Raw genomic sequence first — 47,593 nt, 5'->3', positions numbered from 1 at the left:
AGTGCAGACCCGTGCACACAGCTGAGCTCAGAGCAGTTCTCAGATTCGCTTCACCACCGGGATGAAGCCCGGTGCACTGCGAATAAACCCGGTAGTGGAGGTAGCGGAGGCAGCAGGCCGGTGCGCCCGTGACCGGTCCGGACCCGGCCGGTCCGTACGGCGATGTACGAGGTGCGGGACTGCTGCGAGGATGACGGCCATGGTTGACGTCACCACATCCACGCCCCCGCGAACCGGACCGAACACCCGTACCTGGGCGGCGGCGCTCGCCGCCTGCGTCGGTCAGTTCCTCGTCGTGCTGGACGTGTCCGTCGTCAACGTCGCCCTGCCGTCCATGCGCACCGACCTCGGAATGAGCCCCGCGGGACTGCAGTGGGTGCTCAACGCCTACTCCATCGCGTTCGCCGGGTTCATGCTGCTCGGCGGACGCGCCGCCGACATCTACGGCCGCAAGCGGATGTTCCTCACCGGCCTCGGACTGTTCACCGCCGCCTCCCTGGCCGGTGGTCTCGCCCAGGAGGGCTGGCAGCTACTGGCCGCGCGCGCCGCGCAGGGGCTCGGCGCTGCCGTGCTCGCCCCCGCCACCCTGACCCTGCTCACCGCCGTGTTCCCCGAGGGCCCCGCCAGGACCAAGGCCATAGGCACCTGGATGGCCGTCGGCGCGGGCGGCGGCGCGGCCGGCGGACTGATCGGCGGGGTGCTGACCGACCTGCTCTCCTGGCGGTGGGTCCTGTTGGTCAACGTGCCCATCGGGGCGCTCGTCCTGGCCGGCTCCGCACTCGTGCTCGTCGAGGGCCGCTCGGGCGAACGGCGGCGGATCGACTACCTGGGCGCGGTCCTGGTCACGGTGGGCCTCGCGGCCGTCGCCTACGGCATCGTGCAGACCGAGGAAGCGGGCTGGACGGCGGCGCGGACCCTGGTGCCGCTGCTCGGCGGGGTGGCCGTGCTCGTCGTGTTCGTCGTGGTGGAGGCATGGTCGGCCGAGCCGCTGATGCCGCTCAGGGTGCTCGGGGCGCGAGCGGTGGCCTCGGCGAACGCGGCGACGTTCGTCATCGGTTCCAGCACGTTCGCGATGTGGTACTTCATGACGGTGTACGCCCAGACGGTGCTGGGCTACACCCCGCTGAAGGCCGGACTCGCCCTGCTCCCCACGTCCTTGGCCGTGGTCCTCGGCTCGAAGTGCGCACCACCGATCATGGCCCGGGTCGGTGCGAAGAACCTGGCGCTCATCGGTACGGCCGCCGCCGCCGCGGGCTTCGGCTGGCAGTCCACGATGAGTGCCGAGGGCTCGTATCTCACCGCGGTCTGTCTGCCGGGCATCCTGATGATGGCCGGCGCGGGCCTGGCACTCACCCCGCTCGCCTCACTCGCCATCTCGGGCGTGGCACCCGGCGAGTCCGGTCTCGTCTCCGGCCTCGTCGGCACCTCCCGCACGATGGGCGGCGCGCTCGGTCTCGCCGTGCTCTCCACCGTCGCTGCCGCCCGCACCGCGGGCGGCACCGGGCCCGAGGAACTCACCGCCGGGTACGCGCTCGCGTTCCGCACGGCCGCCGCCGTCCTGCTGGGCGGGCTGCTGCTGATGGCCCTCTGGCTGCCGCGCCACCGGCCCGCCCGGCCCTGAGCCGGACCCTGCGTCCCTCTGAGTCGGACCCTCCAACCACCTCTGCTGCCGCGCCGCCCGGAACACGCATCATGCCCTGGTCCTCGGCGAGTGCGTCCTCGGCTCCGGTCGGTGCGGCCCGCTCCAGCCCTTCATGACCACCCCGTGAGGCGTCCAGGGTCATCAAGGTGTCCAGGCCGTTGCGGAGCCGGACGATGTCCGAGGAGCCGACGGCAATGGCTCCTCGCCAGGCCTCTCCCACACCCGCGCGCCCACTGACGTGCCGTCCGTAAGGAGTTCGACACCGTCTCTCTCCGACACCTCCACACCTCCGTATCAGGTAAACCGCTGCTCGGAGAGCTGCTGTATCTTCTGAGTCTTTGTTGATCTTGCGTGTGGCGCGGGGGTGCCGGTCTGTTCGCTCCCCCGCGCCAGAAGGAGGGGCGCGTTGAAGACCGTGAGAAGAGCAGTCGCCGCCGCGGTGGCGGCCGGACTGCTGGCGGCCTGCGGCAGTGGCGGTGCTGATGACAAGGCCGGGAACGGGGCCTCGGGCGGCTCCTCGCCGAGTGCGGGGGCGTCCCCGAAGCCGTCGGTGAAGGCACCGGAGGGCTTCGACACCACCAAGGGCTGGTACGCGTCCCTCGACTGGCTTCCGGAGGAGCGGGTGTCCTCCCGCCCGCCGGTGGAGGCTGTGCCCGAGGCGGGTGTCGTCGCCTTCCTCCAGCGAAAGGGCGGGAGCTACGTCGTCGAGGCACGCGACGCGGTCACCGGCAAGCTCCGCTGGAGCAGCGCGCAGTGGCAGCCGCCGGCCCCGGAGGACGGCGAGGACGAGGACGTGGTGCCTCAGCTGCTCGTCGTGAACGAGGACGGCCGCGAGTACGTCGCCCTCTGGGCCTATGGCAAGGGAAAGGGCGAGGCCGCGTCCGGTGCGGAGACCTCCGGTGACGAGGAGTCGAAGGTGGTCTCCTTCGTCTTCTACCCGGCCGACTCCTCGGGGAAGGACGTCGCTCCCGTCCGCACGGTCGCCATTCCGGCGGACGCCGACAAGAGCGGTGTGACGGTCGATGCCGGCGGGAACGGGGTCGCGGTCCGCTGGCTCCGCCCGATGCATGCCGCCCCGGATTCCGCGACGATCGACATTTCGGAGAATCGCGTCCAGACGTATGCGGAGGGAAAGGTGGAACTGCCTCCGGTCTGCGCGGGCGAGGGGCGCGACAGCTGCAGCAGCGGCGAAGTGGCCGGGCTGTCCCCGGACGGCCCGGTGGTAGCGCTCGACACAGGCGGCTTCGGTGTCGGCGGGGTCTGGCTGTCGCGTGACGCCGTTCCGCCGGGCACCAACTCGGCCGCCCCTGGGGACCGCGTGTGGCAGATCCTCGGTGGCCACGTCATCGCCTCCTGGAACCCGCCCAAGGGCGTGGCGGGCTGGGGCGCGACGGCGGTGATGGCCGTGCACGACCTGAAGTCCGGGAAGCTGAAGACGTCACTGAGGTGCGACACGGAAGCGGGGCCGGCGTACGGCCTCTTCAAACCCGTCCTGTCGCCGAACGGCCGCTACGCCGTCGCCGGTACGCTCGCCGTGGACTTCGAGCGGGACCAGGCGCATTGTCTTGACGACCAGGCAGCGGCGCCGGTCCAACTGGTGTCCGTGGGCGACGACGGCATCGCCTACGGCTACCAGAAGGCCGACTCGCCGTCCGGGTACGTGCCCGTCGCCGTCCCGCTCGACACCGGGAAGGCCCAGGCGCTGCCCAAGGACGCCGAGATCCCGTTCCTGTCGCTGCAGGAGGCCGGAGGATTCGAACTGCCCGGTGACGGCCCCGGCAAGCAGTTCGTCTTCCACCCGCGCCGCTGAACGCCCCGGGGAGACGCACGGTGGGCCCGACAGGTCCTTCCCGTCGGGCCCGGCCCGAAGCCCTCCCCGCGATCGGGCGATGTGGTGGAACCGGCGACCGAGGGCCTGGCCCGCCGGCGCCAGGAACCGAGGCCGGCCGGGCCAGGCGCACGCCTCCGGGGAGGCGACCGAGACCAGATCTGACGTGTCGTCAGAAATAGTCTTCACATCGACTGGGGGCTGCGTTATACATGGGAGTCATCGGCTGGAACACGTTCTAGAACGAGTGTGACGGCCGGTCCCGCACGGCCTCGGTGCGGTCGACGGTGCGGACGGCCGCGCCGAGGTCTCCCACCGTCAAGGAGCAGCTTTCCCATGCCGATTGATGCCGAAAAGGCTGTTGCCGCCGAACCCCGTTCCACCCGGATCAGCTGGGACCACAAGGACATCCAGCTCTACCACCTGGGCATCGGCGCGGGCACCGGTCCCGCCGGGGCCGACGCCGTCACCGACCCCGGCGAACTGCGCTACACCCTGGAGTCCCGGCTCCAGGTGCTGCCCTCCTTCGCCACGGTGGCGGGTGCGGGCATGGGCGTCGTCGGCGGGCTCTCCTCGCCCGGCATCGACATCGACCTCGCCGCCGTCCTGCACGGCGGGCAGAGCGTCCGGGTGCACCGGCCGATCCCCGTGAAGGGCGGTGCCGTGCAGACCTCGAAGGTCGCCGCGGTGTACGACAAGGGCAAGGCGGCCGTCCTGGTACTGCGTACCGAGGCCGCCGACGACGAGGGTCCGCTGTGGACGAACGACGCGCAGATCTTCGTGCGGGGCGAGGGCGGTTTCGGCGGTGAGCGCGGCCCGTCCGGACGGTCGGACCCGCCCACCGGCGACCCCGACCATGTCGTGGAGCGGCCGATCCGCCCGGACCAGGCCCTGCTCTACCGTCTCTCCGGTGACTGGAACCCGCTGCACGCCGACCCCGAGTTCGCCCGGCGGGCCGGCTTCGACCGGCCGATCCTGCACGGACTGTGCACCTACGGCATGACGCTCAAGGCCGTCACCGACACGGTGCTCGGCGGCGACGTGACCCGTATCCGCTCCTACCGCACCCGGTTCGCCGGGATCGTCTTCCCCGGCGAGACCCTCCGCATCCGGATGTGGACCGGCGAGGACCACGTCCGGGTCGAGGTGAGCGCCGTCGAACGGGACGACGCCCCGGTGCTCGGCGACACCTTCGTCGAATGCGTCGAGCACTCCGGGGGCTCCTGAGACCTCCGCGGACCTTCCCTGAGGCCCGCCGCTCCTGACCGTTCCCGTCACCTGACACCCGTGCCACCCCTGCCGTTCCCGTCGTTCTCGCGCCTCCGGCACCTCCAGCGCTTCCGGCGCTTCCGGCACGTCTGGCATGTCTGGCACCTCCGCCGTTCCCGTCCGTCACTCCTGATCCGATTCCGAGAGGTCCGCGGGCCCGAGGCACGGGCCCGCGGGACGTGTACCCGACCCGGGCCCATGAGGGGAGCCGCACCATGCGCGCAGCCGTACTGCACGAGATAGGCCAGGACAAACTGGAGGTCCTCGACGACGTCGAGGCGGTGGGCTTCGGCCCGGGGAAGGTCCGGATCCGGGTCCGCGCCACCGGGCTGTGCCACTCCGACCTCTCCGCGATGAACGGCGTGCTGCCCCAGCCGGCCCCCTTCATCCCCGGCCACGAGGGCGCGGGCGAGGTCGTCGACGTCGGCGACGGCGTCACCGGACTGAAGGCGGGGGACCGGGTGCTGGTCTGCTGGCTGCCCGCGTGCGGGGCGTGCCCGTCCTGCAGGCGGGGTCAGACCCATCTCTGCCTGGCAGGCTTCATGAACGCGGGCACCCCCAACTTCAAGCGCCCCGGCGGGGACGTGTTCGGATTCGCGGGGACCGGCACCTTCACCGAGGAGGTCGTCGTCGGCGCGGGCTGCGCGGTGCCCATCCCCGACGACGTCCCGTTCGAGATCGCCGCGCTGATCGGCTGCGGGGTGACCACGGGGCTGGGCGCGGCGATCAACACCGCACGGGTGGAGGCCGGTTCGTCGGTCGCCGTGATCGGCTGCGGCGGCGTCGGGATCTCGGCGGTCCAGGGGGCCAGGGTGCAGGGCGCCGCCCAGATCGTCGCGGTGGACCCTGTCGCGTCCCGGCGCGAGGCGGCGCTGCGGTTCGGCGCGACCGAGGCCGTGTCCCCCGACGAGTTCGCCGACGCCAGGCAGCGGATCACCGCGGGCGAGGGCTTCGACTACGTCTTCGAGGTCGTCGGCAAGTCGGCCACCGCGCGCACCGCGTACGAGAACACCCGGCGCGGCGGCACCCTCTGCATCGTCGGCGCGGGCGCGCTGGACGACCACTTCCAGGTCAACATGTTCGAGCTGTTCTTCGACGAGAAGCGCATCCTGCCCTCCATGTACGGCGGGGGCGACGTGCTCCGCTCCTACGGACGCGCCATCGAACTGTGGCGGGCAGGCCGGATCGACCTCGAATCGATGATCACCCACCGGGTGCGGCTGGACGGCATCAACGACGCCCTCGACCAGATGCGGACCGGGACGTCGCTGCGCACCTGCGTCGAGCTCTGAAGCCCTCGCCGCCGTTCCGCCGTCCGCCCCGGTCCCGGGTCGTCCCGGCCCGGGACCGGGGTCGGGATCCGGCCCGGGCCGAGGTCCGGGACCGGGCCCAGGCCCCGGAACCGGAACCCGGATCAGTTCCGGACCTCGGCCCAGGACCAGGCCACGGCCCCGTCCGGCCGTGGCTTCGTTCCCGTACCCCCGCTCCCTTCTGAGAGGTTCCGAGAACCCGATGTCACATCCCCTGTCACTTCCTCTGGACGGCCTGAGCGCGATCGTCACGGGCGCGGGCCGCGGTCTTGGACGCGCCGAGGCGCTGGAACTCGCCCGGCTCGGGGCGTCCGTCGTCGTCAACGACTACGGGCAGGCCGGGCGCGACGGCTCCGGCGAGGCGTCGGCGGCCCCGGCGCAGGAGGTCGTCGAGGAGATCCGCGCGGCGGGCGGCCGAGCGGTCGCGCACCTCGGCGACGTCTCCGACCACGAGCAGGCCCGCTCCCTGGTGGAACTGGCCGTCGGCACCTACGGAAAGCTCGACATCCTGGTCAACAACGCGGGCATCCTGCGCGATCGGATGATCTTCTCGATGACCGAGGACGAATGGGACTCCGTCATCAGGGTCCACCTCAAGGGCCACTTCAACACCACGCACTTCGCGGCGGTGCACTGGCGTGCCCGTTCCAAGGAGTCCGGCGGCCCGGTGTACGGACGGATCGTCAACACGTCCTCGGAGGCTTTCCTGGCCGGTTCGGCGGGGCAGCCGAACTACGCGGCGGCCAAGGGCGGCATCGTCGGCCTGACCACCTCCACGGCCCTCGCCCTGGCCAAGTACGGCGTCACCGCCAACGCCATCTGCCCGCGAGCCCGCACCCGGATGACCGAGGACGTCTTCGCCGGCTTCCAGGAACCGGAGGACGGCAGGCTCGATCCGCTCGGCCCCGAGCACGTCTCGCCGCTGGTCGGCTACCTGGCCTCCCCGGCCGCGGCCGGGGTCAACGGGCAACTGCTCGTCGTGCACGGCGGAATGGTCGCGATCGCCGAACGCCCCAAGGTGGCCGCGAAGTTCGACTCGTCGAAGGAGGCGTTCACTTTCGACGAGCTGGACGAACTGCTCTCGCCGTACTACGCCGACCGCCCGCCGAACGAGACCTTCGCGGCGGCGGAGGTGCTCGGCCTGAAACGGGGCTGAGCAGGGCGCGCACGCACCGGCACGGGAAAGGCCGGCCGCGTGCCGGTGCGGAGCCACGTACCGCGCACGGGGAACGACCGCTCCGGCGTACCGGAAGCCCGAAGCGGATGGCCCCCGGAAGTCGGAGACGAGCGGCCTCCGGAAGTCGGAGACGGGTGGGCCCCGGAAGTTGGAGACGGGTGGGCCCCGGAAGCCGAGAACGGCTTCCGGGGCCCACCCGTCCCTCGTCGCTGTCGATGTGGCGCGCGGTCAGGCCGCCCGGTTGTCCCCCTCGGAGGAGCGGCGGTGGCGGCCGTGCGGCTGTATTGCCGTGTCGTCCGTCGACACACCCCCTCGGTGCTTTCCGGAGCCGCCGGCTTCGGCCCGTTCCGCGTCCGCCCCCTGCGGGCGCGTCTGGGTCGTGTCGGTTCGGGCTTCAGACATGTGGGAAGTCACCCCGTCGTGATCGCTTACGTGCTTACGTGCTTGCGTGTGAGTGTCACCAGGGCCGAACTCGCCACCGCGGTACGGCAAGGCCGCCTCCGGCGACCGCCGACACGGCTGCGTGGCCCAGGCCCGAAATCTTAGACCGACCGGCACATGGGAGGCGGCGTCGCGGGGCTGGGTGCGCACATCTGCGGCGTTGTCGTCGGTCAACAACTCCCCCATAGCCCTGAAGGCATGGGGGGACCCCCTTCGCGTTGCGTCCCTCCTCCGCCTTGCAGCTGCACGCACCCAGCCCCGCTCCTTTTCCCACCCCCCCATGTGCCGGTCGGTCTCAACCAGGTACCACGCGTCCCACGAGTGGTGCCTGCCCCAGTGGAACCGGCCTGCACACAGGAAGAGGCACGGCGGCGGCGGACGGTTGCGTACCGCTTTCCGTACCCGCCGCGGCACCCGTTCCCGCCCAGGGGTCGATACCCGCCCGCGCGTCCGCCGCCGCATCCGCGGGAAGCTCCACCGACGCGTCCAGCGACACCACCCCGCACGCCACGTTCGCGTCGGTGTACGGCAGCCTCAGCACGCCGTCCCGGGTCCACACCCCGCGCCCGGCGTGCCAGCCCTCGGGAGCGGCCACCTGGAACAGCCGGCGGTCCGCCGGGCGCCACAGCCCGAGCCAGCTGCCCGCCGCCCCGTCCACGCGCAGCGCCACCGCGCAGTCCTCCGGCGTCAGCGTCTGCCCCGGCTGCACGGCGAACGGCGTCACCGCCACGTCCGCCGGACACAGGCACTCCGGGAAGCGCACCGGCAGACGACTCCCCAACACCCCCCAGCCGAGCCGGTCGTGGCCCGGCGCGTTCGAGCGGATCAGCAGCAGCCCGCTGTCCGGGTCGGCGAGCAGCAGCCGGTCGTCGCTGTCCGGTCCGATCTGGAGCAGCGGCGTCACCGCGCCGCCCCGCCCCAGGTCCACGGCCACCGCCTTGACCGGTCCGCCGCCCGGCAACTCCCGGTCCAGGGCGAGCATCCGCCCGGCTCGGTCCAGCCAGACCCCTCCGGTGCAGAGTCCCGGCACCTGTGCGACCGGCTCGGGGCCGAGGACGCCGCCCGTGACCCGCCAGACAGTGGTGGACCGCTCACCGGGCGAAAGGGCGTACGCGCTGGTGCCGTCCGGGCACGGCGGCAACAGCGTCAGCTCCTCGCATCCGATGGTGCCGAGCGACAGTTCACCGGTGCCGGGTCCGGTCGGGTAGAGCAGCGAGAACGCGTGGCGGTCCGCGACCCGGCGCCGGATCAGCACCCGCCCGTCGGTCAACGGGAGTACGTCCGAGTCGGGTTCCTCCGACTGGTCGAGGGGGAGCGGCACCGCGTACGGCTCGTGTCCGTCGAGCGTCCAGCGCTCCACGAACCACGCCCGCGCGGCGGCGCCGGGCGGCCCCCCGGTCCCGTGGCACGGATCTCCGGGAACCTCGCGCGCGGCGAGCCGGGCCGCGTACGAGCCGTCCGCCGCGATCGTGAACGCGGGCCACGCCGCCGGTGCGTGCGGTGGGTCGTCGTCCTGCGGTACCGCGTCCCCGGGGTCTTCGGTCGTCCCAGTGGCCCCAGCGGGCCCGCCCTCGATGGCACAGACAGTCACGGTCTGATCACCTCCAGCGACAGACGGTAGTTATCGCACTGCCAGCCGAACAATGCGAGCCTCGGCACTTCACGCATAAGGGTGGTGATGTCCGTAATTCCCTGACGGATGGGGGGTGGGTGTGGTTGATCCTGGGGGGCTGGCTAAGGTTAGGCATCCCTAAGCGATACCTGCTTGATCTACGGCTTGATCGACAACTGGAGCAAGACATGTCTCTTCGTCGCCGCGGCACCGCCGCAGTCGGCCTTGCGGTGGCCGCCGCCCTCTCCCTCTCCGCCTGCGGGAGCGGCGAAGGGGGCTCCGAAGACTCCGCCAAGTCGGACAACGGCGGCGACAAGAAGGCGGCCGTCGCGACGGGCGGCAAGGACTTCGCCGACGCCGCGAAGAAGACGGCAGGATACGGGACGGACGCCGAGGCGGGCGAGTTCCCCCGGACGGTCACCCACGCCATGGGCAAGACCGAGATCAAGGCGGCTCCCAAGCGCGTCGTCGTGCTGGACGTCGGCGAACTCGACAACGTCGTCTCGCTGGGCGTCAAGCCGGTCGGCTACGCCCCCTCCGAGGGCAGCGCGGCCATGCCCTCGTACCTGAAGAAGGACGCGGGCGACCCGAAGGACATCGGCACCATCAACAACCTCAACCTCGAGGCGATCGCCAACCTGAAGCCCGACCTGATCCTCGGCAGCCAGCTGCGCGCCGCCGACAAGTACGACGCGCTCTCCAAGATCGCGCCGACCGTGTTCTCCATCCGCCCGGGCTTCACCTGGAAGGAGAACTACCTCCTCAACGCCGCGGCACTGGACAAGACGGCCAAGGCGAAGACCGAACTCGACGCCTACGAGGCGAAGGCGAAGAAGCTCGGTGACGACATCGGCCCGGACAAGCCGACCGTCTCCATGGTCCGCTACATGCCGGACCGGATCCGCCTCTACGCCAAGGCGTCCTTCATCGGCACCATCCTCGAGGACGTCGGCCTGCCCCGGCCCAAGAACCAGCAGATCGACGACCTCGCCGCGGAGATCAGCCCGGAGAAGATCGACGAGGCCGACGCCGACTGGATCTTCACCGGCGTCTACGGGGACGTGAAGGCCACCGAGCGCGACACCACCCAGTCCAACCCGCTGTGGAAGAACCTCGAGGCGGTCAAGGAAGGCCGGGCCAAGGACGTTCCCGACGAGACCTGGTACCTCGGCCTCGGCGTCACGGCCGCCGACCTGGTCCTCGACGACCTCCGCGCCGACCTCGTGAAGTAGCCGCCACGGCCGGGGCGCGGGGCGGCCTCACGGCGCGGCTGCCCCGCCCGCGGGGCGACCGGCTTCGCGGTGCCGCGGGCCCGTTCCGCTGCGCCGTCGGCCGGCTGTGGCGGTCCGGCGGCCGCGACCGGCCGCCGGGCCGACGGCGACGACCGGCGGCCCTGGTCGACGGCGCGCGGCGGGCAGGTAGCCTTTTCCTTGTGCCCCGTCTGTCTGAAGTCCTCGCCGAGATCGACGTGCTCTGGCCGCCCGAGCGGGCCGAGAGCTGGGACGCGGTCGGCACCGTCTGCGGCGACCCCGAGTCGCACGTGGACCGGGTCCTCTTCGCCGTCGATCCCGTCCAGGAGATCGTCGACGAGGCGCTCCGGCTCGGTGCCCAGCTGATCGTCACCCACCACCCGCTCTATCTGCGGGGTACGACGACGGTCGCCGCCTCCACCTTCAAGGGCCGGGTCGTGCACACCCTGATCAAGCACGACATCGCGCTGCACGTCGCCCACACCAACGCCGACACCGCCGACCCGGGCGTCTCGGACGCCCTCGCCGGTGCCCTCGACCTGCGCGTCGAACGGCCCCTCGTACCGGATCCCACCGACCCCGCGGGCCGTCGCGGCCTCGGCCGGATCTGTGTGCTCGACCACCCCGAGAGCCTGGCCGACTTCGCGGCCCGCGCCGCCGCCCGGCTGCCCGCCACCGCCCAGGGCATCCGGCTCGCCGGGGACCCGGCGGCCACGGTGCGCACCGTGGCGGTCAGCGGGGGGTCCGGCGACAGCCTCTTCGACGCGGTGCGCGCCGCGGGCGTCGACGCGTTCCTCACCGCCGACCTGCGCCACCACCCGGCGTCCGAGGCCATCCAGCACTCCCCGCTCGGCCTGCTCGACGCCGCGCACTGGGCCACCGAGTGGCCCTGGTGCGAACAGGCCGCCGCGCAGCTCGACGCGATTTCCGACCGCCACGGATGGGACCTGCGGGTCCACGTCTCGAAGCGGGTCACCGACCCCTGGACCACCACCACCCACCACTCTCCTGGAGCCCCCAACTGAACGCCGCGCCCGCCGACCAGAACCGACTCCTCGACGTCCAGGCCCTCGACGTCCGCCTGTCGCAGCTCGCCCACCGGCGCAAGTCGCTGCCCGAGCACGCCGAGATCGAGTCGCTCACCAGCGACCTCGCGCAGCTGCGCGACCTGTTGATCGCCTCGCAGACCGAGGAGAGCGACACCGCCCGCGAGCAGACCAAGGCGGAGCAGGACGTCGACCAGGTGCGCCAGCGGGCCGCCCGCGACCAGCAGCGCCTCGACTCGGGCGCGGTCGCCTCGCCCAAGGACCTGGAAAACCTCCAGCGCGAGATCACCTCCCTGGCCAAGCGCCAGGGCGACCTGGAGGACGTCGTCCTGGAAGTGATGGAGCGTCGCGAGGCCGCCCAGGAGCGCGTCACCGAGCTGTCCGACCGGGTCTCCGCCGTCCAGGCCAAGGCGGACGACGCCACCGCCCGCCGTGACGCCGCGACCGAGGAGCTCGACGAGGAGACCGCGTCGGTCACCAAGGAGCGCGAGGTCGTCGCCGCCTCCGTCCCCGCCGACCTGCTGAAGCTGTACGACAAGCTCCGCGAGCAGCAGGGCGGGATCGGCGCCGCGCGCCTTTACCAGCGCCGCTGCGAGGGCTGCCGCCTCGAACTGAACATCACGGAGATCAACGAGGTGAAGGCCGCCTCCCCGGACACCGTGCTGCGCTGCGAGAACTGCCGTCGCATCCTGGTCCGCACGGCGGAGTCGGGCCTGTAATGACCCCACCGCGCCAGCTCGTCGTCGAGGCCGACGGAGGATCCCGGGGCAACCCCGGGCCCGCCGGTTACGGGGCCGTCGTCATCGACCCGGCGACGGGGGAGACCCTCGCCGAGGCGGCGGAGTACATCGGCGTCGCGACGAACAACGTCGCCGAGTACAAGGGCCTGATCGCGGGCCTGAAGGCGGCGAAGGCGCTGGCACCGGACGCGTCGGCGGGGGACGCGCTCCGGGTGCGGGTCCGGATGGACTCCAAGCTGGTCGTGGAACAGATGTCGGGCCGCTGGAGGATCAAGCACCCGGACATGAAGCCGCTCGCGGCCGAGGCGGCGCGCGTCCTGCCGTCCTCCGCCGTCACGTACGAGTGGATCCCCCGCGAGCAGAACAAGCACGCCGACCGGCTCGCCAACGAGGCGATGGACGCGGGCCGACGTGGTGAGCAGTGGGACCCGGCGGTGTCGACGGCCGCCCTCGACACCGCCCGGCCGTCGGTCGCCGACGCCCTGCCCCCGGTCTCCGGCCCGCCCGGTGACGCGACGGCGGGCGCGGCGAGGGCACGCGCGGCCCTCGCCTCCCGGCCGTCGGCGGGTACGGCGACGGCGGCCCCGGTGACGGACACGGATACGGCCGCGGTCACCGGTGGGGCTCCTGCGGCGGGTACGGCCCCGGCGCCGGAGCGGGCGGCCGTCCTGCCGACGGCGGCCACGCCCCAGGTGGGCTGGGGCGCGGCCCCCGACCTCGGCGCGCCCGCCACCTTCGTCCTGCTCCGGCACGGCGAGACGGCCCTCACTCCCGAGAAGCGGTTCTCGGGCAGCGGCGGCACCGATCCCGAACTCTCCGCGGCGGGCCGCCGTCAGGCCGAGGCCGTCGCCCGGTCGCTGGCCGCCCGGGGCACCATCCAGGAGATCGTCAGCTCACCGCTGCGGCGCTGCCGCGAGACGGCCGGTGCGGTGGCGGCCCGGCTCGGCCTGGAGGTCCGCATCGATGAGGGGCTGCGCGAGACCGATTTCGGCGCCTGGGAGGGGCTGACGTTCGCCGAGGTGCGTGAACGCCACGGCTCCGACCTGGACGCCTGGCTCGCGTCCGAGGAGGCCGCTCCCACCGGGGGAGGCGAGAGCTTCGCCGAGGTCACCCGTCGGGTGGCGGCCGCCCGGGACCGTCTCGTCGCCCGCCACGCGGGCCGCACGGTCCTCCTCGTCACCCACGTGACGCCGATCAAGATCCTGGTCCGGCTGGCCCTCGGTGCCCCGCCGGAAGCCCTGTTCCGCATGGAACTCTCGGCGGCGTCGGTGTCCGCGGTGGCGTACTACGCGGACGGGAACGCCTCGCTCCGGCTGCTGAACGACACCTCGCACCTGAGGTAGGCCGCGCTCGCGGCACATCCGCCCGGGACACCGGTCCTGCCCCGTACCGCGACGGACGGCGGCACCCGCCCCGGTCCGGGGCCCGTGGTCCTGTCCCCGGGCCCGGGCTGCCCGTGGCCGCCCCGGTCCCGGGCCAAGGCGTCTCCCGTCCTCGTCCCCGGGCCCGGATCGGTCCCGGTCAGCCGCGCAGCGCCGCCGCCTCGCGCGCGAGCCGTTCCACCCGCGCCCAGTCCTTCGCCGCCACGGCATCCGCCGGGACCATCCAACTGCCGCCCACGCAACCGACGTTGGGGAGCGCCAGATAGGACGGGGCGCCCGCCGCCGAGATGCCGCCCGTCGGGCAGAACCGGGCCTGCGGCAGCGGCGAGGACAACGCCTTGAGATAGGCGGTGCCGCCCGCAGCCTCGGCCGGGAAGAACTTCATCTCCATGACCCCGCGCTCCAGCAGCGCGACCACCTCGGACGTCGTCGAGACCCCCGGCAGGAACGGCGTCCCCGACGCCCGCATGGCGTCCAGCAGCGGGTCCGTCCAGCCCGGGCCGACCAGGAACCGGGCCCCCGCGGCGACCGCGTCGGCGACGTTCCGGGGCGAGATCACCGTGCCCGCGCCGACCACCGCGTCCGGCACCCCGTCGGCGATCGCCCCGATCCCGTCCAGGGCCGCGGGCGTCCGTAACGTGACCTCGATGGCCGGGAGCCCCCGGCGACCAGGGCCCGGGCGAGCGGCACCGCGTCGGCGGCGTCCGTCAGGACGACTACGGGGAGGACGGGGCAACGCCCGTTGCGCATGCCGCAACGCGTCATCCGCATCCTCGGCGGCGGCTCGGCCGGTCCCGGGTCAGTGGATCTCCGTCACCACCACGTCCAGCGACCACGCCCGCCCGGTACGTGCCGGGGCCTCGGCCTCCACCACGTACCCGAGGTCCCGCAACGTCCCGACCAGCTCCGCGGGCCCCTTCGGCCGTGCGCCCGACACCAGCAGGTCCCGCACCAGCCGGCCCTTCGTCGCCTTGTTGAAGTGGCTGACCACGGACCGCTTCTCGACCCCGTCCACCATCTGGGAGTGCAGCACCCGCACGCTCGCCGTGCGCTCCGCCACCTCCCCCTTCGGCTTCCAGGCGGCGGTGTAGGCGGAGGACCGCAGGTCCAGTACGAGCCCGTCCCCGGCCACCTCCGGCACGACCTCGGCCAGCGGGCCGCGCCAGTACGCCCCGAGGGCGCCCAGGCCGGGCAGCTTCACCCCCATCGAGCAGCGGTACGACGGAATCCGGTCGCTCACCCGCACGGCGCCCCACAGCCCGGAGAAGACCAGCAACGACTTCCCGGCCCGCCGCTTGGCCGCCGCGTCCAGCGAGGCCAGGTCCAGGGCGTCGTACAGCACCCCGGTGTAGACCTCCCCGGCCGGCCGCGTTCCCGCCGTCCGCAGTTCCGCGTTCTTCGCGACCTCGCCGCGCAGCCCCTCGCTCAGTCCCAGGACCTCACGGGCCTTCTCCTCGTCCGCCACGCACAGCTCGACCAGTTCGTCGAGGACCGCCGCCCGCGCCGCGGCCAGCCCCGGGAGCGACAGCGACTCCGGTTTCAGCGGCGCGCCCCGCCCCGACGCGGCCTTGCCCTCCGACGGCGGCAACAGCACCAGCACGGCGTTTCCCTTCGTACGTACGCACAGGTGAACGGCCCGCGAAGGGCCTCGCACCAGCCTACGGGGACTTCCGCGGCCCCCGCACGAGAGCGGTCACGACGGCTCCCGGATCGTCCGCGTGGAACCGCACCGTCCGCGCCGAGCCGCGCTTCCCCAGCGGTCGCACGAACGCCACCGGACCGGTCAGCTCCACCGTCACCGTCGTCTGGCCGCCCACGGCGAGATCGAGCACCCCGTCGGCGCCCGCCCGTGCCGATCCGCCCTCGGGGCAGCGCCGTTCGACCCGCGCGGACGCCACCGCCCCCGCCGGAACCCGCACGTCGAACAGGGCGCCGTACCGGATCCGCAACGCCCCGTCGGCCCCCACCACATGCGGCCGGGTCACGCACGACGCGTGGAACGCGAGGACGAAGACCACCCCGTACGCGTCCAGCACCAGCACCACCGCGTGCACGACCGGCCACGGGATCAGCAGCGCCAGCACCAGCGTCTCGACCAGCGCGACGAACAACAGGCCGTACACCATCGCCGTCTGCGGACCGGTGTACGGCACGGCGAGGGCGTCTCCCGGCACACCGTGGCGCCGCCGCAGCACCCACAGCCCGAGGCTGCGCAGTGCCCGTGCCTCGTGCGCGACCAGCCGGCGCACCGGCCCCGGCACGGCGGTGCGCACCACCGCGCCCACCGCCGCCCGCCGACCGGCACCCGCGCGCCGCGCCACGAGCCACAGCCGCCCCAGCGCGACGCACTCCACCGCCATGGCGCACGCCACCAGCACCGCCGCCCCCGCCAGGACCGACCCCGGTGTCCGGACCCCGGCCGCCCGGCAGCCCACCAGCACCGCCTCCACGGCCAGGGCGGCTCCCGCGACACCCCGCACCACCCGCCTGCTCACCCCGCTCACCCCGTTCCCCGCCCCGCCGCACGTTCCGCCACGCGCGCGGCCAGCGCGGCCATCACCCGGCGCACCACCTCGGCCTGCGCGGGCGCGCACTCGTCCAGCAGCGCCTCACCGAAGCCGGACGCCGTGACCGGGTCGCCGGAGGAGGCCACCGCCAGCACCCCGGCCAGCACCTCCTCCGGTACGGCGGCGGCCAGATCGGCGGCCAGCGGGGCGATGCGCGGATCGTCCACCGGGGCCTCCGCCAGTGCGTCCAGCCGCTCGTACATGGCCGGCAGGTCGGGGTCCTCGGCCATGCTCCGCAGCGTTTCGGAGAAATCGCCGCCGCTCATCGCCTCCAGCAGCATGAGGTGCTCGCGGTCCCTGACGGCCATGGGGGAGGCGATGCCGGGCGCCGTGCCCAACAGTTCCACCAGCGCGGGCGGCATGGACTCCCCGGAGCCGCCCGACGTGTCCAGCAGCCGGGCCAGCCGCAGCCGCCGTTCCCGGATCGCACGCTCCTGCCGTGCCAGATCCGCGTCCAACTCGGCGAGTATGTCGAGGAGTTCACGGCCGTCGTCGTCGGCCAGAGCGTCACGGACCTCGTCCAGCGTGAGCCCCAGCTCGGTCAGCCGACGTATCCGGGCCAGTTTCACCGCGTCACGCACGCCGTAGACCCGGTATCCATTGGCGCGGCGTCCGGGCTCGGGCAGCAGACCGATGTGGTGGTAATGCCGGACCGCCCGCGAGGTGACCCCGGCGAGCGCGGCGATCTCTCCTATCCGCATGAGGCCAGTAGAAACGTTGACGCAACGGCAAGGTCAAGCGCCGAACGCCTCACGACCGCCCGAGGTCCTGCCCCGGCCGCCCGGCCGGGCGGGTAGCATGGTCGGCACGGCAGACGAGCCGGGCGGACGGCCGCGTGGTGATCTTCGGATCTCCCCGAGGAACGTCCGGGCTCCACAGGGCAGGGTGATGGCTAACGGCCACCCGGGGCGACCCGCGGGACAGTGCCACAGAGAACAGACCGCCGGGGACCTCGGTCCTCGGTAAGGGTGAAACGGTGGTGTAAGAGACCACCAGCGCCTGGGGTGACCCAGGCGGCTAGGTAAACCCCACCCGGAGCAAGGTCAAGAGGGGCCGTCGTGAGGCGGCCCTGCGCGAATGATCGAGGGCGGCCCGCCCGAGTTCGCGGGTAGACCGCACGAGGCCGGCAGCAATGCCGGTCCTAGATGGATGGCCGTCTCCCCGGCCGCCGCGAGGCGACCGGGTGACAGAACCCGGCGTACAGCCCGACTCGTCTGCCGCCCTGTGTTTCCGCAAGTCAGGATCGATGCGCGTCATGGGCGCAAGGCCCATGGGGGTTCCGGTCGGATGTCATCCGGCCGTTGAGGCAGGCGAACGGTGGTGCGTTGCGGAAGCCGACGCGAGCCGTCGAGCGGCAGGGCTTTACACTCGGTCACCGTCGCCCAGCGGGGGCGGAGCCGTACATCCGGAAGGCCTGATCGAGTTTGTTTCAAGATGTCCCCATCTATCACCAACTCGTCGCCGAGCGCGGTGACATACCCGCGCGTGTGCGCGATGCGGCCACGTTCATTTTCAGGCAGTTGGACGAGGTGAAGCGAACAGGTCGGCCGCCAGCCACCTTCGAGCTGGGCCCGTCGTCCTCGGATCCGGTCGCCGCCCCCAAGTCCGTTCTACCGCCGGGCCGACAGTCGTCCGGCTGATCGTCGGCGCCCCGTATGCGCCGGCCCGGCCGGATACCACCGGAGGGGCCGGGATCCGTGAGGGCGCCGACATGGGCCCGTCCGGTGGACGTTCGGACCGAGCGCGGACGCGCCGACACCGCCGGGCCCGGACTGGTGGCCCCGCCGGGCCGGACGTGCGCGTCTACGCCGGGGGGATCGACCGTGACGTCCTGGCCCGGTACGCGGTTCCGGCCGGCCGCGTGGAGGAGGCCGACCTCGCGATCCTGCGGCTGGCCGCCCCCTTCGACGTCCACCCCGAGGGCACGCTCGAAGCGGCGTTCCACTCCGGCGGTCTCGAATTCCCGGAGGAGACCGTCCGGCCGGTCGAACGCGTCGCGGCGGCCGTTCCCACGGTCGTCGACGTCTTCCTCGAACGCGCGGCCGTGCTCACCCCGATCGACGCCCTCCCCGCCGTGACCCTGATCGGCACCTCCGGCGTCGACGACGTCATCCTCCTCGACGCCGTGAGCGGCCGGGCGACCGTGAGCGGCCGCCTCCCCTTCGACCTGCCCCGCTCGGGGAAAGCGGTCGCCGCTGCAGGTGAGGGCGTCCCCTTCGACACGGCCGACGCCCTCTTCGGATTCGGTCACGGTCTGCACTGGTCCGCCCGGACGCACCCGGCCGGATGACCGTACGCGGTCGGGCCGGACGGCCCCACGTCGTCGGGCCGGTCCCTGAAGGGACACCGGCCTCGGCTCCCCGGAGCCTGGTCCGCCCGGGCGCCCCGGGGCGCCTCCGGGGGACGGCTCCGGGCGGGCCGGTCCGCGGGAACTGCTGGGCGGAGAGCCGGTCGTGAGGCACGATCGTGTCGAGCTGACTCCTCGGGAAAGGTTCGCACGTGTCCGATCACGCCTCCGGAAGCCGCGGTTCCCTGTTCGCGGTGAGCGACCTGCACATCGGGATCGCGGACAACCGCCCCCTCACCGAGTCCCTGCGTCCGGAATCGGACGAGGACTGGCTGATCGTCGCCGGTGATGTCGCGGAACGGGCCGAGGACGTGGAGTGGGCGCTGCGGCTGCTCGCGGGACGGTTCTCCCGGGTGCTGTGGACCCCCGGCAACCATGAGCTGTGGACGGTCAACCGCGACCCGCTCCAGTTGCGGGGGCGGGAGCGGTACGAGCACCTGGTCGAGGTGTGCCGGAGCATCGGGGTGTCGACGCCGCAGGACCCCTACCCGCTGTGGCCGGGCCCCGGGGGACCGGTGGCCGTGGCGCCCGTGTTCCTGCTGTACGACTACAGCTTCCGGGCGCCGGGGACCGCGACCAAGGAGGAGTCGTTGGCGTACGCGCACGAGACCGGCGCGGTGTGCACCGACGAGTACCTGCTCCACCCCGACCCGTACCCGGGCCGGGACGACTGGTGCCGGGCCCGGGTGGCGGAGACGGAACGGCGGCTCGCCGCGCACGATCCGGCGATCCCGCTGGTCATCGCCGGTCACTGGCCACTGGTGCGGGATCCCATGAACGTACTGAGGTACCCCGAGTTCGCGCAGTGGTGCGGCACCGAGCTCACCGCCGACTGGCACCGGCGGTTCAACGTGGCGGCCGTGGTCTACGGCCATCTGCACATCCCGCGCACGACCTGGTACGACGGGGTCCGCTTCGAGGAGGTGTCCATCGGATACCCGAGGGAATGGCGCGAGCGCGGTCACCCCAAGGGACTGCTGCGGCGGATCCTTCCGTACGACGGCGCCCCGGTGGCGCGGCCCCCGCTCAGCGGTGGCTCAGCACGTTGACCACACGGCCGTTGGGGTCGCGGACGAAGAAGCGGCGTACGCCCCAGTCCTCGTCGCGCAACGGGTACACGATCTCCGCGCCGTTCTCCTTCATGGCCGTGTACGCCGCGTCCACGTCGTCCACCTCCAGGCTCAGATCAGGTGTGACCGGCGCGGTCGCGTCGGCCGCCACGATGCTGATCTGGGCCGACGGGTGGGCGGGGGAGGCGAGCGTCATGATCCAGCCGTGGTTCATGACCTCCTGGAGGCCCAGCCGGCCGTAGAACTCGGCGTTCCGCTCCATCGCGGGCCCCGGGGCGACGGCGGTCGTCCGGATGTTGGGGACGATCCGGCGGATGGACATCGGCGACTCCTGTCCCGGGCCCGTCTGGGGCCCGTCTAGGGATCCGCACCCTCCCGAAGAGCCGTCGGATCGACGGAGCGTCGGACCGGTAAACCGCCGGATCGGCGGATCGTTGGACCTACGGATCGTTGGATCGACGGTCGGCGGACGGGTGCGGACGGGCGGCGTGGACCGGTCCGGATACCGGACCGGTCGGTCGGTCAGCCCCTCCAGTCTTGCCCTCCGGCGCCCCGTGTGCCACCGAACAGGCCGACATCGCCCCCGTGGTGTACGGAATTTCACGCCATGGGCCGGGTGGGCCGTCCCTCAGCCGGTCGCGCCGGCCTGGCCGGGCACCGCTTCGAGGGCCTCGGAAAGCCGCTCGCCGCGATCCTCGGCCATGTCGAGCGTGGTCAGCACCGCCGGTGTCGAAATGCTCGGCAGTACGAAGTGCAGAAGCACCGAAATTCGATGCCCCAAATCCTCCCGCCTGCAAAGGGCTTGGGACATCACTTGAATACCGGAGAACGAACCGGCGAACATTTCCGCGGTCTCGCGCGGGTCGACGTGCGGCAGCAGTTCGCCCTGGTCCTTCGCCGCGTTCAGCAGGTGTTCCAGCCTGTCTATCCAGGCACGGAACGGGGTGCCCCGGTCGAGCCCCTCCACCGCCTGGTCCATGGCCAGCCCGACGCTGGCACGCACCAGCGGCTCGTTGCGGAGCCGGTGGGCGAGCAACATGCCCTGGTCGACGAGCTCCTGAAGCTTCGTCAGCTGAGGCAGCGGATTGCTGTCCAGCTGCACGTCCATCACCCCGAGTGCCAGGTCTTCCTTCGAGGAGAAGTGGAAGTAAAGTGCGCCTTTGGTGACTCCGGCCCGGGCGAGGATCTCGCTGATGGTGGCGCTGCTGTAGCCGCGTTCATCAAATACGGCGGCGGCCGCCACCAGGATCGACCGTCGAGTCTGGATCGCGCGCGCCTGCTGTGCCATCAGCTACAAGTCTCTCTCCGCCGTGGCGTGGTCAGCACCAAGTATGGCTGGATAGGAAAACCGGACTGTCAGTATCTTACTGCGGAGGCCGTCGGCCCTCCCGGTACGGATCCTCTGGGAGGAAGATTCATGGTTCAGCTCACCTCGCACAGCGCCTCGGTCCGCACCGAGGGCGTCGGGGCCCGCGAAGCCACTGGAGTCCCGGACGCCGACGGGGCGGCACCCGGGCGCGGGCAGGTGGGCGCGGACCTGCTGGGGCGCCTCGTCCACCGGTACGACCCGCAGGACATCTTCCCCACCGGCTGGACCCCGCAGACCGCAACCCAGTTCTCGGTATCGGCCCGATGGCCGCGCGCGCACCGGTTCTTCGCGCCCGTGGGGGGCCGTCACCAGGACCCGCTGCTGATCGCGGAGACCATGCGCCAGACGACGATGCTCCTGGCGCACGCGGAGTTCGGGGTCCCGGACGGGGACCAGTTCGTGATGTGGGAGCTGTCGTACGTCTCCGAGCCCGGCAGGCTGCTGTTGGGGAACGAGCCCTGGGACATCACCGTGGACGTCACCTGCTCCCGCGTCAGGCGTCTGCGCCAGAGCATCGGATCCATGCACGTCGAACTGCTCCTGCATCGCCTGGGCACCGTCCTCGCCCGGGGCGGCGGGCGCATCAGCTGCACCTCCGCCAAGGCGTACGGCAAGCTGCGGGGCGACCGCAGACATGTCGTGGGCGCCCCGATACCCCTGCTGCCCGCCGTCTCCCCGGCCGAGGTGGGCAGGGCGGACGAGCGCGATGTCGTCCTGGCGCCCGCGGCGCGGAGAAACGTTTGGCGGCTGCGGCTCGATACCGGGCACCCCACCCTGTTCGCCCGGCCCAACGACCATGTGCCGGGCATTCTGCTGTTGGAGGCGGCCCGTCAGGCGGCCGCCGCCGCCACTCCCGGCCACGACTTCCTCCCACTGTCGGTGCGGACCGAATTCCTCCGGTACGTGGAGCTCGACCGCCCCTGCTGGATCGAGGCGCGGCGCCTCCCGGTCGACGACCCGGCGGTGGCCCGGGTGCACGTCACGGCGACCCAGGACGACCGCCGGGCCTTCGCCTGCACCCTCGAATCACCCGTCCAGGGCTCGCGGTACCGCACCACCGTGCCCCGGGGCGGGCAGCCGTGACATCTCGCGGATCCGGGGCCGCTCGCGTGCTCGTCACCGGTGCCACCGGGTTCATCGGAGGCCATGTGGTGGCCGCCGCCCGCGCGATTCCCGGCCTCCGGCTGCGGCTGATGACCCACCGGACCGCTCTGGCCCCGTCCATCGGCGCGGACGCCGGGCCCGGGGCCGGGGTGGAGACGGTGCACGGGGATCTCGGCGCTCCGAAGACGCTGCACGGCAGCTGCGAGGGGGTCGACGCGGTGATCCACTGCGCCTCCGTGATCGGTGGTGACGAACCGACCGCCCGGTCCGTTAATGATCAAGGAACTCGGGCTCTGGTCGACGAGGCCGTCCGTTGCGGGGTCCCCCGCATCGTCCAGCTGAGCACGGCGTCCGTCTACGGGCGGGGCCCGTTCACCCGACTCCGGCCCGGTGGCGCCGAGCCCGCCCCCGCGTCCGCGACCAGTCTGACCCGTGCTGCCGCCGAGCGGCACGTCCTCGCGGCCGGCGGTGTCGTCGTGCGCCCGCACATCGTCTACGGGACCGGGGACCGGTGGGCCGTGCCCGGACTGGTCGCGCTGCTCGGGCAACTCTCCGCCGTTCCGGCCGGATGCGGGGCGCGGCACTCGTTGATCGAGGCGGGGGCCTTGGGGCGGGCGCTGCTGGGAGCGGCCCTGTCCCCGAACGGCCCGGCCGGGATCTACCACGTCAACCACCCCGAACCGGTGAGCTGTTCACGGCTGCTGTCCACGGTCGTGGACGAACTGCGGCTGCCCTGGGGGGCCGAGGGGATCGACGTGGCGGAGGCCCGGGAGCGGCTCGTCGGTGTCCCGTACGCGCTGCACCATCTCGGCATGCTCGTCGTGGACCACTGGTTCACCGACGAGCGGGTCGGCCGGGACTTCGGCTGGGAGCCCGGCGAGGACTTCACGGCCGCGTTCGCCCGGCATGCCCCCTGGTACCGGCGGCACCTGGAATCCGTGCGACGGTCGGCCCCCGGGCGGTGAGGGGGGCCGGTGACCGGCGGGGCCCGGAGAGCGGGGGCCGGACTCCGGGGGCGCGGTGCCCGGGGCCCGAGGGCCGATGCCCGGGGCCGGACGGTGGTGGCGTCGTGGCTCGTGGAGCGTCGTCAGTCCGTGATGCGGGTGCCGGTTCCGCCGACCCTGACCCGGGCGTCACCCGCGCGGAGTTCCACGGCGGCAGGGCCGGGTCGAGGTCGGCGGCCGGCCAGCGCAGGATGTCGAGCGCCTCCGTCAGGTCGTCCGGCGTGATGTCCGTGATGCGAGGCTCGACGCTGGTGAGCGTGGCGCGGAGTTCGGTGTCCTCCCGGGCGACGGTGACCGGGACCGCCCCCGCGACGGTGTGGAACACCAGATCTCCGGGGCCGTCGCGCTCGGCCAGTGCGAGGGCCGTCGCGACGGTGGCATGGCCGCAGAACGGGACCTCGGCCTTCGGGCTGAAGCAGCGGATCGTGTACTCCCGGGCGGCCGACGGTCCCGCGTCGGGTGATCCCGGGCCCGTGAGGAAGGCGGATTCGCTGTAGCCCAGCTCGGCCGCGAGGGCGAGCATCGCCGCGTCGTCGAGACCGGACGCGTCCAGGACCACCCGCGCCTGATTGCCGCCCGCCGGATCGGCGGAGAAAGTGATAGTGGCTGCCCGCGCGTTCCGGGGCGCATCCCTCGTGGTGGGCCCGCCAGCGCACCGGTTCCGGCCGGGCCATCAGTACTCCTTCGCCCAGTGCTGGGTGGTCTTCGACGGCTCGCAGGACGCCAGGACCGGCCAGGTGGCGCTCTCGCCGAGACACTGGCTGCTGTACAGGTTCACGAGGGTGCTGTTGGTACCCGTTCGCCAGTTCTGGCCGGTTTTGGAGCCGCATTCGGCCAGGTACAGCACGTTGACGTTGACAGTCAGGCACTGGCCGGCGGACTCGTTGTACAGCATGTAGGAACCGCCCGAACCGGCCTTCGCGGTCCAGTTGGCCACCGGGCTGTCCGCGCAGGTGGCGAACACGACGTTGAGGTAGCTCGCGGTCAGGCACTGGCCGTAGCCGACGTCCCTGAGCCGGAAGTGGTCGCTGGGCGCGGGGGGTTTCGGAGAGGGCGCGCCGGACGTCCCACCGGAACCGCCGGAGCCGCCCGCGTCACCCGACCCGCCCGTGGCGTTCCCGCCGGTCGCGTTGCCGCCCGTGGCGTTGCCGCCGGCGGCGTTCCCGCCGGTCGCGTTGCCGCCCGTGGCGTTGCCGCCTGTGGCGTTGCCGCCGGTCGCGTTGCCGCCTGTGGCGTTGCCGCCGGTCGCGTTGCCGCCGGTCGCGTTGCCACCGGTGGCGTTGCCGCCGGATGCGTCTCCGCTCGATGAGTTGCCGTCGTGCGCGGGTCCGCCCCCGGCTGCGGGGAGCGTTGCGGAGGTTCCGGCCGAAGGGGTGTCGCTGTCGGAGGTGCCCTTGGTGTCGTCGGGGTCGCCGTGCAGCTGGGTGCCGGCGTAGACGGCGAGGGAGACGACCAGGGCCCCGGCTGCGATCAGGGCGAGTACGAGTCGCCGCCGTTTGGTGCCACGGCCGGGGGGTGGCGGGAGCGGCACGAAAGCGGGTTCGTGGGGGTAGTGCGTATGCGGACCGCCCTGCTCAGTGCCGGGTTGCCATTTCTCCAGTTGCTGGTCGTTCTCGTAGGCCGTGAGGTCGGCTCGGATCTGGTCCCGCTGGGCGAGGGCTGCTTTCCTCTTTGCGGCCCGGTCCTGGTTCTGGCTGTTCAGTGAGTCGATCTGCTGCTGCAGAGTGATCCGGCGCCGGCGTTCCCCGTCCCGGTCCTCGCGCAGCGTCTGCAGTTCCTCGGTGAGCCCCGCCATTTTCTCCAGGGCCGCGTTCGTCGCATCGTTCAGCTCGCGGATCAGGAGGGTGTTCTGGTAGTCGAGGAGCATCTGGCGGTGGACGTTGTGCGGGTTGGCCCGCGTGCAGTACAGCTTGAGCAGCTCGCCGTACTGGTGCAGGAACACCGCTGCGGCCCGATCCTGCAGATTCGCGCGTTCCTGTGCTTCCTTGATCAGCACCTCGACGAAGCGCAGGGGCGGGATGTTGGGCCCTTCACGCTTCGGGGTCTGCCAGGTGGCGACCTTCCCCTTCCCGAAGTTGTGCATGTCCGCCAGCGCGTTCGTCGACAGGCCGGTCTTCTCGACGAGGCCGCGCACCGTCTTCTTGAAGCCGCTGAGTGCTTCCCACAGCCTCTCCTCCTCGCCCTCGCCGTCGAAAACGTCTAATAATCGCTGGTCAGCCACTGGTTCTCACATCCGAAGAAAGTCCGGCGCGGGGCAGCGTTCTGCCGCGCGTGCGTAACCACAGCCAGCCGTTCGCCTCCCTTTCGGGCCTCCCTCAGGAGGTCGCGCCAGCCGGTGACGGGCAGCCCGTTCTTCTCCATGAGGTGGGAGGTCCAGTCCAGGAGATCGGCTCGGGTACGGAGCTTCCCGGCGGAGATGCGGTAGTGACTCCCGCTGCGTTGCGGGTCGCATCCTTCGTGGTGGGCCCGCCAGCGCACCTGGTCCGGCCGCGCCATCAGTACTCCTTCGCCCAGTGCTGGGTGGTCTTCGACGGCTCGCAGGACGCCAGGTACGGCCAGGTGGCGCTCTCGCCGAGACACTGGCTGCTGTACAGGTTCACGAGGGTGCTGTTGGTACCCGTTCGCCAGTTATGGCCGGTTTTGGAGCCGCATTCGGCCATGCCCAGCGCGTTGAAGTTGAGACCCAGGCACTTGCCGGCGGACTCGTTGTACAGCATGTAGGAACCGTCCGAGCCGGCCTTTGCGGTCCAGTTGGTCGCCGGGCTGTCCGTGCAGGTGGCGAACACGATGTCGAAGACGTTCACGGCCAGGCACTTGCCGTAGCCGACGTCCCTGAGCCGGAAGTAGCCTCTGGGCGCGGGGGGTTTCGGCGAGATCGCGCCGGACGCCACACCGGAACCGCCGGAGCCGCCCGCGTCACCCGACCCGCCCGTGGCGTTGCCGCCGGCGGCGTTCCCGCCGGTCGCGTTGCCGCCGGTCGCGTTGCCGCCTGTGGCGTTGCCGCCGGTCGCGTTGCCGCCTGTGGCGTTGCCACCGGTGGCGTTGCCGCCGGATGCGTCTCCGCTCGATGAGTTGCCGTCGTGCGCGGGTCCGCCCCCGGCTGCGGGGAGCGTTGCGGAGGTTCCGGCCGAAGGGGTGTCGCTGTCGGAGGTGCCCTTGGTGTCGTCGGGGTCGCCGTGCAGCTGGGTGCCGGCGTAGACGGCGAGGGAGACGACCAGGGCCCCGGCTGCGATCAGGGCGAGTACGAGTCGCCGCCGTTTGGTGCCACGGCCGGGGGGCGTGGCCGGGCTCACGTGCGGGGCGAGTTCGGGAACTTCCTTCAGCAGCGTTCTCACCCGCAGGACGAACGCCTGCTGAGCCTCACGTACCGGCTGCGCCGCCACCATCATCCCGACGGCGGCGCCCAGTTCGTTGTCCCAGACAGGACTTCCGCTGAAGCCTCCCTTGACATACACGGCCTCACCGTTGGCGCGCGAGAGCTGGATCCAGCCCTGGCGCGTGGGCCCACGGAACCTGCCGCTGTGCCAGATTCCATCCGGGTGGTCGTCGGTGAAGCCCACTGCACGCGCGTCGTGGTCCCATACACCGCGCTGCGGGTCGATCACGGGAAGCGGACGGGCTCCGGGAATCCGGTTGCGTAATCGCAGCACGGCGATATCACCGGTCTGATCGGGCCTGACCGGGATCCAGCGCTGGACCTCGGCACCGTGGTCGCCCCCGTCGACGCCGTCGGCGTTCCCGGCCAGCGGCACGTCGACCGTTACCTCGGTGCCGGCCTCAACCGTGGCCTCCCGGAGCCGGTCCAGCGCGTCCGACACCACATGTGCGCAGGTCAGCACCAGGTCTGGAGCGATGAGGAAGCCCGCGCCGCCGATCGCGCCGTCCGGCCCCTTGACTCGGACAACCGCCGAGACCAGTGCCGGCTCCGCCTCCTCGCCATCCCGCTCCTGAATCCCCGTCACCGTGACCTCCGCGCTATCGAGTCCCCGTTGCGTGTCCTGGTCGAATCAACCGCCCTGCAACGCGTCTCCGTCGGAGTCTCTCGCATCCTCCCTGTTCCAGGTCAGGCTTACGGAGAAATTGGCGGCTGTCGCCGTGCTGGCAATCACCACGTCCGCCTCAGCCGACAATGACACCCCGAACTCCAGCGTGATCTCGTCCGGCGCGTTCGCAAGCCCCTTGAACCGCCCCACAAAGCTCTCCGCCACGGGGCGTACGGTGTCCAACATCTGCCCGAACGACCGTTCGGCCCTCGCTACGGAGCGGCCTGCTCGGCCCACGCGGACGAGTGACTCGTCCACCTCCCGGATCTGAACACGCACAGACTCTTCGCTGCCATCGCCCAGAGGCACTTCCACCGTATGGACAGGACGGTCGCTCATGACTCTCCTCCACTACTCGGAAGCTGGAGATCCTAGCGGTATCCGCGCTTCACAGGGGTGACGCAGGAAGGCCCAACCACACTGCTCTGACCCCCAGATGAGACAGATGAGGCCGGCGTTCACAGCAGGCCGGTCGATTTCGAGGCCGTTGGTGAGACTGAGCAGGTGGGGCAGGCTGACGGCACGGGTGGCCGTGATCTACTCGGTGAGTTTCACATCGTTGTCCTCGGCCGGCTTCAGTAGGGCGGCGAACCCGCGCACGAGATCGGCGAGTGCGGTCATCTCCGGGCAGGCCGCAGCGATCTTCTCCAACAGGGCCGATTCCCTCGGACGTAGGTTCTCGGGGTCGGTGAGCAGGAGACGGCTGGCGTGACTTGGGGCCCGGCGTGCGCGCGGACCTCGGGCAGGACTTTGTCGCAGAGATTGCGCCAGAGGTGCCATCGGTCGCCGACCTGCACCGCGTCGGGCAGGGCTCGGCGGACAGCCTCAGCGTCGGCGGGAACGGTGATCACCCGGGCGGTCTCCCCGGCCGGCGCGGCGGTCTCGCTGAGCGGGTCCGGTCGCCGGCCCGCGAGCGCCACCGACCAGCCGCACCGGTCAGCGCGAGGGCCACCGCGCGGCCGATCCCGGAACCGGCGCCCGTCACCACCGCCGTCCTCGGGCGCGATGCGTGGAATTCGGCCTGCTGTTGTCCATGGCGCCGCAGCGTACGCCCCCGCGCCCCGCGGCCGCGTCCCACCGCCGACCGGGCGAGGCCGACGCCCTGGCCCGCCGGGTCCCGCGACTGGTCAAGAACGGGTATGGGTTGGCGGGTTCGGCGTACGGACGGCCGTTCGCGCGTAGACCATGCCCCTCGGTACGTATGCGCACTTTGCCCCGTGAATCCATTCCCGCCGCGTTCCTCATGTGCCGGACGCTCCAACGACGCGAGCACGACAACAGCTCGACGCGCTGGGCCGGTGCACTGCTCCGAGCACACCACCAGTCAGGGGAGGGACAGATGACGCACTCATCGCATCCACAGGAAATGCGGGACGCCGCCCGGCACTTCGGCCGCCGCCGCTTCCTCACCGTCACGGGTGCCGCCGCCGCGCTCGCGTTCTCGGTCAACCTGCCCGCCGCGGGCACCGCGAGCGCCGCCGAACTGGACACGCGGAAGCTCAAGGAGGATCCGTTCACCCTCGGCGTCGCCTCCGGCGACCCGCTGCCCACCTCGGTCCTGCTGTGGACGCGGCTCGCCCCCCGGCCGTACGAGGCCGGCAGCGGACTGCCCCGGGCCCGGGTCCAGGTGGGCTGGGAGCTCGCCCGCGACGCCCGCTTCTCGCACATCGTCCGGCGCGGCAGGGCCACCGCCCACCCGGAGTTCGACCACAGCGTCCACGTCGAGGTCAAGGGCCTCGAATCCGACCGCGTCCTCTACTACCGCTTCCGCGCCGGGAGCTGGACCAGCCCCGTCGGCCGCACCCGCACCGCGCCCGCCCGGGGCGCCCGCAACAGCTCGCTGCGCCTCGCCGCCGTCTCCTGCCAGGCGTACCACGACGGCTACTTCACCGCGTACAAGCACCTCGCCGACGAGGACGTCTCCGCCGTCTTCCACCTCGGCGACTACCTCTACGAGTACGCCGTCACCGCGACCGGCGGCGCCCGCGACTACACCGACCGCACGCTGCCCGCCCACTTCAACCGCGAGACGATCACGCTGGAGGACTACCGGCTGCGGTACGGCCTCTACAAGTCCGACCCCGACCTGCGCGCCGCGCACGCCGCGCACCCCTTCGTCGTCACCTGGGACGACCACGAGACCGAGAACAACTATGCGGGCGGCACCCCCGAGAACGACGTGCCGCCGGAGGAGTTCCTGCTGCGCCGCGCCGCCGCCTACCGCGCGTACTGGGAGAACCAGCCGCTGCGCCTCCCGCAGCGCCCCACCGGACCGGACATGAGGCTCTACCGGCGCCTGCACTTCGGCACCCTCGCCCAGTTCGACATCCTCGACACCCGCCAGTACCGCAGCGACCAGGCGTACGGCGACGGCTGGCAGAAGCCCGGACCGGAGTCCGAGGACCCCGCGCGCACCATGACCGGCGCCACCCAGGAGCGCTGGCTGCTGGACGGCTGGCACGCCTCGAAGGCCACCTGGAACATCGTTCCGCAACAGGTCGTGATGGCCCAGCGCAAGGACGTCCCCACCGATGCCTTCAAGCTGTCGATGGACGCGTGGGACGGCTACCCCGCCTCCCGGGCGCGGGTCCTGAACGGGGCCGAGGCCGCCGGGATCGAGAACCTGATGGTGCTCACCGGCGACGTGCACGTGAACTACGGCTTCGACCTGAAGAAGGACTTCGACGACCCGTCGTCCCGCACCCTCGGCACCGAGATCGTCGCCACCTCCGTCACCAGCGGAAAGAACGGCTCGGACAGGCCCGCCAGCTGGGACAACCTGATGCGGGCCAACCCGCATCTGAAGTTCTTCAACGGCAGGCGCGGATACGCGCTCGTCACCCTGGGCCGCGAGCGGGCGCGTGCCGACTACCGCACGGTGTCGGCCGTCACCACGCCCGGCGCGCCCGTGACGACCGCCGGATCCTTCGTCACGGAGGTCGGGAACCAGGGGCTCACACCCGCGTAGGCCGGCCCACGCCTCGCGGGCCGGCCCCGGCCCGCGATGGCGGGCGCCCGGCCGTCGTGGCGCGGACGCCGGAGGGGACCGGGCGCGCCGGAGGGACGTCGGTCAGCCGATGCCGTCGGCCCGGACCACCCGGATCTCACCGATGGCCCCCTCCCGCACCTGCTCCGTCATGCGCCGGACGAGCGGGTTGCAGTACGTCCACATGACCTCCGTCAGGAACAGACCGCGGTCCCGGGCGAGCTTCACCAGCTCACCGGCCTCCGTCGCCAGTACGCCCCGGTGCACGACCTCGCCCGTGCCCGTCATGCCTGCTCTCCCCCTGAAAGGTCTCGACCGGCGCGGCCGAGCTGAGAGCATAGATGCCGATTCAACGACATGGAGATGGCGATGGCGGAGAGCGGAGCCCGGCAGGACAACGCGCACATACCGGCCGCCGGGGGGCGCGGCCGGTCCCTCGACGAGACCATGACCCCCGGCGCGCACTCCGGGAGACCGGCCGCGGCCGAGGCGGTCCGTCGCACCGGACTGCTCGTCACCCTGGTGCTCGGCGGTCTCACCGCGCTGCCCCCGCTCTCCATGGACATGTACCTGCCGGCGCTGCCCGCGGTCACCGAGTCCCTGCACGCCCCCGCCGCGACCGTCCAGCTCACCCTCACCGCCTGCCTCGCCGGCATGGCGCTCGGGCAGATCGTCGTCGGGCCGATGAGTGACCGCTGGGGGAGGCGCCGGCCGCTGCTCCTCGGCATGGCGGTCTACGTCGTCGCGACCGTGATCTGCGTCTTCGCCCCCACCGCGGAACTCCTCATCGGCTTCCGCCTCATTCAGGGGCTGGCCGGCGCGGCAGGCATCGTCATCGCCCGCGCCGTGGTGCGCGACCTGTACGACGGCGTGGAGATGGCCAGGTTCTTCTCCACGCTGATGCTGATCTCGGGCGTCGCCCCCGTCGTCGCCCCGCTGATCGGCGGGCAGGTGCTGCGGTTCACCGACTGGCGGGGCATCTTCGCCGTCCTCGCCGTCGTCGGCCTGCTGCTCACCCTGGTCGTGTGGAAGTGGCTGCACGAGACGCTCCCGCCGGGCGACCGGCACACCGGCGGCTTCGGCGACGCGCTGCGCACCATGCGCGGGCTGCTCGCCGACCGGGTCTTCGCCGGTTACCTGATCGCGGGCAGTCTGGCCTTCGCCGCGCTCTTCTCGTACGTGAGCGCCTCGCCGTTCGTCGTGCAGGAGCTCTACGGGGCGTCGCCGCAGACGTTCAGCCTGCTCTTCGGGATCAACTCGGTCGGCCTGGTCGCGGTCGGCCAGATCAACGGCAAGCTGCTGGTCGGCCGGGTCAGCCTGGACAAGGCGCTCGCCTTCGGCCTCTCGGTCATCGTGCTGGCCGCGACCGCGCTGCTGGTCATGACGTCCGGGATCGTCGGGAAGGTGGGCCTGGTCCCGATCGCGACCGCGCTCTTCGTACTGATGTCGGCGATGGGGCTCGCGATGCCGAACACCAACGCGCAGGCGCTGATGCGGACGAAGCACGCGGCCGGATCCGCCTCCGCGCTGCTCGGCACGTCGTCGTTCCTGGTCGGCGCGGTCGCCTCGCCGCTCGTCGGGATCGCGGGCGAGGACACGGCCGTTCCGATGGCGGTCGTGCAACTGGTGTGCGGGCTGGGCGCGATGGCCTGCTTCCTGGGCATGTGCCGCCCCTGGCGGCGGGCGTCGTAGCCCGACTCGGCCCGGTCGGGGCAGGTGAGGCGCGCACCGGCCCGCGCGGGGCCGTACCGCCCCGCCCGGACCCGGGCGGGGCAAACCTTGCCGGGTGCGGCACTAGTGCCGCGGCAGGCTACGTTTGCCCGTCAAGGAGCGGCGTGGGGTGCGTGCTCTCGGTGTGCCGGCCGGAAGTCCTTGTACTGGACGTACTTGGGCTTTCGGCTGGTGCAGCGAGAGCGCGTGCCCGACGTCGCGACGGGGCAAACGTTGCCTGATGCGGCACTAGCGCGTGCCCGGGTAGCCGATCAGATGCGGGCGGTCCTTCTCGTCGGTCCAGCGGAACAGTCCCACACCGTCCGACGTCACCGCGCCCGGAACCCGCACGTTCGACGGCAGGGCGCCCGTGGAGCCGCTCCTGACCGCGACCGCGACGGGGGCGCCGCCACCGGCCAGCACGTCCCCCGCGTTGCGCGCGCTCGCCGCGCCGTACGCGATGCCCTCGTCGTTCACCGACACCAGGGTCAGCGGTTTCGAGCCGTCCGTGCCCTCGAAGCAGAAGCCCCGGTGCGTCACCAGATCGAAGGCGAGCGGCCCGGCCACCACGGAACCGGCCGAGGGGGCGGCGGCGAGCTGTGGGTACTGGCCCGGCTTTATCGCGGGCTTGCTGCACTCCACCGAGGCGAGCGCCTTGCCCGTCTCCAGGTCGTGCACCGTCCACAGGTCGTGCGTGGCGGCGCGCTTCGCGCCCTTCGCGAGCTGCCACTTCGCCAGCAGCAGGCCCCGGATCACCGACGTAGGGATCCCGCTGCGGCGGTCGGTGCCCTTGGGCGCGACATCGCGGCTGAACCAGCCGTCCTGCACCCAGAACTCCTTGGAGCCGCTGACCAGCAGGCCCTTCTGTGCCAGCCCGCGCACCTCCGTGAGCTGCTTGCAGGCGGGGCAGCCCTTCGGATACTTCAGCTGCGCGGCCGTGACCTGCGACACCCGGCCGGTCGCCGGGTCGACCACCGCGCTGTTCGTCCGGCCGTCGCTGATGAGGATGCCGGGGCCGGTGGCGGAGACCGTCGGGACGGTGCTCCACGGCACCTCGACGCGCCTCCGGGAGCCGTCCTGCGCGTTGTAGACGTCCATCGAGACGATCGTGTCGGCGGGGGTCAGCGCGTTCTCGCCGACCTTTCCGTACGACCACGTCACGAAGTACTCCCGGTCGTCCGCGGTGGCCGTCAGGAGCCTCGGGAAGCGCTGCGGGGACGGCGGACGCCAGCTCTCCCCGTGCCAGCCGGACTGCCCGGTCTTCGAGTCGATGGTCCGCAGCTGGAACTTGGTGTCCGAGACCCGCACGAGGTAGGCGAGACGGCCCGTCTCCCGGGAGATCGCATGGTCGGGCGAGGTGCCGACCAGCTCCCAGCCGTGCTCCGTCTCGAACGCGGAGGGGACGGTGAGCTGCGTCACCGGTGTCGCACTCGTCTTGACCTTTTTGTCCGCTTTACCGTCCTTTTTCCCGCCGCTGCCGCACGTGGCCAGCAGAAGCAGCATGGCAAGCACGAGCACTCCGCCGACCAGAACCAGGCGCACGATCTTCTGTCTCATGGTGTCCCTCGATGGGCAATCCCGACCTCGCGGCCGTCAGAGTAGCAACACGCGTAGCGCTCGCGGCAGTTCGTGAGGACCGCTGTTCTCCGCAGTTTCCGGGCCGTAGGCCCTGTCTTCCCGGGCCGTAGGCCCTGTCGTCACACTGCCGCCCGCTGTGCGACGCCCGGCCGCGCACGCTCGCGGCGTTGTCGGAGCCGTCCTCGTGCGTCCGGTACGAGGACGGTCCTCCGCCTTGCGGTCGATGGGGTCTCCCCTGTTCGGGCAGGACCGAGAACCCGGGGAAGCACCGGACGCCGCACGGCCCGGCCCCCGGCCGGACGACGGCGGTGTGACGGCAGGGCCCGGCCGGTTCGTCACCTCCGCCTACAATTCGCCGGTGAATGCCACCCTCTCCACCGCGGAAGCCCTGCGCACCGCACTGGCCGGACTGCTCGACGGACTGCCGCCCAAGCAGGCCGCCCAGGCCGTCGACCGGCTCATCGCCAACTACCGTGGGAACACCCCCACCCACGCCCCGGTGCTCCGCGACCGCTCCGACGTGGCTGCCTACGCCGCGTACCGGATGCCCGCGACCTTCGAGGCGGTACGGTCCGCCCTCGACGCGCTCCGGGTGGCGGCCCCGGACTGGGCGCCCGCCACGCACACCGACATCGGCGGCGGCACCGGAGCGGCGAGCTGGGCGGTGGCGGGGACCTGGGAGGGTACGCGGACGACCGTGCTGGACTGGGCGGAGCCCGCCCTCGACCTCGGCCGTGAGCTGGCGGCCGCCTCCGGCATCCCCGCCCTGCGCGCCGCCGAATGGCGCCGGGAGCGGATCGGCGCGGATCTCGGACTCGCCCCCACCGACCTCGTCACCGTCTCGTACGTGCTCAACGAGCTGACGGCACCGGTCCGGGCCGCCCTCGTCGACTCCGCCGCCGCGGCGGCGCGGGCGGTGGTGATTGTCGAGCCGGGCACCCCCGACGGGTACGCCCGGATCATCGAGGCCCGGGACCGGCTGATCGCCGCCGGGCTGACGGTTGCCGCGCCCTGCCCGCACAGCGACGCCTGCCCCATAGAACCGGGCACCGACTGGTGCCACTTCTCGGCCCGGGTCAGCCGCTCCTCGCTGCACCGGCAGATCAAGGGCGGCTCGCTGCCGTACGAGGACGAGAAGTTCAGCTACGTCGCGGCGACCCGGTTCGAGACGGCTCCCGCCCCGGCGCGCGTCGTCCGCAGGCCGCAGATCCGCAAGGGACAGGTGCTGCTGGACCTGTGCACCCGTGACGAGGCGCTGCGCCGGGCCACGGTCACCAAGCGGCACGGCGAGCTCTACCGGGCCGCCCGGGACGCCGCGTGGGGCGACGCGTGGCCGCCGGACGGATCGGACGACGGACAGGACGACTGAGAGCCGCGCGGACGAAGGTTGGCGGACGGGACGACTGAGAGCCGCACGGACGACAGGTGGCGGACGACCGGAACCCCCCGGTCGTCCGCCACCCGCGCGGTTCCCGCGGCTATCCGCGCAGCTCCTGGGTGCAGCACTTCACGCTGCCGCCGCCCTTCAGCAGCTCGCTCAGATCCATCGGTACCGGCTCGTAGCCGCGTTCCCGCAACGGCTGGAAGAGTCCCGTCGCGGCCTGCGGAAGCAGCACGTGCAGCCCGTCGCTCACCGCGTTCAGGCCGAGCGCCGCCGCGTCCGCCTCCTCGGCGATCAGCGCGTCGGGGAAGAGGCGTGCCAGCACCGCCCGGCTGCCGGGCGAAAAGGCGTCCGGGTAGTACATGATCTCGTCGCCCGCCTCGTCCAGCACGGACAGGGCCGTGTCCAGGTGGTAGTAGCGCGGATCAACCAGGTCGAGACCGATCACCGGGCGGCCGAAGAACTCCTGCGCCTCGTCGTGCGACAGCGGACTGGACCGGAAGCCCCGTCCGGCCAGCAGGTACGACGCGGTGACCGCGAAGTCGCCCTCGCCCTCGTTCACGTGCGCCGGCTCGTGGATCTCGGTGAACCCGGCCGCGCGGAACCACTCGCGGTGGGCGGCGGCCTCCCCGTACCGCTCCCGGTACGCGAACCGCGCCCCCAGCACCCGGCCGTCGACGACGGTGGCGCCGTTGGCGGCGAAGACCATGTCGGGCAGGTCGGGGCGGGGTGTGAGCAGCTCCACCGTGTGCCCGAGAGCGCGGTAGCGGTCCCGCAGGTCCTCCCACTGGGTCTGGGCCAGCCGGAGGTCGACGGGCTTGCCGGGATCCATCCACGGATTGATGGAGTACGTCACCCGGAAGTGCGCCGGAGGGCACATCAGGTAACGGCGGGGCATGGCCCGACGACCGGGGGCGTGGCGCGGGGCGCCCCGGTGGAGGGGGGTGGTGTCCGGGTGGTTCGTGGGCAATGAAGGCTCCTCACGAAACGCAGGGGTCGCCTGCCGGGTACGTCGCACGGGTGCGTGCGTGAGCCCATGGTCCGCTTTCCGCGGGCGGTGCGCAGTGATCCGATCGGGTGGTTCCGCACGGTGGCCGGGGACGCGATGCGACGATACGTATCGACTCGTACCGTCGTCAGATCGGGCGTCATGACAGACAAGCGTTCCCCCGACTCCAGCCGTCGCAGCGAGCGCTCGCGCCGTGCGATCCACGACGCGGCGCTCGCCCTGGTCGGCGAGGTCGGCTACCGGGCCACCACCATCGAGGCCATCGCCGCGCGGGCGGGCGTCGGCAAGCAGACGATCTACCGGTGGTGGCCGTCCAAGGCGGCCGTGCTCCTGGAGGCGTTCGTGGCGCTCGGCGAACGGTCCGGACGGCAGGGCGAGGGCCACGGAGAGGGCCGCGGGAGCGATGCGGCCGGCGGGGCCGTTACGGCCGGGGAGCGGGGCTTTCCGGACACCGGAGATCTGGCGGCCGACCTCAGGACCGTCATGCGGGCCACCGTCGACGAGCTGACCGACCCCGCCTTCGAGGCGCCGACCCGGGCACTGGCCGCCGAGGGCATCGTCGATCCCGAGCTCGGTGCCGCGTTCGTCCAGAAGCTGCTCGAACCGGGGCTCCGGCTGTACGAGGCGCGGCTGCGCGCCGCCCAGGAGGCCGGCCGGGTGCGCGCCGACGCCGACCTGCGGATCGCCCTGGAACTCCTCGTCGGCCCGCTCACGCACCGCTGGCTGCTGCGCACCCTTCCGCTGACCCACGCCTACGTGGACGCGGTCGTCGACCACGCCCTGCGCGGCCTGGAGGAGCCCTGAAGCATGCCCATCATTTCGTAGCAAAAAGTGCCATAGTGACCGGTTCCTCGTGGTGTTTCCCGTACCCCGCTTCGGAACTCCGGCCACCTGAGGCGCAGGATGGTGGGACGATGGGCAGAGGCAACTGAGGTGAGGGGATAGATGGGCGCCGATTTCGGCCGTAGTCGCGGCTCAGCGAGCAAGATTTCCCAATGGCTCCGCCGCCGACCCAAACCACAGCAGAGCGAGGTCGACGACACCGCCCGGGAGGCGCTGCTCCTGGCCGTGGCCGACGCCGGAATGCCGATCGCGCCCGCGGCCCACCCGGTCGGCTACCGATGCTCGTGCGAACGCATCGGCTGCCCCACGCCCGCCCGGCACCCCGTCTCCTTCGCCTGGCAGACCCAGGCCACCACCGACCGCGCCCAGATCGAGCGCTGGACCCGCAACCAGCCGCAGGCCAACTTCATCACCGCGACCGGCATGATCCACGACGTGCTCGACGTGCCGCTGTCCGCGGGGGAGCAGGCCCTGGAGCGACTGCTCGCCGCGGGCGTCGAGGTCGGGCCCGTCGCCCGGTCCGGCGACGACCGGATGCTGTTCTTCACCGCCACCCGGGGCACCCCCGAGGACGAGGACGAGTGGTGGCCCTGCGAGCTGGACTGCCACCCCGAGACCATGGACGAGCATCCGGGACTGCGCTGGCACTGCCGCGGCAGCTACGTTCTGCTGCCGCCGGCCATGCTCCCCGCGGAGCTGGACGTGCGATGGGTGCGCGGACCGGAGCATCCGCTGCCCGATCCGCTCACGCTGCTGGGAACGCTCACGGACGCCTGCGCCCAGTACGCGGACGCGGCGGATCAGAACGAACTCGATCACGGCTCGGTGGCCTGGCCACTGAGCCGTTAGGGCGTGTTTCGACAGTCCCGTCCGGCCCGCGACGCCTGGCACGGCGCCTCGCCACGTTGTCGGGATCGTCCACGTACACCCAGTACGTGGACGACCCTCCGCCTTGCGATGCACCGCACCGGACGCCGCAGGCCCCGCCCTTCGGGCGGACGACGCTACTTTCGAAACACGCCCTAGGGCCTGCCGGGCTCCCGGGCCCCGGACTCCGTACCGCCGGGACCCGTCAGGAGCCCTTCGCCGACGTCAGACCCGGCAACCGGTTCAGCACGACCACCTTGCTGTCGCCCGCGCCCTTCTTCGGCACGTACACCAGCTGACCGGACACCCGCTCCTTGGTGAGGGTCGACTTCACCTCGCCCGTCAGCAGCGCCTCCACGTCCGCGTTGAGTGGCGGGCGCAGCCCCTTCGCGGCGGTCTGCCGTTCGAAGTGCTTGCTGCTGAAGAAGACCAGCGCCCCGCCGTCGTCCGTCTCCAGGCCCAGGGGAGCGAACGTGCCGGTGTCCAGCGGCTGGTCGACGTACTGGTACGAGAAGCCGGGACGCCGGGTGGTGCGGCGCGCCTCGCGCCAGCCGGAGGTGGAGTCGCCGGGGGCGAACACGTCCGGGGTGCCCTTCTGGAGGTACTCCGTGTACCGGGTGCTCAGGTCCTCGGGTGCCACGGCGAGGCCGGCGTCGTCCGATGCCACCGGCCGGGCAAGGCCGTCGTCGTCCTTCGCGAACCGGGGCAGCCGCGAGGGCGCGACCACCGCCAGATAGGAGGTCCGCCACCCCGCGTCGGGGCCGGACCTGACGAAGACGAGCAGCCAGCGGGTGTCGAGCTTCCCGTTGTCCTCGTCGCGGTTGGAGTCCGTGTCCGCGACGAACCAGCGCGGCCAGCCGGCCTTCTTCGGGATGAGGTAGGTGGCGTCGGTCAGTTCCAGCGGCGTGTGCCGGGCGTTGCCGTCCGGGTTGTTCTTCCGGCGTGCCTTCAGACCGGCCTGGTTGATCGCGCCGAGCGGGCCGGCGACCCGGTCCGCGTCGAGGGCCGGGTCGTACGCCTTGTCCGCCGCGTTGTACGCGTCGGTGAAGTCCTTCAGAGCCTGTGCGGCCTCAGCCCTGGTTGCCGCCGGCACCACTTCCAGCTCGCCGTGCACCGTCACGCACCCGCTCGCCGTCACGCACAGCACCGTCGCCGCCGCCGTGAGCCCCGTCGTCCGCCGAATCGGCCCCAGACTTCTCATCCGTTGCTTTCCGCGCCTTCTGATCCGTCGCCCGCACTGACCGTCCGAACCCTACCGGGGCGAGGAACAGGACGAGAGTGGGGATCAGATACGCGAACCACACGATGACTTGGAGAACGGTCGGGTCCGGCTGGAAGTTGAACGTCCCCTTCAGCAGCGTGCCGTACCAGCTGTCCGGCGGAATCGCGCCGCTGACGTCGAACGCGAGGTTGTGCAGGCCCCCGATGAACTCGGCCTCCTGGAGGTCGTGGACGCCGTACGCGAGGACGCCCGCGGCGACGACGACCAGCATGCCGCCGGTCCAGGTGAAGAACTTCGACAGGTTGATCCTGAGCGCGCCCCGGTAGAACAGCCAGCCCAGCACGACGGCCGCGGCGATCCCGAGGAGCGCGCCGACCATCGGGTGCCAGCCGTCGTCCGCCGCGTGCACCGCGCGCCACACGAACAGCGAGGTCTCCAGGCCCTCGCGGCCCACCGCGAGAGCCGCCGTGGCGACCAGGGCGCCGGTCCCCATCGCGAGCGCCGCGTCCAGCTTGCCGTGCAGCTCCGTCTTCAGGTGCCGGGCGGTGCGCCGCATCCAGAACACCATCCAGGTGACCAGGCCGACCGAGAGGATCGACAGCGAACCGCCGAGCGCCTCCTGCGCCTTGAACGTCATCTCCTGCGAGCCGAATTCGAGGCCCGCGCCGAACGCCAGGCTGATGAAGACCGCGATGCCGACGCCGGTCCAGATCGGCACCAGCTTGTCCCTGTTGCCGGTCTTCACCAGATAGGCGATGAGGATGCAGACGACCAGGCTGGCCTCAAGACCCTCGCGCAGGCCGATCAGAAAGTTGCTGAACACGTCTTGGTTCTCCTGTTCCGCTGTTCCGCTTCGGATCCCGTCACGAGATCCGCTCCGGGTCCCGTCACGGAACCCGCTCCGGGTCCCGTCACGAGAACAGCGCCCGGCCCCACCAGTCGTCCTTGCCGCGGACGCCCGGCGGGACGGCGAAGTGCGCCGAACCCACGTGCTGGATGTACTCGTTGAGCGCGTCGTGCGCCGCCAGGCGGCGCTGCATCGGGATGAACGCCTTGCGGGAGTCGCGCTGGTAGGCGATGAAGAACAGCCCGGCGTCGAGCCGGCCGAGGCCGTCGGTGCCGTCGGTGAACGAGTACCCGCGGCGCAGGATCGTCGCACCGTCGTTGCTGTCCGGGTGGGCGAGCCGCACATGGGCGGTCGGCAGCATCGCCTTCAGGAACGGCTGGTCGTGCTCCTTGGACTTGCCGACCGCGGCGCCCTCGCCCTTGTCGCGGCCGAAGATGTCCTCCTGCTCCTGGAGCGGGGCCCGGTCCCAGGTCTCGATGTGCATCCGGATGCGCCGGGCCACCAGGTACGAACCCCCGGTCATCCAGCCCGCGTCGTCGTCCTTCTCACCGACCCAGACATGCTTGTCCAGGGCGGCGGTGTCGGTGCCGGAGATGTTCCGGGTGCCGTCCTTGAAGCCGAACATGTTGCGCGGGGTCTGGGCGTCCGGCGTGGTCGAGGACGTCTTGCCGAAGCCGAGCTGGGACCAGCGGATCGCGATGCGGCCCATGCCGATCCTGGCCAGGTTGCGGATGGCGTGGACCGCGACCTGCGGGTCGTCCGCGCACGCCTGGACGCAGATGTCGCCGCCACTGCGGGCCGTGTCGAGGTTGTCACCGGAGAACTTCGGCAGGTCGACGAGCGCCGCGGGGCGCTTGTCCTCCAGGCCGAACCGGCCCTCGGCGAAGAGCGAGGGGCCGAAGCCGATGGTGAGGGTGAGCCGGGACGGCTTGAGCCCCAGGGCCTCACCGGTGTCGTCCGGCGGCGCCTCGGCCGGGCCGCCGTACGCGCCGTCACCGACCGCGTGACCGGCCGTCATCCGCTCGGCCGCCCGGGTCCACTCCTTGAGCAGAGAGACCAGTTCGGCGCGGTCCTTCGTCGTCACGTCGAACGCGGCGAAGTGCAACCGGTCCTGCACGGCGGTGGCGATGCCCGCCTGGTGCGCCCCGTGGAACGGTACGGCCGCACCGCTGTCGGCGGCCGGCGTCGCGTCGCTCTCCGGCCGGATCGCGGCCATCGCGCCACCGGCCGCGGCCGCGCCGAGCGCCAGTCCGGCGCCGCCCCAGCCGAGCAGGGCCCGGCGGGACGGTGCGGGGCCGGCGGGAGCCGCCCCGGTGTCGTCGCCGTTCCGCTTCTGATCGGACATCCCGGTCACTCCCGTCCGCTCCTGCTTCCGCCTGATCCTGTTTCCGTCCGCCGCTACTTCGTCACCGCCGCGGCCAGCTTGGACAGAGGCTCGGCCAGCGCGTTCACCGCGTCCGACAGCTCCTTGCGGTCCGCCTTGCCGACCTTGTCGTACGAGGTGAACTCGTACGAGGACTTGTCCTCGCGGTACTTGTCCAGCAGCGTGTTCAGCTCGGCGAACCGCTTGTCCAGGGCGGCGGTCAGCGTCGGGTCGTTCTTCGAGGCGATCGGCTTCAGCAGCTGGTAGGACTTCTCCGCGCCCTCGACGTTGCCCTTGAAGTCGACCAGGTCGGTGTGGCTGTAGCGCTCCTCCTCACCGGTGACCTTGCCGGTGGCGACCTCGTCGAGGAGTTCCTTGGCGCCGTTGGCCATCGAGGTCGGGGTGATCTCCGCGGTGCCGACCCGCTTCTGCCAGTCGACCAGATCCTTGTAGAGGACCGGGGCCAGGGCCTTCTCCTCGGCGCCCAGCTTCTTGTCCTGCCACAGTGCCTTCTCCAGACGGTGCCAGCCGGTCCACTTCTGCCCGGCCTCCAGGCCGTCCTCGCGGATGTCGACCTTCGGGTCGATGTCGCCGAACGACTCGGCGACCGGCTCGGTGCGCTCCCAGCCCAGCCGCGAGTCGGCGTAGAGCTTCTTGGCGGTCTCGATGTCACCGGCGGCGACGGCGTCCGTGAACTTCTTGGCCTTCGGCAGCGTCTCGTCCGCCTGCGCCTGGACGTAGGTGCGGTACTCCGCGACGGCCTTGTCCATCTCGGGGCTGCGCTTGGCCGCGTTGGCGCCGGTGACCTCGATCTTCTGCCGGATGCCGTGGCCCTTCATGCCCGGCTTGCAGGCGATCTCGTACGAACCGGCCTTGATCTCGGCCGTGATGTTCGCCTTGGTGCCGGGGCCGATGTTCTCGCGCTCGGCGACGATGCGGTCGTCCGGGAACAGGACGTAGACCTCGGTGACCTTGGAGCCCTTGTTCTGCACGGCCAGTTCGACGTGACCGGCCGGCACCTTCGTCTTCGACACCTCGCAGGCGTCGTCCTTCGCGACGACCTGCACGGCGCCGTCGCCCTTGCCGTCGCTCTTCTGCGCACAGCCCGTGACGGCGGTCAGGGCCGCCACGCCGGCGGCAGCGGTGACGACGGAGAGACGAACGGCTCGCATACGAGGCTCCACAAGAGGATGAAGGGGAAGCGGGGGGAAGAACGGACAAAGGCAGGTGAGGCAGACCTAACTTAGTCGAGGCTTACCTGTCCGGTACCCGCTTGGGCCGTGATTCACCTCTCACCTCGGCCCCGCGGATACGAACCGGTCACGGCTGCGCCATGGGCGTCTCCCGCAATGGTCAAGAGAAGGTCAAGGGTCCGCGTCGGGCGGCCGGGCCCGCCGGACGAACCGCCCGGCGGGCCGGGGCCCGACCGGAGCCGGCCGGGCCGATGGGACGGGCGGCCCCGGCCGCTCAGGCCGCTCCCGTCGAGCGGTCCGGTACGACGAGCGGCACCCCGGTCCGCGGATGCGGGAACACCTCGACCGGCTGCCGGTAGACCTCGCCGAGCAGCTCCCCGGTGAACACTTCGACGGGCGGGCCCGCCACCGCGATCCGCCCGCCGTGCAGCACGGCCGCCCGGTCCGCGTACGCGGCCGCCAGGTCCAGATCGTGCAGCACCACGACGACCGCGTCCCCGGCCGCGGCCCGCTCCCGGCAGATCCGCAGCACCAGCTCCTGGTGGCGCAGGTCGAGGGCGGCGGTCGGCTCGTCGAGCAGCAGCAGCGGGGCGCGCTGCGCCAGCACCCGGGCCAGCGCGACCCGGGCCCGCTCCCCGCCGGACAGCGCGGAGAAGGGGCGCGCGGCGAACTCGGCGACCTCGGTGGCCGCCATCGCCGCGGCGACGGCCGGATCGTCCTCGTCCGCCCGCTGCGTCCCGGCCCACGGCGCCCGGCCCATCCGGACCACGTCCGCCACCGGGAACGGGAAGGACAGCGCGGCGGTCTGCGGCAGCACCGCCCGGCGCAGGGCCAGTTCGGCGGCGGACCAGTCGGTCACCGGGCGCCCGTCGATCCGTATCCCGCCGTTCTCGGCGGGCAGATCGGCGGCCAGCGCCGCCAGCAGCGTCGACTTCCCCGCCCCGTTGGGCCCGACCAGCGCGAGCACCTCGCCCGCGTGCGCGGTCAGATCGATGGAGTCGAGCACCGTCCGCTGCCCCAGCCGCACCCGCAGCCCGTGCGCCTCGACGGCGGCGGCGCCGGGGGAGAGGGGGCCGGGCAGCCGGCGCCCCCGCGCCCGGAACGGATTCCTCGGCACCTTCATGCCCGACCACCTCGCCCCTGGCGGTCCACCGGTGTCGTCCTCATGCCCAACCACCTTGCCTGCGACGGGTCCTGCGCAGCAGCCAGAAGAAGAACGGGCTGCCGAAGAGTGCGGTCAGCACGCCGAGCGGCAGCTCGGCGGGATCGGCCACGGTACGGGCCGCGAGATCGCCCACCACCAGGACGAGGGCACCGCCCAGCGCACTGCCGGGAACGAGGAAGCGGTGCCCCGGACCGTTCGCCATCCGCAGCAGATGCGGCACCAGCAGCCCCACGAACGAGATGATCCCGGCGACCGCCACCGCCGCGGCCGTCAGCAGCGCCACCACCAGCACGAGCGTGACCCGCAGCCGCTCGACGTCGACCCCCAGGTGCCGGGCGGGCCGCTCGCCCAGCGCGAGGAGGTCCAGCTTGCGTGCGTAGAACGGCGCGACGAGCAGCCCCAGCACCGCGCACGGCAGCACCGCGAGCACCTTCGGCCAGGTCGCCTGCGCCAGGGAGCCCAGCTGCCAGAAGGTGATCTGGGAGATCTGCGCGTTGTCGGCGAAGAAGACGAACAGCCCGATCAGCGCTCCCGCGAAGGCGTTGACCGCGATCCCGGTGAGGATCAGCGTCACCACCTCGGTGCGCCCGTTCGACCGCGACAGCGCGTACACCAGCAGGACCGTCCCGAGTCCGGCGACGAACGCGCAGACGGTGATGGTCCAGTTGCCGAAGAAGGTCAGCCCGAGCGCGATCGAGGCGACCGCGCCGACCGCCGCGCCCGAGGAGATCCCGATCACGCCCGGCTCCGCGAGCGGGTTGCCGAACACGCCCTGCATCAGGGCGCCCGCGCAGCCCAGTGACGCCCCGACGAGCAGGGCGAGGACGACCCGCGGCAGCCGTACGTTCCACAGCACGCTCTCGCCGACCCGGTCCAGCGCCGCGCCGCCGAGCCCGAGACGGTGCTGGACGGAGCCGATGACATCACCGAGCGGGATGTTGTACGCGCCGAGCCCGGCGGACAGCAGACAGCCCACCAGGAGGGCGGCGACCAGACCGGTGGTCAGGAGGAAGGCGGTGGAGCGCCGGGGCCTCGCGCGCTCCTGCCCAGGGGCCGCGGGGTCCGCCGGCCGGGCGCGTTCCCCCTGCGGGGCGGTCATGTGCGAGGTCGTCACTCGGCCGTACCGCCCTTCGGGTGGAGCTGGTTGATGAGGTCACCGAGCACCCGGTCGGTGCGCGGCCCGTAGTTCAGCAGCACGCCGTCGTCGATGGAGACGATCCGCCGGTCCATCCCGGCCGGGGTCTCGGCGACGCCCGGGATCTTCACCAGCCCGTCGACGCCGCCCACCGAGTCCAGCCCCTTGCTCATCACCAGGATGGCGTCGGGCGCCGCCTTGGCGAGTGCCTCGCTGGTGATGGCGGTGAAGTCCTTCTTCAGACCGGACGCCTTGCCCGCGTCGACGCCCCCGGCCGCCTCGATGAGCGAACTCGCCCCCGAATCCCGGCCGCCGAGCAGATAGACGGAGGCGGAGCCGCGCAGGTAGAGGAAGGCCACCCGGGGCTTCTTCCCGCCGTCGGCGGGCACGGACTTCTTCACGGCCTCGATCCGCGACCGGGTGCGGGCGTCGAGTTCGGCCCCCGCGTCCGGCACGCCCAGGGCCGCCGCCACGGTCTCGACCCGGCGGCCGACATCGGCGAGTTCCTTGGCCGGGTCGACCACCACGAGCGGGATTCCGGCATCGCGGATCTGGTCGATGGCCTCGGCCGGTCCCGTGGTGGTCTCCGCGAGGACGACGGTGGGCCTGAGCGAGAGCACGCTCTCCGCCGAGACATCGTGAGCCCGGGTCACGACCGGGAGATCCGCCGCCTGTTCGAAGGTGGCGGTGATGTCCCGGGCGACGACCTGCTTGCCGAGGCCGAGCGTGAAGACGATCTCGCTCAGGCCGCCGGTCAGCGGTACGACGCGGTCCGCCGAGGTGATGGTGGTCCGTTTCCCGTCGGCCGACTTCACGGTGACGGGCAGTCGGGGCTTCGGCGTGCCGGGCAGCGGCTCGACCCGGTCGGCGGCGGCCTTCGCGGAGCCCGGGGACTTCGCGGCGGACGTCCCGGCGTCGGTGCCGCCGCAGCCGGTCAGGAGGAGGGTCAGGGCGAGGGCCGCCGTCAGGACCGCGAACGGGCCGCGTGTGCCGGACCGCCGGGCGGAACCGGCGTCCCTCCCGGCACCGAACGGCCCGTCGGCCCCGATGCGTTCGCGTCCCGGCCGCCGGGTGCGCCGCCCCGGTGGCGTGAAGTCCTGCGAGAAGCGCACTGGGGCACCGTCCTGTCGTTCCGCCGCGCGTAGTTGGTCATGGTTCGCGGATCGTGCGGTGGAAGGGGGTACCGCCACACGATCTCCGGATCTTAGGTTAGCCTTACCTGAGTCGCGACGCCATGGGCGGTCACGGCGCCAGATCTCGGAGGGGTCCTCATGCTGTCGTTCCGACCTGCCCGCGTGCCCGGACGGGCGCTCACGGTCGCGCTGTTCGCGGCGCTGCTCGGAGCCCTGCTCCCGGCCACCGCCGCCCAGGCGGCGAGCCGCACGGTGCAGGGCGGCCGGCTCGACTGGGGCATCAAGTCGTCGTTCCAGAGCTATGTCACCGGCCCCGTCGCGCACGGGAGCTGGAGCCTGACCGGCGGCGCCGCCACGGTCGGCGGCAGCCGGTTCCGCTTCCACTCGGCCACCGGTTCCTACGATCCGGCGACCGGTGCCTTCAGTGCGGGCTTCTCCGGCGGGGTCCGCTTCGTCGGACACCGCAAGGCGGACGGCGGCGACGAACTGGACCTCTCCATCAGCCACCCCACCGTCCGGATCACCGGCGGCCGGGGCACGCTCCATGCCGACATGGTCAGCAAGGAACGGGGGACCGGCCGGGTCACGTCCGCCGCGCAGGTGCCGCTCGCGACGCTCGGGCTGTCCGGGATCGACATGAGGGGCGGCACCACCCCCATCACCCTCACCGACGTCCCGGCGACCCTGACGGCGCAGGGCGCGAAGGCGTTCGCCGGCTACTACACGGCCGGTACGCCGCTCGACCCGGTCAGCCTCTCCGTGGACACCTCCGCCCCGGCGGGGAAGCCGGACACGGGCGCCTCCCCGGGGAAGGCCGACGACAGGGCCGGCAAGGCGAAGAAGACCGAGAAGGCCGCGGGACGTGTCGAGGACGCCGCCGTCGACTGGGGCGTGCGCCGCACCTTCCGCGAGTACGTCACCGGCTCCGTCGGCAAGGGCAGGTGGACCCTCGCCGACGGCGCGCAGGACGGCGGCGCGCTCTTCCGGTTCCCGCACGGCAAGGGCACGTACGACCCGAAGAAGCAGACCCTGGACGCCCGGTTCGCGGGCAGCGTCCGCTTCACCGGCGCCGACGGGCTGGACCTGGAACTCTCCTCGGTCGCGGTCCGGGTGACGGACGGCAAGGGCACGCTCTCGGCCGACGTGCGCGGCGACGGCGAGCCGAAGAAGGCCGTCCCGCTGGTCACCTTCGGCGCGAAGGACTTCGCGCCGAAGAACGGTCTCGCCGTGCTCACCGAGGCGCCCGCGACCCTCACGGCCGACGGCGCCGGGGCGTTCGGCTCGCTCTACAAGGCGGGCACCGCGATGGACCCGGTCTCCCTGGCCGTCGCCGTCGACCGCGGCGCCGAACTCCCCGCCCTGCCCGACCTGGGCAGCGACCCCGCCCCGTCGCCCTCGCCGACGAAGAAGACCACCGCCGCGTCCGCGCCGGACACCGGCTCCGACGCGGGCTCCCGCACCGGGCTGTACCTCGGCGCCGGAGGCGCGGGCGTCCTGGCCGTCGCGGCCGGTGCGTTCTGCCTCGCCCGTCGCCGCGGCGCCCCGCAGCAGAACAGCTGACCCCTGTTTCACCCCCGTACCTCACCCCCCGAGGAGACCGCCCACCATGGCAGCCACCCGCCGCCCCATAGCCCTCGCCGCCGCCGTCGCCACGGCGACAGCCCTCGGCGCGACCGCCTTCGCCCTCCCGGCGCTCGCCGCCGACGCCGCCGCCCCCGGCCGCGCGACCGCCTTCGCCCTCCCGGCGCTCGCCGCCGACGCCGCCGCCCCCGGCCGCGCGACCGCCGGCGCGCCCACGCTGGACCTGAAGGACGGCACGCTGGAATGGGGCGTCAAGGCGTCCTTCCGCACGTACCTGGCCTCGCCGTTCTCCGGCGGGAGGATCACCGTCGAGGACGGGGCCACCCAGGCGCCCGGCAACGGAGCATTCACCTTCGTCGACGGCAAGGGCACCTACGAC

At 72.1% G+C, this 47,593-nt stretch carries 39 protein-coding genes, 1 other RNA gene and 4 pseudogenes (1 of these 44 cut by a window edge); 21 read left to right on the top strand and 23 right to left on the bottom strand.

Annotation, left to right across the window (positions count from 1 at the left end):
• Positions 1-190: 190 nt before the first annotated feature.
• The 5 genes from ACFYXM_RS01970 (at position 191) to ACFYXM_RS01950 (ending at position 7,205) form a co-directional block, all read left to right on the top strand.
• Positions 191-1,621 (top strand): MFS transporter, encoded by a 1,431-nt coding sequence (locus tag ACFYXM_RS01970; protein WP_389285905.1) that lies wholly within the window; start codon positions 191-193, stop codon positions 1,619-1,621.
• Between the two features lie 427 nt (positions 1,622-2,048).
• Positions 2,049-3,452 (top strand): hypothetical protein, encoded by a 1,404-nt coding sequence (locus ACFYXM_RS01965; protein ID WP_389285903.1) that lies wholly within the window; start codon positions 2,049-2,051, stop codon positions 3,450-3,452.
• Positions 3,453-3,806: 354 nt separating this feature from the next.
• On the top strand, positions 3,807-4,697 hold the full coding sequence (locus ACFYXM_RS01960; protein WP_389285901.1) for a MaoC/PaaZ C-terminal domain-containing protein: 891 nt from the start codon (positions 3,807-3,809) through the stop codon (positions 4,695-4,697).
• Between the two features lie 257 nt (positions 4,698-4,954).
• Positions 4,955-6,031: a Zn-dependent alcohol dehydrogenase gene (locus ACFYXM_RS01955; protein ID WP_389285899.1), complete on the top strand. Its 1,077-nt coding sequence runs from the start codon at positions 4,955-4,957 to the stop codon at positions 6,029-6,031.
• Between the two features lie 220 nt (positions 6,032-6,251).
• Positions 6,252-7,205, top strand: a complete 954-nt coding sequence (locus tag ACFYXM_RS01950; RefSeq protein ID WP_389285897.1) for a 3-oxoacyl-ACP reductase — start codon at positions 6,252-6,254, stop codon at positions 7,203-7,205.
• A 757-nt stretch (positions 7,206-7,962) separates the two neighbouring features.
• On the opposite strand, the gene ACFYXM_RS01945 is transcribed toward ACFYXM_RS01950, so the two are convergent.
• The gene (locus tag ACFYXM_RS01945; RefSeq protein WP_389285895.1) at positions 7,963-9,258 is read right to left on the bottom strand and encodes a hypothetical protein; all 1,296 of its coding nucleotides are present in this window, start codon (positions 9,256-9,258) and stop codon (positions 7,963-7,965) included.
• Between the two features lie 209 nt (positions 9,259-9,467).
• Between ACFYXM_RS01945 and ACFYXM_RS01940 the strand changes: the two genes are divergently transcribed.
• From ACFYXM_RS01940 to ACFYXM_RS01925, 4 genes are all read left to right on the top strand, one after another.
• Positions 9,468-10,511, top strand: coding sequence for an ABC transporter substrate-binding protein (locus ACFYXM_RS01940; RefSeq protein WP_389285893.1), 1,044 nt, complete (start codon positions 9,468-9,470; stop codon positions 10,509-10,511).
• A gap of 200 nt (positions 10,512-10,711) precedes the next feature.
• Positions 10,712-11,554, top strand: a complete 843-nt coding sequence (locus ACFYXM_RS01935) for a Nif3-like dinuclear metal center hexameric protein (RefSeq protein WP_389285891.1) — start codon at positions 10,712-10,714, stop codon at positions 11,552-11,554.
• The gene (locus ACFYXM_RS01930) at positions 11,551-12,294 is read left to right on the top strand and encodes a zinc ribbon domain-containing protein (protein ID WP_389285941.1); all 744 of its coding nucleotides are present in this window, start codon (positions 11,551-11,553) and stop codon (positions 12,292-12,294) included. Before ACFYXM_RS01935 ends, ACFYXM_RS01930 begins: the two co-directional genes overlap by 4 nt.
• Entirely contained in the window at positions 12,294-13,658 is a 1,365-nt protein-coding gene (locus tag ACFYXM_RS01925; protein ID WP_389285889.1) for a bifunctional RNase H/acid phosphatase, read from the top strand. Before ACFYXM_RS01930 ends, ACFYXM_RS01925 begins: the two co-directional genes overlap by 1 nt.
• A gap of 178 nt (positions 13,659-13,836) precedes the next feature.
• Here the strand turns inward: ACFYXM_RS01925 and eda are convergent.
• The 4 genes and pseudogenes from eda to ACFYXM_RS01905 form a co-directional block, all read right to left on the bottom strand.
• Positions 13,837-14,468, bottom strand: a pseudogene (eda, locus tag ACFYXM_RS01920) (bifunctional 4-hydroxy-2-oxoglutarate aldolase/2-dehydro-3-deoxy-phosphogluconate aldolase).
• A 28-nt stretch (positions 14,469-14,496) separates the two neighbouring features.
• The gene (gene yaaA / locus ACFYXM_RS01915; protein WP_389285888.1) at positions 14,497-15,297 is read right to left on the bottom strand and encodes a peroxide stress protein YaaA; all 801 of its coding nucleotides are present in this window, start codon (positions 15,295-15,297) and stop codon (positions 14,497-14,499) included.
• Positions 15,298-15,355: 58 nt separating this feature from the next.
• Positions 15,356-16,192, bottom strand: a complete 837-nt coding sequence (locus tag ACFYXM_RS01910) for a hypothetical protein (protein WP_389285886.1) — start codon at positions 16,190-16,192, stop codon at positions 15,356-15,358.
• 5 nt (positions 16,193-16,197) lie between these two features.
• On the bottom strand, positions 16,198-16,965 hold the full coding sequence (locus ACFYXM_RS01905; RefSeq protein WP_389285884.1) for a MerR family transcriptional regulator: 768 nt from the start codon (positions 16,963-16,965) through the stop codon (positions 16,198-16,200).
• 114 nt (positions 16,966-17,079) lie between these two features.
• Between ACFYXM_RS01905 and rnpB the strand changes: the two genes are divergently transcribed.
• The 3 genes from rnpB (at position 17,080) to ACFYXM_RS01890 (ending at position 19,660) form a co-directional block, all read left to right on the top strand.
• Positions 17,080-17,481, top strand: an RNA gene (gene rnpB, locus ACFYXM_RS01900) — RNase P RNA component class A.
• Positions 17,482-18,059: 578 nt separating this feature from the next.
• Complete coding sequence (locus ACFYXM_RS01895) at positions 18,060-18,554, top strand: hypothetical protein (protein ID WP_389285883.1); 495 nt, start codon at positions 18,060-18,062, stop codon at positions 18,552-18,554.
• 209 nt (positions 18,555-18,763) lie between these two features.
• Complete coding sequence (locus ACFYXM_RS01890; RefSeq protein ID WP_389285882.1) at positions 18,764-19,660, top strand: metallophosphoesterase family protein; 897 nt, start codon at positions 18,764-18,766, stop codon at positions 19,658-19,660.
• Here ACFYXM_RS01890 and ACFYXM_RS01885 read toward each other — a convergent pair.
• Together ACFYXM_RS01885 and ACFYXM_RS01880 are read right to left on the bottom strand one after the other, a co-directional pair.
• Positions 19,638-20,003: a VOC family protein gene (locus ACFYXM_RS01885; protein ID WP_389285880.1), complete on the bottom strand. Its 366-nt coding sequence runs from the start codon at positions 20,001-20,003 to the stop codon at positions 19,638-19,640. The two genes, ACFYXM_RS01890 and ACFYXM_RS01885, sit on opposite strands and share 23 nt — an antisense overlap.
• 306 nt (positions 20,004-20,309) lie before the next feature.
• On the bottom strand, positions 20,310-20,969 hold the full coding sequence (locus ACFYXM_RS01880; protein WP_389285878.1) for a ScbR family autoregulator-binding transcription factor: 660 nt from the start codon (positions 20,967-20,969) through the stop codon (positions 20,310-20,312).
• Between the two features lie 129 nt (positions 20,970-21,098).
• Here ACFYXM_RS01880 and ACFYXM_RS01875 point away from each other — a divergent pair, with 129 nt between their 5' ends.
• Positions 21,099-22,133 carry a ScbA/BarX family gamma-butyrolactone biosynthesis protein gene (locus tag ACFYXM_RS01875; RefSeq protein WP_389285877.1) on the top strand — a complete coding sequence of 345 codons (1,035 nt, stop codon included), beginning with the start codon at positions 21,099-21,101 and terminating at the stop codon, positions 22,131-22,133.
• The gene (locus ACFYXM_RS01870) at positions 22,130-23,119 is read left to right on the top strand and encodes an NAD-dependent epimerase/dehydratase family protein (protein WP_389285875.1); all 990 of its coding nucleotides are present in this window, start codon (positions 22,130-22,132) and stop codon (positions 23,117-23,119) included. The genes ACFYXM_RS01875 and ACFYXM_RS01870 overlap by 4 nt, the downstream gene beginning before the upstream one ends.
• Here the strand turns inward: ACFYXM_RS01870 and ACFYXM_RS01865 are convergent.
• From ACFYXM_RS01865 to ACFYXM_RS01840, 6 genes and pseudogenes are all read right to left on the bottom strand, one after another.
• A complete protein-coding gene (locus ACFYXM_RS01865; protein WP_389285940.1) occupies positions 23,040-23,759 on the bottom strand; it encodes a PhzF family phenazine biosynthesis isomerase in 720 nt (239 codons plus the stop codon). The two genes, ACFYXM_RS01870 and ACFYXM_RS01865, sit on opposite strands and share 80 nt — an antisense overlap.
• Positions 23,760-23,831: 72 nt before the next feature.
• Positions 23,832-25,379, bottom strand: a complete 1,548-nt coding sequence (locus ACFYXM_RS01860) for a ricin-type beta-trefoil lectin domain protein (protein ID WP_389285873.1) — start codon at positions 25,377-25,379, stop codon at positions 23,832-23,834.
• Positions 25,358-25,654 (bottom strand): hypothetical protein, encoded by a 297-nt coding sequence (locus tag ACFYXM_RS01855; protein WP_389285872.1) that lies wholly within the window; start codon positions 25,652-25,654, stop codon positions 25,358-25,360. Before ACFYXM_RS01855 ends, ACFYXM_RS01860 begins: the two co-directional genes overlap by 22 nt.
• A complete protein-coding gene (locus tag ACFYXM_RS01850; protein ID WP_389285870.1) occupies positions 25,654-27,120 on the bottom strand; it encodes a trypsin-like peptidase domain-containing protein in 1,467 nt (488 codons plus the stop codon). Before ACFYXM_RS01850 ends, ACFYXM_RS01855 begins: the two co-directional genes overlap by 1 nt.
• 45 nt (positions 27,121-27,165) lie before the next feature.
• Positions 27,166-27,540 (bottom strand): CU044_2847 family protein, encoded by a 375-nt coding sequence (locus ACFYXM_RS01845; RefSeq protein ID WP_389285869.1) that lies wholly within the window; start codon positions 27,538-27,540, stop codon positions 27,166-27,168.
• A gap of 108 nt (positions 27,541-27,648) precedes the next feature.
• Positions 27,649-28,246, bottom strand: a pseudogene (locus tag ACFYXM_RS01840) (SDR family NAD(P)-dependent oxidoreductase); the annotation flags it as partial.
• A gap of 294 nt (positions 28,247-28,540) precedes the next feature.
• On the opposite strand from ACFYXM_RS01840, the gene ACFYXM_RS01835 reads away from it, so the two are divergent.
• On the top strand, positions 28,541-30,169 hold the full coding sequence (locus tag ACFYXM_RS01835) for an alkaline phosphatase D family protein (protein WP_389285867.1): 1,629 nt from the start codon (positions 28,541-28,543) through the stop codon (positions 30,167-30,169).
• A 114-nt stretch (positions 30,170-30,283) separates the two neighbouring features.
• Here the strand turns inward: ACFYXM_RS01835 and ACFYXM_RS01830 are convergent.
• Positions 30,284-30,430, bottom strand: a pseudogene (locus ACFYXM_RS01830) (gfo/Idh/MocA family oxidoreductase); the annotation flags it as partial.
• A 126-nt stretch (positions 30,431-30,556) separates the two neighbouring features.
• On the opposite strand from ACFYXM_RS01830, the gene ACFYXM_RS01825 reads away from it, so the two are divergent.
• Positions 30,557-31,879 (top strand): multidrug effflux MFS transporter, encoded by a 1,323-nt coding sequence (locus tag ACFYXM_RS01825; protein WP_389285865.1) that lies wholly within the window; start codon positions 30,557-30,559, stop codon positions 31,877-31,879.
• Positions 31,880-32,146: 267 nt separating this feature from the next.
• On the opposite strand, the gene ACFYXM_RS01820 is transcribed toward ACFYXM_RS01825, so the two are convergent.
• On the bottom strand, positions 32,147-33,454 hold the full coding sequence (locus ACFYXM_RS01820; protein WP_389285864.1) for a hypothetical protein: 1,308 nt from the start codon (positions 33,452-33,454) through the stop codon (positions 32,147-32,149).
• A gap of 379 nt (positions 33,455-33,833) precedes the next feature.
• On the opposite strand from ACFYXM_RS01820, the gene ACFYXM_RS01815 reads away from it, so the two are divergent.
• Entirely contained in the window at positions 33,834-34,844 is a 1,011-nt protein-coding gene (locus ACFYXM_RS01815; protein WP_389285862.1) for a small ribosomal subunit Rsm22 family protein, read from the top strand.
• A gap of 109 nt (positions 34,845-34,953) precedes the next feature.
• Here the strand turns inward: ACFYXM_RS01815 and ddaH are convergent, their stop codons facing one another.
• Positions 34,954-35,826 (bottom strand): dimethylargininase, encoded by an 873-nt coding sequence (ddaH, locus tag ACFYXM_RS01810; RefSeq protein WP_389285861.1) that lies wholly within the window; start codon positions 35,824-35,826, stop codon positions 34,954-34,956.
• 180 nt (positions 35,827-36,006) lie between these two features.
• Here ddaH and ACFYXM_RS01805 point away from each other — a divergent pair, with 180 nt between their 5' ends.
• Together ACFYXM_RS01805 and ACFYXM_RS01800 are read left to right on the top strand one after the other, a co-directional pair.
• Positions 36,007-36,669, top strand: coding sequence for a TetR/AcrR family transcriptional regulator (locus ACFYXM_RS01805; protein ID WP_389285859.1), 663 nt, complete (start codon positions 36,007-36,009; stop codon positions 36,667-36,669).
• Positions 36,670-36,810: 141 nt separating this feature from the next.
• Positions 36,811-37,557: a bifunctional DNA primase/polymerase gene (locus tag ACFYXM_RS01800; protein WP_389285858.1), complete on the top strand. Its 747-nt coding sequence runs from the start codon at positions 36,811-36,813 to the stop codon at positions 37,555-37,557.
• A gap of 223 nt (positions 37,558-37,780) precedes the next feature.
• On the opposite strand, the gene ACFYXM_RS01795 is transcribed toward ACFYXM_RS01800, so the two are convergent.
• The 7 genes from ACFYXM_RS01795 to ACFYXM_RS01765 form a co-directional block, all read right to left on the bottom strand.
• Positions 37,781-38,713, bottom strand: coding sequence for a hypothetical protein (locus ACFYXM_RS01795; RefSeq protein WP_389285856.1), 933 nt, complete (start codon positions 38,711-38,713; stop codon positions 37,781-37,783).
• Positions 38,646-39,620 (bottom strand): iron uptake transporter permease EfeU, encoded by a 975-nt coding sequence (gene efeU / locus ACFYXM_RS01790; protein ID WP_389285855.1) that lies wholly within the window; start codon positions 39,618-39,620, stop codon positions 38,646-38,648. The genes ACFYXM_RS01795 and efeU overlap by 68 nt, the downstream gene beginning before the upstream one ends.
• Before the next feature lie 88 nt (positions 39,621-39,708).
• Positions 39,709-40,989 (bottom strand): iron uptake transporter deferrochelatase/peroxidase subunit, encoded by a 1,281-nt coding sequence (gene efeB / locus ACFYXM_RS01785; protein WP_389285854.1) that lies wholly within the window; start codon positions 40,987-40,989, stop codon positions 39,709-39,711.
• Between the two features lie 53 nt (positions 40,990-41,042).
• A complete protein-coding gene (gene efeO, locus ACFYXM_RS01780; RefSeq protein WP_389285852.1) occupies positions 41,043-42,179 on the bottom strand; it encodes an iron uptake system protein EfeO in 1,137 nt (378 codons plus the stop codon).
• Between the two features lie 295 nt (positions 42,180-42,474).
• Positions 42,475-43,323: a heme ABC transporter ATP-binding protein gene (locus ACFYXM_RS01775; protein WP_389285850.1), complete on the bottom strand. Its 849-nt coding sequence runs from the start codon at positions 43,321-43,323 to the stop codon at positions 42,475-42,477.
• A gap of 40 nt (positions 43,324-43,363) precedes the next feature.
• On the bottom strand, positions 43,364-44,464 hold the full coding sequence (locus ACFYXM_RS01770; protein WP_389285848.1) for a FecCD family ABC transporter permease: 1,101 nt from the start codon (positions 44,462-44,464) through the stop codon (positions 43,364-43,366).
• Positions 44,465-44,475: 11 nt separating this feature from the next.
• Positions 44,476-45,612, bottom strand: coding sequence for a hemin ABC transporter substrate-binding protein (locus ACFYXM_RS01765; RefSeq protein WP_389285846.1), 1,137 nt, complete (start codon positions 45,610-45,612; stop codon positions 44,476-44,478).
• A gap of 159 nt (positions 45,613-45,771) precedes the next feature.
• Between ACFYXM_RS01765 and ACFYXM_RS01760 the strand changes: the two genes are divergently transcribed.
• Entirely contained in the window at positions 45,772-47,193 is a 1,422-nt protein-coding gene (locus tag ACFYXM_RS01760; RefSeq protein ID WP_389285844.1) for an HtaA domain-containing protein, read from the top strand.
• A gap of 46 nt (positions 47,194-47,239) precedes the next feature.
• A pseudogene (locus tag ACFYXM_RS01755) lies at positions 47,240-47,593 on the top strand (HtaA domain-containing protein); its annotated part runs 312 nt beyond the window's last position; the annotation flags it as partial.

The sequence above is a fragment of the Streptomyces sp. NPDC002476 genome (assembly GCF_042889785.1).
Classification (GTDB): Bacteria; Actinomycetota; Actinomycetes; order Streptomycetales; family Streptomycetaceae; genus Streptomyces.
This window is presented reverse-complemented; position numbering and strand designations above follow the sequence as displayed.

What these genes read in the sequence shown, in the direction of transcription:
- ACFYXM_RS01970 (WP_389285905.1), top strand. Translation starts at nt 191, where the DNA reads ATGACGGCCATGGTTGACGTCACCACATCCACGCCCCCGCGAACCGGA.
- ACFYXM_RS01960 (WP_389285901.1), top strand. Translation starts at nt 3,807, where the DNA reads ATGCCGATTGATGCCGAAAAGGCTGTTGCCGCCGAACCCCGTTCCACC.
- ACFYXM_RS01955 (WP_389285899.1), top strand. Translation starts at nt 4,955, where the DNA reads ATGCGCGCAGCCGTACTGCACGAGATAGGCCAGGACAAACTGGAGGTC.
- ACFYXM_RS01950 (WP_389285897.1), top strand. Translation starts at nt 6,252, where the DNA reads ATGTCACATCCCCTGTCACTTCCTCTGGACGGCCTGAGCGCGATCGTC.
- ACFYXM_RS01940 (WP_389285893.1), top strand. Translation starts at nt 9,468, where the DNA reads ATGTCTCTTCGTCGCCGCGGCACCGCCGCAGTCGGCCTTGCGGTGGCC.
- ACFYXM_RS01925 (WP_389285889.1), top strand. Translation starts at nt 12,294, where the DNA reads ATGACCCCACCGCGCCAGCTCGTCGTCGAGGCCGACGGAGGATCCCGG.
- ACFYXM_RS01905 (WP_389285884.1), bottom strand. Translation starts at nt 16,965, where the DNA reads ATGCGGATAGGAGAGATCGCCGCGCTCGCCGGGGTCACCTCGCGGGCG.
- ACFYXM_RS01885 (WP_389285880.1), bottom strand. Translation starts at nt 20,003, where the DNA reads ATGTCCATCCGCCGGATCGTCCCCAACATCCGGACGACCGCCGTCGCC.
- ACFYXM_RS01880 (WP_389285878.1), bottom strand. Translation starts at nt 20,969, where the DNA reads ATGGCACAGCAGGCGCGCGCGATCCAGACTCGACGGTCGATCCTGGTG.
- ACFYXM_RS01875 (WP_389285877.1), top strand. Translation starts at nt 21,099, where the DNA reads ATGGTTCAGCTCACCTCGCACAGCGCCTCGGTCCGCACCGAGGGCGTC.
- ACFYXM_RS01855 (WP_389285872.1), bottom strand. Translation starts at nt 25,654, where the DNA reads ATGGCGCGGCCGGACCAGGTGCGCTGGCGGGCCCACCACGAAGGATGC.
- ACFYXM_RS01845 (WP_389285869.1), bottom strand. Translation starts at nt 27,540, where the DNA reads ATGAGCGACCGTCCTGTCCATACGGTGGAAGTGCCTCTGGGCGATGGC.
- ACFYXM_RS01835 (WP_389285867.1), top strand. Translation starts at nt 28,541, where the DNA reads ATGACGCACTCATCGCATCCACAGGAAATGCGGGACGCCGCCCGGCAC.
- ACFYXM_RS01825 (WP_389285865.1), top strand. Translation starts at nt 30,557, where the DNA reads ATGGCGGAGAGCGGAGCCCGGCAGGACAACGCGCACATACCGGCCGCC.
- ACFYXM_RS01820 (WP_389285864.1), bottom strand. Translation starts at nt 33,454, where the DNA reads ATGAGACAGAAGATCGTGCGCCTGGTTCTGGTCGGCGGAGTGCTCGTG.
- ACFYXM_RS01805 (WP_389285859.1), top strand. Translation starts at nt 36,007, where the DNA reads ATGACAGACAAGCGTTCCCCCGACTCCAGCCGTCGCAGCGAGCGCTCG.
- ACFYXM_RS01800 (WP_389285858.1), top strand. Translation starts at nt 36,811, where the DNA reads ATGGGCGCCGATTTCGGCCGTAGTCGCGGCTCAGCGAGCAAGATTTCC.
- efeB (WP_389285854.1), bottom strand. Translation starts at nt 40,989, where the DNA reads ATGTCCGATCAGAAGCGGAACGGCGACGACACCGGGGCGGCTCCCGCC.
- efeO (WP_389285852.1), bottom strand. Translation starts at nt 42,179, where the DNA reads ATGCGAGCCGTTCGTCTCTCCGTCGTCACCGCTGCCGCCGGCGTGGCG.
- ACFYXM_RS01775 (WP_389285850.1), bottom strand. Translation starts at nt 43,323, where the DNA reads ATGAAGGTGCCGAGGAATCCGTTCCGGGCGCGGGGGCGCCGGCTGCCC.
- ACFYXM_RS01770 (WP_389285848.1), bottom strand. Translation starts at nt 44,464, where the DNA reads ATGACCGCCCCGCAGGGGGAACGCGCCCGGCCGGCGGACCCCGCGGCC.
- ACFYXM_RS01760 (WP_389285844.1), top strand. Translation starts at nt 45,772, where the DNA reads ATGCTGTCGTTCCGACCTGCCCGCGTGCCCGGACGGGCGCTCACGGTC.